This window comes from Collimonas sp. PA-H2 (assembly GCF_002564105.1).
Lineage (GTDB): Bacteria > Pseudomonadota > Gammaproteobacteria > Burkholderiales > Burkholderiaceae_D > Collimonas.
The window spans coordinates 3,382,812-3,440,482 of record NZ_PDBX01000001.1 but is presented as its reverse complement, the minus strand read 5'-3'; the positions used below and the strand labels follow the sequence as shown (position 1 = coordinate 3,440,482).

General features: G+C 55.9%; 51 protein-coding genes and 1 tRNA gene (2 of these 52 cut by a window edge). 31 read left to right on the top strand and 21 right to left on the bottom strand.

Features of this window, described 5'->3' with window-relative positions:
- On the top strand, positions 1–478 hold the final stretch of the coding sequence (locus BCF11_RS15745; RefSeq protein WP_098495566.1) for an FAD-dependent oxidoreductase. The gene continues 701 nt to the left of window position 1, outside the view; only the last 478 of its 1,179 coding nucleotides appear in the window; its start codon lies beyond the left edge, outside the window; it ends in the stop codon at positions 476–478.
- Between the two features lie 295 nt (positions 479–773).
- Here the strand turns inward: BCF11_RS15745 and recQ are convergent, their stop codons facing one another.
- The 5 genes from recQ to BCF11_RS15720 all read right to left on the bottom strand — a co-directional run bounded on the left by recQ (position 774) and on the right by BCF11_RS15720 (position 5,428).
- Positions 774–2,609 carry a DNA helicase RecQ gene (gene recQ, locus BCF11_RS15740; protein ID WP_098495565.1) on the bottom strand — a complete coding sequence of 612 codons (1,836 nt, stop codon included), beginning with the start codon at positions 2,607–2,609 and terminating at the stop codon, positions 774–776.
- 28 nt (positions 2,610–2,637) lie between these two features.
- Positions 2,638–3,510, bottom strand: a complete 873-nt coding sequence (locus tag BCF11_RS15735) for an undecaprenyl-diphosphate phosphatase (RefSeq protein WP_098495564.1) — start codon at positions 3,508–3,510, stop codon at positions 2,638–2,640.
- 81 nt (positions 3,511–3,591) lie between these two features.
- Complete coding sequence (locus BCF11_RS15730; RefSeq protein WP_098495563.1) at positions 3,592–4,437, bottom strand: undecaprenyl-diphosphate phosphatase; 846 nt, start codon at positions 4,435–4,437, stop codon at positions 3,592–3,594.
- A gap of 101 nt (positions 4,438–4,538) precedes the next feature.
- Complete coding sequence (locus BCF11_RS15725) at positions 4,539–5,111, bottom strand: DUF1439 domain-containing protein (RefSeq protein WP_098495562.1); 573 nt, start codon at positions 5,109–5,111, stop codon at positions 4,539–4,541.
- Positions 5,112–5,173: 62 nt separating this feature from the next.
- Positions 5,174–5,428 (bottom strand): YkgJ family cysteine cluster protein, encoded by a 255-nt coding sequence (locus BCF11_RS15720; RefSeq protein ID WP_098495561.1) that lies wholly within the window; start codon positions 5,426–5,428, stop codon positions 5,174–5,176.
- Positions 5,429–5,751: 323 nt separating this feature from the next.
- On the opposite strand from BCF11_RS15720, the gene BCF11_RS15715 reads away from it, so the two are divergent.
- Positions 5,752–6,390, top strand: a complete 639-nt coding sequence (locus BCF11_RS15715; RefSeq protein ID WP_158229206.1) for a lytic polysaccharide monooxygenase — start codon at positions 5,752–5,754, stop codon at positions 6,388–6,390.
- Between the two features lie 106 nt (positions 6,391–6,496).
- On the top strand, positions 6,497–8,179 hold the full coding sequence (locus BCF11_RS15710; RefSeq protein ID WP_098495559.1) for a BBE domain-containing protein: 1,683 nt from the start codon (positions 6,497–6,499) through the stop codon (positions 8,177–8,179).
- 55 nt (positions 8,180–8,234) lie between these two features.
- Here BCF11_RS15710 and BCF11_RS15705 read toward each other — a convergent pair whose 3' ends face one another.
- On the bottom strand, positions 8,235–8,714 hold the full coding sequence (locus BCF11_RS15705; protein WP_098495558.1) for an Lrp/AsnC family transcriptional regulator: 480 nt from the start codon (positions 8,712–8,714) through the stop codon (positions 8,235–8,237).
- Positions 8,715–8,837: 123 nt separating this feature from the next.
- On the opposite strand from BCF11_RS15705, the gene BCF11_RS15700 reads away from it, so the two are divergent.
- From BCF11_RS15700 to BCF11_RS15680, 5 genes are all read left to right on the top strand, one after another.
- Entirely contained in the window at positions 8,838–10,907 is a 2,070-nt protein-coding gene (locus tag BCF11_RS15700) for an aminotransferase class V-fold PLP-dependent enzyme (RefSeq protein ID WP_098495557.1), read from the top strand.
- Positions 10,908–11,054: 147 nt separating this feature from the next.
- Positions 11,055–11,708, top strand: a complete 654-nt coding sequence (locus tag BCF11_RS15695) for a TetR/AcrR family transcriptional regulator (RefSeq protein ID WP_098495556.1) — start codon at positions 11,055–11,057, stop codon at positions 11,706–11,708.
- Between the two features lie 143 nt (positions 11,709–11,851).
- Positions 11,852–12,517, top strand: a complete 666-nt coding sequence (locus BCF11_RS15690) for a protein-L-isoaspartate O-methyltransferase (RefSeq protein ID WP_098495555.1) — start codon at positions 11,852–11,854, stop codon at positions 12,515–12,517.
- An 8-nt stretch (positions 12,518–12,525) separates the two neighbouring features.
- Positions 12,526–12,849, top strand: a complete 324-nt coding sequence (locus BCF11_RS15685; protein ID WP_098495554.1) for a rhodanese-like domain-containing protein — start codon at positions 12,526–12,528, stop codon at positions 12,847–12,849.
- A 28-nt stretch (positions 12,850–12,877) separates the two neighbouring features.
- Positions 12,878–14,179, top strand: coding sequence for a TolC family outer membrane protein (locus tag BCF11_RS15680; protein WP_098495553.1), 1,302 nt, complete (start codon positions 12,878–12,880; stop codon positions 14,177–14,179).
- Between the two features lie 112 nt (positions 14,180–14,291).
- Here BCF11_RS15680 and BCF11_RS15675 read toward each other — a convergent pair whose 3' ends face one another.
- Complete coding sequence (locus BCF11_RS15675; protein WP_098495552.1) at positions 14,292–14,936, bottom strand: TetR family transcriptional regulator; 645 nt, start codon at positions 14,934–14,936, stop codon at positions 14,292–14,294.
- A 279-nt stretch (positions 14,937–15,215) separates the two neighbouring features.
- Here BCF11_RS15675 and BCF11_RS15670 point away from each other — a divergent pair, with 279 nt between their 5' ends.
- The 3 genes from BCF11_RS15670 to BCF11_RS15660 are packed head-to-tail and all read left to right on the top strand — an operon-like array spanning position 15,216 to position 21,029.
- Complete coding sequence (locus tag BCF11_RS15670) at positions 15,216–16,427, top strand: efflux RND transporter periplasmic adaptor subunit (protein WP_098495551.1); 1,212 nt, start codon at positions 15,216–15,218, stop codon at positions 16,425–16,427.
- 11 nt (positions 16,428–16,438) lie between these two features.
- Positions 16,439–19,591: an efflux RND transporter permease subunit gene (locus BCF11_RS15665; RefSeq protein ID WP_098495550.1), complete on the top strand. Its 3,153-nt coding sequence runs from the start codon at positions 16,439–16,441 to the stop codon at positions 19,589–19,591.
- A complete protein-coding gene (locus BCF11_RS15660) occupies positions 19,584–21,029 on the top strand; it encodes an efflux transporter outer membrane subunit (protein ID WP_098495549.1) in 1,446 nt (481 codons plus the stop codon). Before BCF11_RS15665 ends, BCF11_RS15660 begins: the two co-directional genes overlap by 8 nt.
- Before the next feature lie 131 nt (positions 21,030–21,160).
- Here BCF11_RS15660 and BCF11_RS15655 read toward each other — a convergent pair whose 3' ends face one another.
- Together BCF11_RS15655 and BCF11_RS28510 are read right to left on the bottom strand one after the other, a co-directional pair.
- The gene (locus BCF11_RS15655; RefSeq protein WP_098495548.1) at positions 21,161–21,775 is read right to left on the bottom strand and encodes a 2'-5' RNA ligase family protein; all 615 of its coding nucleotides are present in this window, start codon (positions 21,773–21,775) and stop codon (positions 21,161–21,163) included.
- A gap of 118 nt (positions 21,776–21,893) precedes the next feature.
- Positions 21,894–22,016, bottom strand: a complete 123-nt coding sequence (locus tag BCF11_RS28510) for a hypothetical protein (RefSeq protein ID WP_255407825.1) — start codon at positions 22,014–22,016, stop codon at positions 21,894–21,896.
- Between the two features lie 533 nt (positions 22,017–22,549).
- Between BCF11_RS28510 and BCF11_RS15650 the strand changes: the two genes are divergently transcribed.
- The 6 genes from BCF11_RS15650 (at position 22,550) to BCF11_RS15625 (ending at position 27,364) form a co-directional block, all read left to right on the top strand.
- Positions 22,550–23,560, top strand: a complete 1,011-nt coding sequence (locus BCF11_RS15650; RefSeq protein ID WP_098495547.1) for a 3-oxoacyl-ACP synthase III family protein — start codon at positions 22,550–22,552, stop codon at positions 23,558–23,560.
- 24 nt (positions 23,561–23,584) lie between these two features.
- Positions 23,585–23,806 (top strand): acyl carrier protein, encoded by a 222-nt coding sequence (locus tag BCF11_RS15645; protein WP_098495546.1) that lies wholly within the window; start codon positions 23,585–23,587, stop codon positions 23,804–23,806.
- Positions 23,803–24,861: a ketoacyl-ACP synthase III gene (locus BCF11_RS15640; protein WP_098495545.1), complete on the top strand. Its 1,059-nt coding sequence runs from the start codon at positions 23,803–23,805 to the stop codon at positions 24,859–24,861. The genes BCF11_RS15645 and BCF11_RS15640 overlap by 4 nt, the downstream gene beginning before the upstream one ends.
- Positions 24,854–25,618 (top strand): SDR family NAD(P)-dependent oxidoreductase, encoded by a 765-nt coding sequence (locus tag BCF11_RS15635; protein WP_369827858.1) that lies wholly within the window; start codon positions 24,854–24,856, stop codon positions 25,616–25,618. Before BCF11_RS15640 ends, BCF11_RS15635 begins: the two co-directional genes overlap by 8 nt.
- Positions 25,615–26,247, top strand: a complete 633-nt coding sequence (locus BCF11_RS15630; protein WP_233212499.1) for an acetyltransferase — start codon at positions 25,615–25,617, stop codon at positions 26,245–26,247. The genes BCF11_RS15635 and BCF11_RS15630 overlap by 4 nt, the downstream gene beginning before the upstream one ends.
- Before the next feature lie 103 nt (positions 26,248–26,350).
- On the top strand, positions 26,351–27,364 hold the full coding sequence (locus BCF11_RS15625) for an aromatic ring-hydroxylating dioxygenase subunit alpha (RefSeq protein ID WP_098495543.1): 1,014 nt from the start codon (positions 26,351–26,353) through the stop codon (positions 27,362–27,364).
- A gap of 73 nt (positions 27,365–27,437) precedes the next feature.
- On the opposite strand, the gene BCF11_RS15620 is transcribed toward BCF11_RS15625, so the two are convergent.
- The 3 genes from BCF11_RS15620 to BCF11_RS15610 are packed head-to-tail and all read right to left on the bottom strand — an operon-like array spanning position 27,438 to position 30,456.
- Positions 27,438–28,226 carry a YdcF family protein gene (locus BCF11_RS15620; RefSeq protein WP_098495542.1) on the bottom strand — a complete coding sequence of 263 codons (789 nt, stop codon included), beginning with the start codon at positions 28,224–28,226 and terminating at the stop codon, positions 27,438–27,440.
- A gap of 2 nt (positions 28,227–28,228) precedes the next feature.
- Positions 28,229–29,578, bottom strand: a complete 1,350-nt coding sequence (waaA, locus tag BCF11_RS15615; protein WP_233212498.1) for a lipid IV(A) 3-deoxy-D-manno-octulosonic acid transferase — start codon at positions 29,576–29,578, stop codon at positions 28,229–28,231.
- Complete coding sequence (locus BCF11_RS15610) at positions 29,575–30,456, bottom strand: Kdo hydroxylase family protein (protein ID WP_098495541.1); 882 nt, start codon at positions 30,454–30,456, stop codon at positions 29,575–29,577. The genes waaA and BCF11_RS15610 overlap by 4 nt, the downstream gene beginning before the upstream one ends.
- Before the next feature lie 405 nt (positions 30,457–30,861).
- Here BCF11_RS15610 and BCF11_RS15605 point away from each other — a divergent pair, with 405 nt between their 5' ends.
- The 14 genes from BCF11_RS15605 to BCF11_RS15535 all read left to right on the top strand — a co-directional run bounded on the left by BCF11_RS15605 (position 30,862) and on the right by BCF11_RS15535 (position 47,423).
- Positions 30,862–32,496 (top strand): DUF2142 domain-containing protein, encoded by a 1,635-nt coding sequence (locus BCF11_RS15605; RefSeq protein WP_098495540.1) that lies wholly within the window; start codon positions 30,862–30,864, stop codon positions 32,494–32,496.
- Between the two features lie 2 nt (positions 32,497–32,498).
- The gene (locus BCF11_RS15600) at positions 32,499–33,155 is read left to right on the top strand and encodes a hypothetical protein (RefSeq protein ID WP_098495539.1); all 657 of its coding nucleotides are present in this window, start codon (positions 32,499–32,501) and stop codon (positions 33,153–33,155) included.
- 55 nt (positions 33,156–33,210) lie between these two features.
- Positions 33,211–34,218 (top strand): glycosyltransferase family 2 protein, encoded by a 1,008-nt coding sequence (locus BCF11_RS15595; RefSeq protein ID WP_098497524.1) that lies wholly within the window; start codon positions 33,211–33,213, stop codon positions 34,216–34,218.
- 9 nt (positions 34,219–34,227) lie between these two features.
- Positions 34,228–35,373 carry a glycosyltransferase gene (locus tag BCF11_RS15590; protein ID WP_098495538.1) on the top strand — a complete coding sequence of 382 codons (1,146 nt, stop codon included), beginning with the start codon at positions 34,228–34,230 and terminating at the stop codon, positions 35,371–35,373.
- Positions 35,363–36,163 carry a bifunctional 2-polyprenyl-6-hydroxyphenol methylase/3-demethylubiquinol 3-O-methyltransferase UbiG gene (locus tag BCF11_RS15585; protein ID WP_098495537.1) on the top strand — a complete coding sequence of 267 codons (801 nt, stop codon included), beginning with the start codon at positions 35,363–35,365 and terminating at the stop codon, positions 36,161–36,163. Before BCF11_RS15590 ends, BCF11_RS15585 begins: the two co-directional genes overlap by 11 nt.
- Complete coding sequence (locus BCF11_RS15580; protein WP_098495536.1) at positions 36,157–37,107, top strand: lysylphosphatidylglycerol synthase domain-containing protein; 951 nt, start codon at positions 36,157–36,159, stop codon at positions 37,105–37,107. The genes BCF11_RS15585 and BCF11_RS15580 overlap by 7 nt, the downstream gene beginning before the upstream one ends.
- Before the next feature lie 21 nt (positions 37,108–37,128).
- The gene (locus tag BCF11_RS15575; RefSeq protein WP_098495535.1) at positions 37,129–37,929 is read left to right on the top strand and encodes a bifunctional 2-polyprenyl-6-hydroxyphenol methylase/3-demethylubiquinol 3-O-methyltransferase UbiG; all 801 of its coding nucleotides are present in this window, start codon (positions 37,129–37,131) and stop codon (positions 37,927–37,929) included.
- 202 nt (positions 37,930–38,131) lie between these two features.
- Positions 38,132–41,200, top strand: coding sequence for a formate dehydrogenase-N subunit alpha (gene fdnG, locus BCF11_RS15565; RefSeq protein WP_143751338.1), 3,069 nt, complete (start codon positions 38,132–38,134; stop codon positions 41,198–41,200).
- An 8-nt stretch (positions 41,201–41,208) separates the two neighbouring features.
- Positions 41,209–42,183, top strand: coding sequence for a formate dehydrogenase subunit beta (gene fdxH / locus BCF11_RS15560; protein WP_098495532.1), 975 nt, complete (start codon positions 41,209–41,211; stop codon positions 42,181–42,183).
- Positions 42,180–42,821, top strand: a complete 642-nt coding sequence (locus tag BCF11_RS15555) for a formate dehydrogenase subunit gamma (RefSeq protein ID WP_098495531.1) — start codon at positions 42,180–42,182, stop codon at positions 42,819–42,821. The genes fdxH and BCF11_RS15555 overlap by 4 nt, the downstream gene beginning before the upstream one ends.
- Before the next feature lie 138 nt (positions 42,822–42,959).
- Positions 42,960–43,907 carry a formate dehydrogenase accessory protein FdhE gene (gene fdhE / locus BCF11_RS15550; protein ID WP_098495530.1) on the top strand — a complete coding sequence of 316 codons (948 nt, stop codon included), beginning with the start codon at positions 42,960–42,962 and terminating at the stop codon, positions 43,905–43,907.
- Positions 43,908–45,350 (top strand): L-seryl-tRNA(Sec) selenium transferase, encoded by a 1,443-nt coding sequence (gene selA / locus BCF11_RS15545; protein ID WP_098495529.1) that lies wholly within the window; start codon positions 43,908–43,910, stop codon positions 45,348–45,350.
- Positions 45,347–47,287, top strand: a complete 1,941-nt coding sequence (gene selB, locus BCF11_RS15540) for a selenocysteine-specific translation elongation factor (protein ID WP_098495528.1) — start codon at positions 45,347–45,349, stop codon at positions 47,285–47,287. The genes selA and selB overlap by 4 nt, the downstream gene beginning before the upstream one ends.
- A 40-nt stretch (positions 47,288–47,327) precedes the next feature.
- A tRNA-Sec gene (locus BCF11_RS15535) sits at positions 47,328–47,423 on the top strand.
- 6 nt (positions 47,424–47,429) lie between these two features.
- On the opposite strand, the gene waaC is transcribed toward BCF11_RS15535, so the two are convergent.
- From waaC to wecB, 9 genes are all read right to left on the bottom strand, one after another.
- Positions 47,430–48,416, bottom strand: coding sequence for a lipopolysaccharide heptosyltransferase I (waaC, locus tag BCF11_RS15530; protein WP_098495527.1), 987 nt, complete (start codon positions 48,414–48,416; stop codon positions 47,430–47,432).
- A 24-nt stretch (positions 48,417–48,440) separates the two neighbouring features.
- Positions 48,441–49,829, bottom strand: coding sequence for a phosphomannomutase/phosphoglucomutase (locus BCF11_RS15525; RefSeq protein WP_098495526.1), 1,389 nt, complete (start codon positions 49,827–49,829; stop codon positions 48,441–48,443).
- A gap of 190 nt (positions 49,830–50,019) precedes the next feature.
- Entirely contained in the window at positions 50,020–50,340 is a 321-nt protein-coding gene (locus BCF11_RS15520) for an H-NS family nucleoid-associated regulatory protein (protein ID WP_098495525.1), read from the bottom strand.
- Between the two features lie 44 nt (positions 50,341–50,384).
- Complete coding sequence (locus BCF11_RS15515; RefSeq protein WP_098495524.1) at positions 50,385–52,325, bottom strand: nucleoside-diphosphate sugar epimerase/dehydratase; 1,941 nt, start codon at positions 52,323–52,325, stop codon at positions 50,385–50,387.
- Positions 52,326–52,399: 74 nt separating this feature from the next.
- Positions 52,400–52,960: a sugar transferase gene (locus BCF11_RS15510; RefSeq protein WP_098497523.1), complete on the bottom strand. Its 561-nt coding sequence runs from the start codon at positions 52,958–52,960 to the stop codon at positions 52,400–52,402.
- A 191-nt stretch (positions 52,961–53,151) separates the two neighbouring features.
- Positions 53,152–54,333, bottom strand: a complete 1,182-nt coding sequence (locus BCF11_RS15505; protein WP_098495523.1) for a DegT/DnrJ/EryC1/StrS aminotransferase family protein — start codon at positions 54,331–54,333, stop codon at positions 53,152–53,154.
- A gap of 856 nt (positions 54,334–55,189) precedes the next feature.
- On the bottom strand, positions 55,190–55,786 hold the full coding sequence (locus tag BCF11_RS15495; protein WP_098495521.1) for a sugar transferase: 597 nt from the start codon (positions 55,784–55,786) through the stop codon (positions 55,190–55,192).
- 14 nt (positions 55,787–55,800) lie between these two features.
- Positions 55,801–57,033 (bottom strand): glycosyltransferase family 4 protein, encoded by a 1,233-nt coding sequence (locus BCF11_RS15490; RefSeq protein WP_098495520.1) that lies wholly within the window; start codon positions 57,031–57,033, stop codon positions 55,801–55,803.
- A gap of 23 nt (positions 57,034–57,056) precedes the next feature.
- Positions 57,057–57,671, bottom strand: the 3' portion of a protein-coding gene (gene wecB, locus BCF11_RS15485) for a non-hydrolyzing UDP-N-acetylglucosamine 2-epimerase (protein WP_098495519.1). Its footprint extends 513 nt past the window's final position; only the last 615 of its 1,128 coding nucleotides appear in the window; its start codon lies off the right edge, out of view — the gene reads right to left on this strand; the stop codon is at positions 57,057–57,059.

The following is a 57,671-nucleotide window of genomic DNA, read 5'->3' as shown; positions in this document are numbered from 1 at the left end:
TGTAGTGCTGTCGGCCATCGGCCTGCGCCCCGACCTGACGCTGGCGCAAGCCGCAAACCTGGCGAGCGGCCGCGGCATCCTGGTCGATTCCCATGGCCGCACCAGTGCGCCGGATGTATATGCGCTCGGCGACTGCGCCGAATACCGCATCGACGGCGAAGGCCGCACCAGCCCGCTGCCGTATATCGCCCCGATCCTGACCGCGGCGCGGGCGATCGCCAAGACCTTGAATGGCGAGGACACCGAAATCGATCTCAAGCATTCGCCGGTGATCGTCAAGACCCCAAGCTATCCGCTGGCGCTGGTGCCGCCGCCGGCGCATGCGGTGGCGACCGGCCGCTGGGAAACGGAAGTGGATGGCGGCACCACCATTTGCCGCTTCTTCGATGCGCAAGGCGTGATGCTCGGTTTTGGCGTGGCGCCGCAGGAAGCGAAAATCAGGCAAGCCTTGATGGCGGCGCTGGGGACCAAGCCTTAAGCAACTCTCTTGCTTGCGGGCAGATGAAAAAAATCCATGAACACTGTCGTAATGCTGTTCAGTTAGGGCAGAACGACATGGCGTAGGGTGGGCACTCCGTGTCCACGCAGTATCATGGATATTCGTGTCTCTGACATTCGTGCCACGGCTACGCGCCCCGGCCCGTCCGCGTGGGCACGGAGTGCCCACCCTACGAGTTCCGCAAAATAAAAATGCCGTTCAGTCTTAACTGAACGGCATTACGAACACTGTCGTGGTTTTTTTTGCGCAGTGGCAGCAGTGACCGCTCGTCGTGCTACGCGAATTCCGCGATCAGCTCGACTATCTCTGCGCCATAGGTTTCCAGCTTCTTCTCGCCGACGCCGCTGACTCCCCGCAAATCGTCCAGCGAAGCCGGCTGCGCCTTGGCGATTTCGCGCATGGTGGCGTCGTGGAAAATGACATAGGCTGGCACATTGTGCTTGCGCGCGGTTTCCACCCGCCACCAGCGCAGCTTCTCGAAGATGGCTTGCTCCTGCGTCGACAGATCGGTTTCGACGTAGCCCTTGGATTTGCCGCTGCTGCGCTTCTGCTTGACCGGCTTCTGGTATTGCCGCAGTTGCACCGGGTGCTCGCCCTTCAGCACCGGCCGCGCGGCGTCGGTCAGCTTGAGCGCGCTGTAGGCTTCGTGGTCGACCGTGATCAGGCCGAGCGCAATCGACTGCCGCAGGATGGCGCGCCATTCCGCTTCGCTGCGGTCGCTGCCGATGCCGAAGGTGGAGAGCTGATCGTGGCGCCACTGCTTGATCTTGTCGGAGTCGATTCCGCGCAAGACGTCCATCACATGCATGGCGCCGAAGCGCTGGTCGACCCGGTAGATGGTCGACAGCAGTTTTTGCACCACCACCGTGGCGTCAAACGACACCGGCGGGCTCATGCAGGTGTCGCAGTTGCCGCAGCGCTCGGAACTCTGGCCGAAATAGTCCAGTAGGCGCACGCGCCGGCAGTGCAGGGTTTCGCAGAGGCCGAGCATGGCGTCCAGCTTGACGCCCAGCACCCGCTTGAAGGTCTCGCCGGCTTCCGATTCATCGATCATGCGGCGCTGCTGCACCACGTCCTGCAGGCCATACGCCATCCAGGCATTGGCCGGGCCGCCGTCACGGCCGGCGCGGCCGGTTTCCTGGTAATAGCCCTCGATGCTTTTCGGCAGGTCCAGGTGGGCGACGAAGCGCACGTCCGGCTTGTCGATGCCCATGCCGAAGGCGATGGTGGCGCACATCACGATGCCGTCTTCGCGCAGGAAGCGCCCCTGGTTCTTGGTGCGCTGCGCGTAATCCATGCCGGCGTGATACGGCAAGGCGGTGATCCCTTGCTGCACCAGGAATTCGGCGGTTTCTTCCACCTTCTTGCGCGACAGGCAATACACGATGCCGGCGTCGCCGACATGCTCGCTTTCGATGAAATCGAGCAGCTGCTTGCGGCCGTTAGCCTTTTCTACTATCTGGTAGCGGATGTTGGGGCGGTCGAAGGAGGAGACAAAACGCGCCCCGTCTTCCAGCTGCAGACGCAGCGCGATTTCTTCGCGGGTCTGCTGGTCGGCGGTGGCCGTCAGGGCAATCCGCGGCACTTGCGGAAAGCGCTCGTGCAGGATAGACAGCTTGATGTATTCCGGCCGGAAATCATGCCCCCATTGCGATACGCAATGCGCTTCGTCGATGGCGAACAGGGCGATCTTCGAAGACTCCAGCAGTTCCAGGCAGCGCGGCGTCAGCAGGCGTTCCGGCGCTACATATACGAGGTCAAGATCGCCGTTGCGCACGCGGCGCTCGATCTGCGCGGCTTCTTCGTAAGTCTGGGTCGAATTGAGGAAGGCTGCGCGCACGCCGACTTCCGCCAACGCGTCGACCTGGTCCTGCATCAGCGCGATCAGCGGCGACACCACCACGCCGACGCCGTCGCGCAACAGGGCCGGGATCTGGTAGCACAGCGACTTGCCGCCGCCGGTCGGCATCAGCACCAGCGCATCCCCGCCGTTGGCTACATGGCTGACGATCTCAGCCTGCTGGCCACGAAACGAGGGATAACCGAATACCGTTTGCAGTATATGCAATGCTTGCGGATCGGCCGCTGCGGCTTGTGCTGAATTTGACATTAAATACGTAGACTTTGCTTTACTTGAATTAACTTAGGAAACCGTTGTTGACCGCCACCAGCAGGAAAATCCCGAGGGCGATGCGATAGGCGATGAACGGCCAGGTAGAGAATTTTTCCAGGAATTTCATCAAACCCCAGATCGCGCCGAAGGCGGAAACGCTGGCCACCAGCAGCCCGAAAATCAGCAGCATCCAGGTTTCCAGCGGCATGTGCAGATGGAACAGCACCAGCAGTTCTTTCAAGCCGGCCAGGGCAATCGCCGGCAAGCCGAGCAGGAAGGAGAAGCGCGCTGCTTCCTCGCGCTTGAAATTCAGGAACAGGGCGGCAGTCAGGGTCGAACCGGAGCGCGACACGCCTGGAATCAAGGCGCCGACTTGCGCCAGGCCGACGATGATCGCATCGCGCAAACGCATTTCGCCGACGGTGCGGCGATGCTTGCAGCTGACCTCCGCCAGCGCCAGCAGCACGCCCATGGCGATACAGGCATAGCCGATCACGCTCAGGCTGCGCAGCGGCGAACCGCAGGCGTTCAGCACAGACGACAGCGCCAGGCCGGCAATCCCGATCGGGATGGTGGCCAGGATGATCGCCACGCCGAGGCGGAACGACGGGCTGCTGAAATCGCGCTGGCGCACCGCATTGATACTGCCCACCGTGACTTCGCGCACATCGCGCCAGAAATAGCTCACCACCGCCGCCAGCGCCGCCAGTTGCATCGCCGCCGAGAACGCTGAGCCTGGATCATGCCAGCCCAGCAGTGCCGGCACGATGCGCATATGCGCGGTGGAAGAAATCGGCAATAACTCAGAGATGCCCTGAATCACGCCCAGGATCGCGACCTGTAAATAGTCTAGCGATGCAAACCCGATATCGGTACCAGCGGAACATACACTTGCCACAACATTCTCCTGTTCAGGATTGGATGATTACAATTTTTTACTGTACTAAACGCCCGTTCAGCGTTGCCTTCCCGGGTAGCTTCAATGCACCCAGCTGACCCAGCCGGCATAACCCGTCACGATCACCACCAGGCCGAAGACGATGCGATACCACGCAAACGCGGTGAAATCATGGCTGCTGATATAACGCAGCAACCAGCGCACGCATAGGAAAGCCGAAACGAAGGCCGCCACGGTACCGATCGAAAACAGCGGAATATCGGCCGCCGACAGCAGCGCGCGGTCTTTATACAGGGAATAGATGGTGGCGGCAAACAGGGTCGGGATCGCCAGAAAAAAGGAAAATTCGGTGGCGGCCTTGCGCGACAGGCCAAACATCATACCGCCGATAATCGTGGCGCCAGAGCGGCTGGCGCCGGGGATCAGCGCGAAAGCCTGGGCGAAGCCGATCTTCAAGGCATCCAGCGCCGTCATGTCGTCGACCGAGTCAACCCGCGCCGCGCTGCCACGCATCTTGTTGCGGCGCTCGACCCAGAGAATCACGAAGCCGCCGACGATCAGCGCAATCGCCACCGGCAGGGGCGCAAACAGTTTTTCCTTGATCATCTTGCTGAACAGCAGGCCCAGGATCGCGGCAGGCATGAACGCAATGATCAGGTTGAGCACCAGCTTGCGCGCCTTGGGATCGCTGGGCAAGCCGCGCAGCACGGCGGCAATGCGGGCGCGGTATTCCCAGCAGACGGCGAAAATGGCGCCGGCCTGGATGGCGATTTCGAACACTTCAGCCTTTTCGCGGCCGATATCGGCAGTAAAGTCCAGCAGGCTGCCGGCCAGGATCAAGTGACCGGTGGACGAGATCGGCAGGAACTCGGTAAAGCCCTCGACCAGGCCCATGATCAGGACTTTTAACGCGAGAAGTATATCCATGTAGTATGGGAATGATAAGAGAGTAAGGAAATAGCGCGGCAGGACGAATGATACCGTCGCGGCCGTAAGCCTGTAACGAGAGTTTTCTTAAAGAAAGCGCACTATTTTACCGGTTCAAAGGTAACCACCAGGTTTTCCGGCCTGGTGGCGATGCGGGTCGGCATGAACGCCACGCCGGCATAGCGCAGGTCTTCCGGCTTGAAAGTATACAGCGGCAGGCTGGCCAGCAGCTGGCGCGCCAGCAGATTGCCGATCTGCGTGACCTGTGCGGCATAGCTGTCGTCCAGGCCGTTCAATACCAGGCTGTCCAGTTTCGGTTCGGCCAGGGTTACCGCATTGTGCGGGTTGTCCAGGGTCAGGATGCCGGAGATGGCCATCGTGCCGCTCCACGACTTGCCCAGCAGCGGCAGCGCCACCGTGACGTCAGTATTCATGGCCAGGCGGTTCTGCTCAGGTGGCAGGACGAGCACGGCCCTGCTGGCGGTAATCTCGAAAATCCCTAGGTAGCGCTGCGAAAACGGCAGGCGCTTGTCCACCGATTGCTGCAGCTTGGCCAGCGGAAAAGAGACATCGCGCGGTCCGATCAGGGCGGCGCAGGAAGCCAGCAGCAGTGCGGCAGACAAGGCCAGCAGCAGGTAAACAGTCCTGCCTGACATAGACCGGTTTGATTTCATTCAGATTTTCCTTGTTTTCAGGCAATAGACAAATGCGCCGGCGAGATGCAACAGCGTCGATTCTACCCTGCGGTCAATTGCTCAAGCGTCGCCAAGTAATGCATCGCATGCGCCCGCGAGCTACCGCACATGTCCGCAGCCGGCTGCAAACTGGCGCAAACCGCAGGCCTTTCCGGGCTGCCGAAAATCCGGCACAGATTGGCCGGATCCAGTTGAATGCAGCGCACACCCGCTGGTTTGCCGTGCGGCATGCCGGGTATGGCCGAGGAGATCGAAGGCGCCGTGCAACAGGCGCCGCAATCGGGGCGGCAGCTCAAGCCAGATGCACTCACGCGGCGGCCTCGGCGATCAGTGTAAATTTAACAAGCATGGGGAGGTGGGCAGCCGGCAGCAACACCGATTGAAGCAAAGGCTAGATTCTACTTGCATTCGCGTTTTGCATCACCCTTTGCACAGCACCGGCATGCCGCCGCAGCAACACCGACCTGCCAACTGTGACAGTGACGCTGAGACGAAAGAAGCAGTGTAATGACCATTCCCAATTGAAAAAGGAAACGGTATGAAAATTCGTTACATGGCATGTGGACTCATCTTTCAGGCGCTTTGCCTTGGCGCGCATGCTGAAACCCGGCATGGTGCAGTGGAATTCCCCATTGCGCGGCAGCTGAACTGCTATAACGCTCAGGATTTCAGCTGGCCGGCAGACGGCTCTGGCATCAAGAATCCTGCCTGCAAGGCTGCGTATCAGGAAGTCTACAAAAAGCATGATAACAATCAGAGCGAGGCCGTAGTCCAGTTCAATCAATGGCACGAATACGCCAAAAACATCGCCGATTACAACGATTTCGATGCAGTCAAGAAGGCAATTCCTGATCACCAATTGTGCTCCGCCGGCAACAGCGTTGCCGGCAACGACAAATCCGGGATGGACCTGCCTTCGTCCGACTGGCATGTCAGCACCGTCACCAAGGACCAGAATCAGGCAATGCGCCTGAAATTCAAGGCGGCCAAGGCGCATAACCCCAGTTTCTGGGTGATTTATCTTTCCAAGCCTAGCTACGACCCGACCAAGACCAGCCTCACCTGGAATGACCTGGAAGAAGTCGGCCGCTTCGACAATATCCAGCCGGTGGATGGGTACTATGAGATGAATGTGGATCTCAAGGACACGCTGGGCAAACGCGTTCTGTATACCCGTTGGCAGCGTGTTGACTCGGCCGGAGAGGGATTCTACAACTGCAGCGATGTCAATATCGTTGCCAGCGCCGCGAAAAAATAAAGCGGCAAATCCGCACAGGCTGCCGGCCGGAATCCACTGCATCAGGCATTCCCGCCGGCAGCCATGAAGATCCTTGCAGCACAATCCAACCTGACGGAGAACTAGCATGTCCGATTTTGTACAGGTAACCAATGAAGATCGCCGCCATGAAGCCTTGCAGAAAGGTTTCAATCTGCGCTTCCCTGCCGCCCCCGATGCCGGAGCCGGCAGCATCTACGTGTGCAAGACCTGGCAGGAAACCTTGCAGGCTGCCAATGCCGCGCTCAAAAACGGCAATCGCATCACGGTGCGCAGCGGCGGCCATTGCTACGAGGGTTTCGTCTCCAACAAATTATCCGCTGGCGAAAAACTGGCCATCATCGACGTCGGCCTGATGACCGGCATGGATTACTCCCGCAATGGAGACTTGGCGTCCCAGGTCCTGCCGGCCAATCCGGCCCGGTACAAATTCAGGGTATCCGCCGGCAATCAAAACTGGGATGCATATGTCGACCTCTACAAGCGCACCGGCAAGACGTTGCCGGGCGGCACCTGCTATTCGGTCGGTTCCGGCGGCCACATCGTCGGCGGCGGCTACGGCTTGCTGTCGCGCCTGCATGGCTTGACCGTCGACTGGCTAGCGGGCGTGGATATCCTGGTGCCTGACAGTACTGGCACAGGGCTGACAGCCAAGCATGTCAACCTGGCTTCCGACGGCGTCGAGCGCGACCTGTTCATCGCCTGCCGCGGCGCCGGCGGCGGCAATTTCGGCATCATCCTGAACTATTACTTCAAGGATTTGCCGGAAGCGCCGAAAGAAGCTTACTTCCTCGCCTTGAGCTATGCCTGGGACGACCTCCAGCAGGCTGGCGGCGCCAGCGCGCTGAAACGCCTGCTGGATACCTATGGCGAATGGTTCGCGCGGCACGACAGCGAGTGGAATGCGCCGAACAACGGCAATGGCGGCTTGTTCACCCTGTTCAAGCTGAATGCGCGCGCGGCCGGCAATATCGGCCTGGTGATCCAGTACACCGATGTCGACGGCAATGTCGGCAACGGCAAGGACGGTCCGTTCATCGATTTCGTCAACGCCATGACCAATATCCCCGGGCTGCCCGCGCGCCTCAACGACGCCTTCATGGAACCGAATATTGCGCCTAAGCGCAGTAAGAATGCCGGCATGAACATGCGCGCCCAGGACCCAGTCGGCAACGCACGCCGCATGGACTGGATTGCGCTGACGCAGATGTTCAACGGCTCCGGCGACAACCGCCGCGGCAAGTACAAATCGAGCTATCAGATCAAGCCGACACTGGCGGCGCCGGTTGCCGGCAGCGACCAGCTGTGGGAAGTGCTGTACGTCTACGGCAACGATCCGCGCCTCAACGCCTCGCTGGTGCAGATCGATTCGTATGGCGGCGCCGTCAATGCATTCATGGGCAGCCATGAAACCTGCGTGCCGCAGCGGGAGTCGATTTTGAAAAGCCAGTTCCAGACCTACTGGACCGATGCCGCCGACGACGAATTCCACATGGCCTGGCTCAGCCGCCTGTTCCATGCCTACATCCTGGCTTATACGCCCGAAGCCAGCGCTGGCAAGCCCTATCCTTCGAGCGACTGGCAAGGCTGCTACATCAATTATCCCGATGTCGACATGAAATACAGTGACCCGGCGCACACCAGGGTCGATCCGCAATGGCCGGCCCTGTACTACATGGACAAGGCGCAGTTCCTGGTTGCGCTGAAACAGAAAATCGATCCGGGCAATCTGTTCCGGCATGAAATGTCGATTCCGCTGCAAATGCCTTGACGGCCGGCCCGGCGACACAAAGCGGGAAGAAAAGGCCGGATTCTCGGCAATCCGGTCAGCCGGTCTTCGCTATCAGCCCCAGCGGCAGCGCGGTGGTGGATTTGATCTGTTCCATCGAGAATGCCGATGACACACTATGCAGCTGGGTAATCTTGATCAGCTTCTTGTAAAAGGCGTCATAGCCCTGGATGTCCGTGGTGACGACTTTCAATAAATAGTCGACATCACCGCTCATGCGATGGAATTCCTGCACTTCCGGCAAGGCCATCACCGCCGCCGCGAACTTCGACAGCCATTTCTCGTCATGCTGGCCGGTGCGCACGCTGACGAACACCGTCACCGGCAAACCGATCTTCTCTCGGTTGACGATGGCGACGCGGCGCTCGATATAACCCTCTTCTTCCAGCCGCTTCAGGCGCTTCCAGCATGGCGTGCTGGACAGATCGATCTTTTCGCTGAGCGCGGCGACGGACAGGCTGCCGTCGATTTGCAGCGCCGCCAGGATGGCGTGATCAAATTTATCAAGTGCGTTCATGCTGTTTTGTAATATATATAGGTATAAATATTCTCCATTTTAGCAAAATTCCGGTATTTTTAGAATGTCTTCATCCCTCAGAAACAGTAGACTATTTACAAGCTTACTGTCCGATGAAAAACCATGATTGAAATTTATCTCGACGCCAACGCCACCACCGCCGTCCTGCCCGCCGCGATTGAAGCGGCCGCCCGGACCATGAAAGAGTGCTTTGGCAATCCCAGCAGCAGCCATGCCACCGGCATCCAGGCCAAGACCCTGATGAGCCAGGTGCGCCAGCGCGCCGCGCGCCTGCTCGGCGTCGGCGCCGGCCGTCTGATGTTCAACAGCGGCGCCACCGAGGGCATCCAGACCGCCGTTCTGTCCGCGCTGTGCGCCTTGCGCGAACGGCAGTCGGCCGGCCAGACTATCGGCCGCTTCCTGCTCTACGGCGCTACAGAACACAAAGCGGTGCCAGAGAGCCTGGCGCACTGGAACCGTTTGCTGGGCTTGCATCTGGAATTGAAAAAACTGCCGGTCGACCAGCATGGCCAGCACGATCTGGCAGCCCTGCGCCAGCTGGCCGGGGATGCCGCGCTGGTTTGCACCATGGCCGCCAACAACGAGACTGGGGTCATATCCGACCTGGCGCAGATAGAAGCCGTCTTGCAGCACAGCGGCAGCGACGCTTACTGGCTGGTCGACTGCGTCCAGGCGCTGGGCAAGATGCAGCTGGACCTGGCGGCGACGCGCATCGACTACGCCACGTTTTCCGGACACAAGCTGTATGCGCCAAAAGGCATAGGCATGCTGTATGTGCGGCCGGGAGCGCCTTTCACGCCATTGATCATGGGTGGCGGCCAGGAATCCGGACTGCGTTCCGGCACCGAAAACATGGCTGGCATCGCCGCCCTCGGCGCGGTACTGGGCGCCCTGGAAAACGGCGTCACCTTCCGCAGCCACCAGCAGCTGCACGGCTTCAGTGCACGCCTGGTCGCCAGCTTGCGGATCGCCTTTCCCGACATCGTGTTTAATCAGCCGCTGGAAAAGACCCTGCCGACCACGCTCAATTTCTCCGTGCCGGGACTGGCCAGCAAGGAATTGCTGGACCTGTTCGACGCCGCCCAACTGCGGGTCAGCTCGGGCAGCGCCTGTTCCGCCGCCAAGAGCGCCCCCAGCTATGTGCTGGAAGCGATGCAGTTGCCGCACTGGCGCAGCAGTTCCGCGATCCGCATGTCGTTCGGGCCGCTGGCCGACGACGCCTTCATCAGCGCTGCCTGTGCGCGCATCGAACATTGCGGCCTGGCCTGGCGCCAGGGCGCTGCCGCCTCCATGCCATCGGCTGCTGCCGACCCGGTGGTACGCTTCAATCTGGAAGGCGCCAATGCCTGGCTGGTGGCGGATGACGCCAGCCGCAGCTGCGTCATCATTGATCCATCGCCATTGCTGGCGCCTCGGCTGGCCAGCCATGTGCGCAACCACGGTTATCAGCTGCGCGCCATTCTCAGCACCAAGGCGCAGCCAACGCAGGAAAGCGCTCTGCTCGAACTGGCCCGGACGCTGGGCAACGATGCCGGACCTGACGCCGGCAACGATGCCTTTGGCTGGCCGGCGCCGGGCAGTTCCGAGCTGGTGCTGGGTGCACGGAAATTCCTGTGCAAGAGGCAGGGTGAGCACCAGGTCTATTTGCTGGGAAGCGCCGGAGACGAACAGTTTGCCCCACATTTTGCCTTCATCGGCGCATTGCCGGCAGCGGCGATCGAGTCCACGCTGATCGAGCCGGACACACTGCTATGTCCGGCGCGCGATGAAACCAGCCGGCTGTGCACCAGCCTGCGCGCCGAGCAAAACCCTGCGCATGAAGAAAGCGCCAGCGGCATGCACCTGGAAGCCGCCGCACTTGAGCAATTCCTTGCCGCCCATCCGGGCGCACTGCTGATTGACGTGCGCGAGGCCTATGAACAGGCGGCAGGGATGACTTCGGCGCCCGGCCAAACGGTCCTGCATGTGCCGCTCAGCCGCCTCACCTCCCATCTGAGACTATGGCTGCGCGGTGCTCCCGTGCCGCTGGTGTTTTTCTGCCGCAGCGGTAACCGCAGCGACAAAGCCGTGGCTTGCCTGCGCCGGCTCGGCTACCAGAACGCCTGGAACCTCAGCGGCGGCCTTGCCCTGGGTAATCCGGCGCTCAGTCTAGACTACCCCACGGCAGCCTGAAAACAGCCGTTTTTTACACCGCCCGCAGCCTTTGCCTCTAAGACCGCAGGCGGCTGCCTTGCCCCGCCCATCACACAAGTTGACACTCCGGGCATTGCCGCTTACATTACTGACTCTTAAGTCAGTTATTTGCAAAACCAAGGATTCATGAACTGCCCTTTCAGCTCCAAACCCCGTTGGGCGCGCCGCAAAGAGGCGCGTCCGCAGGAATTGCTGGCGGCCGCGCTGGATATATTCGTCGAGCGCGGCTTTGCCGCCACCCGGCTGGGCGACGTCGCGGCCAGGGCCGGCGTCTCGAAAGGGACGCTGTATCTGTATTTCGAGAACAAGGAAGAGCTGTTCAAGGCCGTGGTGCGCGAAAACATGCTGCCGATCCTGGATGAAGCCGAAGACATCATCGACGGCTACGGCGGCAGCAGCGCCGACCTGTTCCGCGAGCTGATCCTGGGCTGGTGGGAGCGTATCGGCGCCACCAAGGTGGCCGGCATCACCAAGCTGATGATGGCGGAGTCGAGCAACTTCCCGGAACTGGCGACGTTTTACCGCGAAGAAGTCAGCGTGCGCGGCGACGCCATGATCGTGCGCATGCTGGAGCGCGGCGTCGAACGCGGCGAATTCCGCGCGATCGACGTGCGCCAGACTGCCAACGTGGTGATCGCGCCGGTGATCATGCTGATGATGTGGCAACAAGCTTTCAACCCCTGTCATGCGGAACCGCTGGATTCGGCAAGCTATCTGGAAAGTTTCATCGATTTGTGCCTGAACGGCTTGCAGAAGTCGCCGGATCCGGCTTCTGCCTGAGCATGGACCATGCCGAGGCGCCGTAAACCGTGGATTACCGTTGCACATCGGTGTTTTGCCGGGTTTGCCGCAGCCTGCGATAGGTTTTTGAGGGTGGCCTTTGATAGAATGAGCCCTTTATTTTTCATTACCGAGCCTTAACCATGAATATCGAACAAGCCCGCTTCAATATGATCGAACAGCAAATTCGCCCGTGGAACGTGCTGGATCTGGACGTTCTGGAATTGCTGACGGTAGTCCGCCGCGAGGATTTCGTGCCGGCCGCCTACAAAAGCCTGGCATTTTCCGATACCGAGATCCCGCTGCCGGGCGCCAACGGCGAAAGCATGCTGGCGCCGAAGGTAGAAGCGCGCTTGCTGCAAGAAGCTGCCGTCAAGAAGCATGAACAAGTGCTGGAAATCGGCACAGGCTCGGGCTATATGGCAGCTTTGCTGTGTTACAAGGCAAGGCACGTCACCACGGTGGAAATCGATCCGGAACTGAAGGCGCTGGCCGCCGGCAACCTGGCTGCCTATGGCATCACCAACGTCGACGTCGTGCAAGGCAACGGCGCCCAGGGCTGGGACCAGAGCGAAACCAAGCGCTTCGACGTGATCGTCATCTCCGGCTCGCTGGCGGTGCTGCCGGATGCCTTCCTCAAGCAACTCAATGTCGGCGGCCGCATCATCGCCATCGTCGGCGACGCGCCTGTGATGCTTGCGCAGATCATCACCCGTACCGCGGACACCAGCTACAGCACGGTCAACCTGTTTGAAACCGACGTCAAGCCGCTGCGCGAAGCCGCTGTACATTCACAGTTCAAGTTCTAATCGAGCCTATGCAACATCTAACCGCCTCAGAACTGGCCGCCTGGATCGCCGATCCGCAGCGGCCGACGCCGTTGTTGCTGGATGTGCGCGAACCCTGGGAATACCAGACCTGCCACATCGCGGCAGCGCAGCTGATGCCGATGCAGACGGTGCCGGCGCACCTGAACGACCTGGAGGAAGAGCAGGCCATCGTCTGCATCTGCCACCACGGCGCACGCAGCATGCAGGTCGCCGCCTTCCTTGAGCGCCACGGCTTTTCCGCGGTAAGCAACCTGACCGGCGGCGTCCATGCCTGGGCGCAGCAGGTTGATCCGGCCATGCCGACCTACTAAACCTGCCGACATCGCTGCGGAGAGTGTAATGCGCAATACCCTGATTGCCTCCTTGATTGCGAGCGCGTTGCTGACCATGAACGCGCAAGCCGTAGACCTGGTGCAAACCTACCAGCAGGCGCTGGCCAACGACCCGGTCTACACCAGCGCGCGCTATGCGCTCAGCGCCGGCAACGAAGCCAGCGTACAGGGCCGCGCGGCGCTGCTGCCGGTGGTCGGCTTCGGCGGCAATTACAGCCGCTCCGGACAATCCTGGAACACCATTACCAACAATTACAGCCTGCAGCTGACCCAGCCGCTGTTCCGGCCGGCCTACTGGCAGCAGTACCAGGAAAGCAAGCTGTCGGTGGCCGCCAGCGAGGTCAGGTTCGCCCAGGCGCAGCAGGATCTGATACTGCGCGTCAGCCAGGCTTACTTCGATACGCTGACGGCGCAAGACGTACTGGCTTTCCTGCAAGCGCAGCAAAGCGCGATTGCCGAGCAGCTGGCTTCCGCCAAGCGCAATTTCGAAGTCGGCACTGCCACCATCACCGATACCAATGAAGCGCAAGCCAGCTACGATCTGGTGATCGCGCAGGAAATCGCGGCGACCAATAACCTGGAAGTCGCGCGCAACGTGCTGCGGCAAATCATCGGCAAACCGCCGGCGCCATTGGCGACCTTGCGCCCTGGAGTGCAGCTGAGCGGGCCGCAGCCGGCTGCGATAGAGACCTGGGTCAGCAGCGCCGAGGATCAGAATTTCGGTGTGATCGGCCAGCAGATCGCGCTGGATACGGCCAAGTACGACATCAAGAAAAGCCGCGCCGGCCATTTGCCCACAGTCGACCTGATCGCCAGCCGTGCGCACTCCGATGTCAGCGGCAGCGATATCCCTTTCAACAATATCTCGCAGACGGCCAACTCGATCGGCGTGCAGTGGACCATTCCGCTGTATGCCGGCGGAGCGGTCAACAGCAGCGTGCGCCAGGCAGTAGCGCTGGAAGACAAGGCTCGCTCCGATCTGGAAAATGCGCGCAGGACCGCGGCATTGAATGCGCGCCAGGCTTATCTCGGCGTCAGCAGCGGCCTGGCCCAGGTGAAGGCCTTTGAGGCGGCGGAAATTTCGAGCCAGTCCTCGCTGGATTCCAACCGTTTGGGCTACCAGGTCGGCGTGCGCATCAATATCGATGTGTTGAATGCGCAACAGCAGCTGTTTTCCACGCGCAGGGATCTGGCCAAGGCGCGCTATGACACGCTGATGAACAGCCTCAAGCTGAAATCGGCGGTGGGCACCTTGAAAGAAGAAGATCTGCAGCAGATCAATCTCCTGCTGGCGCCGGCTGTCTATTAAATCCGCCGGCCCATGCATCCGGCCGAAAGCCGCAGCCGGCGGGGCTGCGCGGCCATAGCCACTATCCTGAACCCGCACCCGGCCGCTACCTTGTAAGAGCGGTCCGAAACGTTCAGGCAGGCGGCGTCTTGAGCATGAACGGCGAGGTCTTGAACATGTGGATGCAGTTGTCGACCACCTTCGATACGTTCTCGGTGAGATCGAAGCTGTGCGGGCTGAAGGTCCAGTTATTCAAAATACCAAACAACAGTCCTTGCACCATGACCGCAGCCAAGATAGGATCTAGATCGCGCGGCAGCTGCCCTTTTGCAACCGCAAATCGCAGCAAGCGTTCTATATCGGTACGTCCTTGCAAGAAACACTCATGCTGGCGGATATAAATCGGATCCTGCGGGTCCACCAGTTCGCACTTGTGCAGAACGATTTCAAAGATTTTGCGCGACTGTGGATTGAGCGTCGCTTCTTGCAAGGTAAACAAACATCGGTTGCGAAATTGATTTAACGGATCGTGCGCATTTTCGTCGGCGGTTTTTTCGATCATCGCTTCCATCGGCAAGCGCACGCGCTCGCACATGGCATCGAATAAATCGCTCTTGTTCTTGAAGTGCCAATAGATAGCACCGCGCGTCACGTCGGCTGCACTGGCGACATCCGCCAGCGTAGTGCGCGCCACGCCGTACCGGTGAAACACTTCCGCCGCCGCATCCAGGATGCGGCCACGCGTTTCCAGTGCTTCTTCTTTTGTACTTCTAGCCATTTTGAGCCGACCTCCAAACCGTTACGATAAGTTGTGCATTTGCAGCAAATAATTAAACAGCAACATATACTCAGCATCGCCATTCATGCAAGTCAATACATACATTCGTGCATGTATGTATAATAGCAGGATTCCGGCTGCTCGACCCGCTTTCCGCTAGCGTAGGGTTCCGTAGCCTCCGGTGCACCAAAGCAATTACTTATATATCCTATGTCATTTCCAGAAGCAGAGTCACCTGTCAGATTTGCAGTCTTTCCTCAATTACCGTGCGAGAATTTTATGAATTCAGTTAGCTCTATCAGTCGTCTCACGCGTATCACCCTGGCTGTCGCGGTATTGTCCGCGGTCGCTGCCTGCGGCAAAAAGCCGGACGCCCAAGGTGCGCCACCCCCAGCCGGTGTTTCCATCATTACTATCGCACCGGAACGGCTGGCTCTCACAACCGAATTGCCAGGCCGCCTGGAAGCTACCCGCATCGCCCAGATCGGCGCCCGCGCCGCCGGCATCGTGCTCAAGCGCAGCTTCCGCGAAGGCAGCGACGTCAAGGCCGGCCAGACTCTATACCTGATCGATCCGGCGCCGCTGCGCGCGACCTACGACAGTGCGCAGGCAGCGCTGGCCAAGGCTGAAGCAAATCTGACCACCGCTACGCTGAAAGCCCAGCGCTACAAACCGCTGGTCGAAGTGAATGCCGTCAGCAAGCAGGATTACGACGACACCGTGGCAGCGCAGAAGCAAGCCGCGGCAGATGTCGCCTCGGCCAAGGCCACGCGCGAAACCGCCAGCCTGAACCTGGGCTACGCCACTGTCACTTCGCCGATTTCCGGCCGCATCGGCAAGGCGCTGGTGACCGAAGGCGCACTGGTCGGCCAGGGCGAAGTCACCCAGCTGGCGACCGTTCAGCAGATCGATCCGATCTACGTCAACCTGACCCAGTCCAGCACCGACATCCTGAAACTGCAGGAAGCGATGCGTAACGGCCAGCTGCAAAGCGCCGGCCAGGGCCAAGCCAAGGTCACCTTGGAAACCGAGGACGGCCACGCCTACCCGCAATCGGGCAAGCTGCTGTTTTCCGACCTGACAGTGGATCCGAATACCGGTTCGGTCACCTTGCGTGCCGAGTTCCCGAATCCGGACCATAGCCTGCTGCCGGGCATGTACGTGCGCGCCAAGCTGGAGCAGGCTGTCAATGCCGCTGCCCTGACCGTGCCGCAACAGGCGGTCCAGCGCGACCTCAACGGCGCTTCGGTGTTCCTGGTCGGCGCCGACAACAAGGTAGCAGTGCAGCCGGTGAAAGCCGACACTGCACAAGGCGACAAATGGATCGTCACCGAAGGCTTGAAAGCTGGCGACAAGGTCATCGTCGATGGTTTGCAAAAGGTGAAACCGGGCGCTGTGGTCAATCCATCGCCTTGGAAACCGGGTGCCGCTGCAGCAAATGCAGCCGCAGCCGCCGCTCCGCAAGCTGATTCAACATCTAAAGCTAAATAAGGAGCCTACTGATGGGCAAGTTTTTCATCGACCGCCCCGTGTTTGCGTGGGTGCTCGCCATATTCATCCTGCTCGGGGGTGCTCTGGCGATCACGCAATTACCGGTGGCCCAGTATCCTTCGATTGCACCGCCGACGATTGTCGTCAGCGCAGCCTATCCCGGCGCTACCGCTCAAACCATCGACGATAGCGTTACCAGCCTGATCGAACAGGAAATGAACGGCGCCGACGGCTTGCAGTACATCGAGTCGCAAAGCCAGGCCGACGGTTCGGTCTCGATCACCGTAACGTTTTCGCCGGAAACCAACGCCGACCTGGCAGCGGTGGATGTGCAGAACCGCCTGAAACGGGTGGAAGCACGGCTGCCTGCGGTGGTTACGCAGAACGGCGTGCAAGTCACCAAGTCGCGCAGCAACTTCCTGATGTTCATCGGACTTTCATCGACCGACGGCAAGCTCGACCCGATCGCGCTGGGCGACTATCTGTCGCGTAACGTGCTCAATGAAATCAAGCGTGTGCCAGGCGTCGGCCAGGCCCAGCTGTTTGGCACCGAACGCGCCATGCGCATCTGGATCGACCCAGCCAAACTGGTCGGCCTGAACCTGACACCAGCCGATGTCACCGCCGCCATCACCGCGCAAAATGCGCTGGTCGCAGGCGGTACGCTGGGCGATCTGCCCAGCCCTGGCACGCAGCAGATTTCTGCCACCGTGGTCGCCACCGGCCAGCTGAATACCGTCGAACAATTCGGCAAGATCCAGCTGCGCGCCAATTCGGACGGTTCCATCGTCCGTCTGCGCGATGTTGCGCGTATCGAAATCGGCGGCCAGTCTTACGCCACCGCCGGCCGCCTCGACGGCAAGCCGACTTCTTTCGTCGGCGTGCAGCTATCGCCTACCGCTAACGCCCTGGGCACAGCGACAGCGGTCAAAGCCAAGATGAAAGAGCTGTCCAAGTACTTCCCGGCCGGCGTCCAGTACGAGATCCCTTACGACACCTCGAAATTCGTCAAGATTTCGATTGAAGAAGTGGTCAAGACCCTGGTGGAAGCGATCATCCTGGTGTTCCTGGTGATGTACCTGTTCCTGCAAAACATCCGTTACACCCTGATTCCTACCGTCGTGGTTCCGGTGGCGCTGATGGGTACTTTTGCCACGCTGCTGCTGTTCGGCTTCTCGATCAACGTCCTCACCATGTTCGGCATGGTGCTGGCGATCGGTATCCTGATCGATGATGCGATCGTGGTGGTGGAAAACGTCGAGCGCATCATGAGCGAAGAAGGCTTGTCGCCGCGCGAAGCAACCCGCAAGGCGATGGGCCAGATTACTGGCGCGCTGATCGGTATCACCCTGGTGCTGATCGCGGTGTTCATCCCGATGGCATTCTTCAGCGGCGCGGTGGGCGCTATCTATCGCCAGTTCTCGCTGTCGATGGTGGCTTCGATGGTGTTCTCGGTATTGATGGCATTTACACTGACGCCGGCGCTGTGCGCCACCATCCTGAAACCGGTGGAAAAAGGCCATCATCACGAGAAAAAGGGCTTCTTCGGCTGGTTCAACCGCAAATTCAACGCGACCACCAACCGCTATCAAGGCGTCGTCGCCAATATGCTGAACAAGACCGTCCGCTACCTGCTGGTATATGGCGCCATCCTGATCTGCGTGGGACTGCTGTACACGCGCCTGCCGGCATCGTTCCTGCCGGCCGAAGACCAGGGCTACATCATCACCAACGTGCAGTTGCCTGCCGGCGCCAGCAGCAACCGCACCCTGGAAGTAATCAAGCAGATCGAAGCGTATTACGCGAAACTGCCTGCGGTGGCCAATGTGGTGGCGATTACCGGCTTCAGCTTCTCCGGTAACGGCCAGAATGCCGGCCTGGTATTCACGCCGCTGAAGGACTGGAGCGTGCGCGGACCTGGCGAGTCGGCCGATGCGATTGCGGGCAAGGCGTTTGGCGTGTTCTCGCAGATCAAGGACGCCATCGTCTATCCGCTGAATCCGCCGCCTATCCCGGAACTGGGTAACGCCACCGGCTTCACCTTCCGCCTGCAAGACCGTTCAGGACAAGGCCATGCGGCGTTGACCGCGGCGCGTAACCAGATGCTCGGCATGGCTGCACAAAGCAAGATCCTGGCTGGGGTTCGTCCTGAAGGCCTTGAAGATTCGCCGCAGCTGCAGCTCAACATCGACCGCGACAAGGCGAATGCGCTGGGCGTTTCGTTCAGCGCCATCAACAGCACGCTGTCAACCGCGCTCGGTTCTTCCTACGTCAATGACTTCCCGAACCAGGGCCGTCAGCAACGCGTGATCGTGCAAGCCGATGCGAAGCAACGTCTGCAACCGGAAGACCTGGCCAGGCTGTATGTCAAGAACACCCAGGGTACCATGGTGCCGTTCTCGTCGTTCACCAGCTCGGAATGGATCAAGGGTCCGGTGCAGCTGACGCGCTACAACGGCTATCCGGCGATGAAGATCTCCGGCGGCGCTTCGCCTGGCCATAGCACCGGCGAAGCGATGGATGAAATGGAAGCGCTGACCGCCAAGCTGCCGCCAGGCTTCGGCTTCGAATGGACCGGCCAGTCGCTGGAAGAAAAGACTTCCGGTTCGCAAGCGCCGATGCTGTACCTGCTGTCGCTGATCGCTGTATTCCTGGTGCTGGCGGCGTTGTATGAAAGCACATCGATTCCGCTGGCGGTGATGCTGGTGGTGCCGCTGGGTATTCTCGGTGCGCTGCTGGGCGTTACCTTGCGCGGCATGCCGAACGACGTCTACTTCAAGGTCGGGATGATTACCGTGGTCGGTTTGTCGGCCAAGAATGCGATTCTGATCATCGAATTCGCCAAAGACCTGCAGGCTGAAGGCAAGGGCCTGATCGAAGCGACGCTGGAAGCAGTCCACCTGCGTTTCCGGCCGATCCTGATGACTTCGTTTGCGTTCATCCTCGGCGTGTTGCCGCTGGCGATCAAGACCGGCGCCGGTTCAGGCAGCCAGCGCGCCATCGGTACCGGCGTCATGGGCGGCATGATCACTGCGACTGTACTGGCGGTATTCCTGGTGCCGGTGTTCTTCGTGGTGGTACGCAGTTTCTTCAAAGGCAGCGAACGCCAGCAAAAGCTGCACGATGCCAACAAAAAAATAGATGTGGAGAGTCAGCATGTTTAATATGACAATTGCTGCGTCATTACCCAAGAACCTGACCGGCGCCCTGCTGCTGGCAGGCGTGCTCTCGGGTTGCACCTTGGCGCCGACCTACGTGCGGCCGGAGGCGCCGGTAGCCGGCAGCTATCCGGCTGCGGCTGACGGCAAGGCGCAATACGATGCGGTGGAACTCGGCTGGCGCGAATTTTTCCCGGACCAGCGCCTGCAGGCGCTGATCGCATCCGCGCTGGAAAACAACCGTGACCTGCGCACCGCTGCCTTGAATATCGAGGAAGCACGGGCGCAGTACGACATCACCGCTGCCGACGCCCTGCCTAACTTCAACGGCAACTTCAGCCGCACCCGCGGCCGCACCGCAGCGTCCCAGCTGCTTCCCGGCCAGCCTGCGGTAGGCACCTCTTACCAGGTCGGCTTGAACATGACGGCTTTCGAGCTGGATTTCTTCGGCCGCGTACGCAGCCTGAAAGATGCAGCCCTGGCAAGTTACCTGGCCACGGAAGAAGCACGGAAATCGGCGCAAATCAGCCTGATTTCGCAAGTTGCCCAGGCTTACCTGACGGAACAGTCGTATGCCGAACAGCAGCGCCTGGCGCAGCAGACGCTGGACAGCCGCCTGGACGACTACAAGCTGGACAAGATGCGTTTCGACGTCGGTGCTTCGTCGGCGCTCGACCTGCGCAACTCGGAAACGCTGGTGCAGTCGGCACGCGTATCCTTGGCCACGCTGGTGCGCCAGCGCGGCCAGGCTACCAATGCCTTGGTGCTCCTGGTCGGCAAGCCGTTAGGCGAACTACCGGCGTCGCAATCGCTGTCGGATGAAAAGATCGTCAGCGAAATCCCGGCCGGCCTGCCGTCCGACTTGCTGAACCGCCGCCCGGATATCCGCCAGGCAGAGCAGCAGTTGCGCTCGGCCAACGCGAATATCGGCGCCGCCCGCGCCGCCTTCTTCCCGACCATTTCGCTGACAGCGGGGATCGGCAATTCCAGCAGCTCGCTGGGCAACCTGTTCTCGGCAGGCAGCCGCACCTGGTCGTTCGTGCCGCAACTGACGCTGCCGATCTTTGAAGGCGGACGCAACCGCGCCAACCTGTCGCTGAGCGAGATCCGCAAGAATCTGGCGATCGCCAGCTACGAAAAGACCATCCAGAGCGCATTCAGGGAAGTATCCGATGCGCTGGTCGCCCGCGGTACGTTGGATGAGCAGCTGGCGGCGCAGGACGCTTACGTCAAGGCCCAGGAAGAACGCGTGAAACTGACCGATCTGCGCTACAAGAACGGCATCGCCAGCTCCACCGATCGCCTGAATGCGCAGCGCGATCTGTTCACGGCACAGCAAGCCTTGATTCAGACGCGGCAACTGCGTTTGAATAATGCGATCGATCTGTACCGCTCGCTGGGCGGCGGCTTGAATGAAAATACCGTCGTGGCGGCGAAATCCTGACCTGGGTTCAGCCAACGCACTGATGTAATGAAAAACGCCGCACTTGTGCGGCGTTTTTACTGGTCGCTTTCGTTCAAATAAAGACGAACGCAAAGGATACAGCGCCGGCTACGGAAACGACTCTTAGCTGATCACTGCAGCGGCCAGGAAACCTTCTGCAAGGGCCACCTGCCTAAAATGGAATAAGGAAGATTCTGGCCAATATGGCGATGTAGCAATACGAATTCGCGCACCGTCCACTCTACCGCTGCTACCGCATGGCTGGGAACTGGCTCGGGCTCATACAGCAATGTCACATGAGGCGTCATGCTTGCAGGAATACCCTTAACACCGAAACGGCGCAGCCTGCCTGCCAGACCTTGATGCAGAGTCTCCAAACCGATAACGCCCTCGTCGCCGCAAAGAACAATGGGGTAATTTCCTGACACGCTGGATTTGTTACGAAAGGTCTGGACGTGGTCGAACCGGACTCTAAACGCCGTCTGTTCAATCTGTGAAGCGGCGCCAGTCGCGGCAGCAAGCACATCATGCGGCAGTCCCAGATATTCGCCCAGGATCGCAAGAGTAATGTGCAACTGTCCTGTATGAACCGCTGCGCCGTGCAAATCATGCTCTAGGCGCAACGCCTGAGTAACTTGTTCAATGCGTGTAGCAGCGGGCTTTGCCGGTAAAACGGCAAAAAGCAAGCGGTCTGTCGGTTTTTGCGGATAATCGAAACCGGGCAACGATGTCTTTCTGATAGACATACAATGGGTTTTCCTTCAAAAAATCTGCTTATTCACAGATTACCGGAAAACGCGGTTTTGATCGCAGATGGACGCCTAATCCACATTATCGGGTTGATACCGATCCAGCCAACGCACATCAGCTGGCCGCCACTACCTCGCCAGCTTGCCGTGACTGGCCTGAGCGAATCTTGAACCACAAGATGCCCAGCCATTCATGCAAGGCGTAATCGCTACGGCGCAAGCCAAATGGCGTCAGCAACGCCAAGGTGCGCGCAGTTGCCCCGCGATTCTAGGTTCCCAATCTAAGCAATTGATCGATCACTTGATCAACCCCTGCTTTCCAGTTATGGGAATCTACGTCTAGTACGTCCGAAAGCATCGCCATTTTGAGGCGCGAATTTTCTAGACGTCTGACTGGAAACAGATACCGCGATGGGTACAAAGTGAATTTGCACAGGATTCGACTTAAGCGCTAATTCACCAACATGGGCTAGATTAACAGTATGGAACGCGGGGCCATGGGGGGATAGGTCTCCCGTAGCAGTCAAATTGCAAACTCCACTGTTCCGTGCCAGGGCATCGAAAGCAACACTTTAGTTGCGGAATCAGGGCAGAATAAAGTTTTATTTTGACAATGCTAAATAGATGAAAATTAAGCAATCAAATAGGGGAGTTTTATAATGAGCTTGTGAAATCGGTTAAAATAGTGGCCTATTGCACTTAATAACAAACGCCCTGCAGAGTAGCACGGCCCCTGGTAGGTGCTGCCATATTCCGAAGGTGTTAATTATAATGAATAGAGCTAGAGTTGTCGCTATTACGCCTTATCTACCAGATTCCGTTGTCAGCAATGAGGAATTGGCGACACTGTTTCCCGAATGGACTGCGGAAAAAATATACAGCAAAACGGGAATTTCCGAGCGCCGCATATCGGCACCAGACGAAACTGCAGCCGACCTTGCGTTTCACGCAGCCGAGTCGCTATTTTTGTCGCATGACATTGATCGCTCCAGCATCGACTTTGTTTTGTTGTGTACACAGGCGCCAGACCACATTCTGCCGACCACGGCGTGCATTTTGCAAGAGCGGCTCGGTTTGCGCAACGATATTGGCGCAATGGATTTCAACCTGGGCTGTTCGGGGTTCGTGTATGGCTTGTCGCTGGCCAAAGGGCTGATTGAAGCCGGCACCATAAAGCGTGTATTGCTGCTCACGGCGGATACTTATACGAAGTTCATTCATCCGCTGGATAAAAGCGTGAGAACAATTTTTGGGGACGGCGCTGCCGCTACCCTGATAGAGCGGCATTCGTCGGAAACAAGTGAGATCGGTCCGTTCATTTTCGGCACCAACGGCGCTGGCGCAAAAGACCTTATAGTAAAGACTGGCGGCGCACGATTGCCGCGCATTTTGACGCCCGCACAAGAGTATTCGGATAACTCGGGCAACACGAGATCGGATGATCATCTGTTCATGGATGGCGCGGCCGTGATGACTTTTACACTCAAAGTGGTCCCGAATCTGGTGGCAAGTCTGCTGGATAAGGCGAACCTCACGATTGATGATATTGATCACGTGGTGTTCCACCAGGCAAATTCGTTTATTCTTGAGGCCCTGCGCAAGAAATGTCAAATCCCGGTTGAAAAATTCGTGGTGCATATGCGCTATTCAGGCAATACCGTATCGTCAACCATTCCAATAGCGTTGAGTTCGCTGAGTACTTCGAGCGACAAGAAACGCAAAGTGATGGTCGTAGGATTTGGTGTGGGCCTGTCTTGGGCAGGAACAATAATTGATTATTAGATTGACTCTTAGATAGGTTGGTAAATGGAAAAGTTATATTCTGAATTGGCGGACATCCTTGAAGTTGATCGTGCGACGGTCGGCCCTCAGCTGTCATTGGTCGAGCATGTGTGGGATTCCCTCGCGATTATTTCGACAATTGCGATTGTCGATGAGCTCTACAATGTGACACTGGACGGAGCAGCGCTCGGCAAGTGTGAAACAGTAGCCGACATCGAGTCGCTTATCACTCAGGCAAATGCATGAAAACAAGTCTTGACTTTGGTAGTGCATATCGACTCGAACGAGTCGCGATGCGCGGTGTTGTGACGGTGTTACCCCGGCATGAAATCGACAACCAAGGTTTCGTAGAACGCTTTGGCGCGGATTCGGTGCACGATGTCGTTAAGATGATCGGTGTGCAGACCCGGTACTGCGTGGAGGACGGAGTAACGACTTCTGATTTGTGCTTTCAAGCCGCACAAACGCTACTGGGTCGCCTGGGCTGGGACAAGACTTCCGTTGACGCCCTCATTTTCGTGTCCCAGACACCGGATTATCGCTTACCCGCAACTGCCTGCGCCTTGCAAGGCCGGCTGGAGCTTGGCAATACATGCGCGGCATTCGATGTTAACCTCGGATGCTCTGGCTATACCTACGGCTTATGGCTTGCTTCCACGTTGGTGCAGGGCGGTGCGCGACGGGTTCTACTATTAGCCGGTGATACCATCAGCAAGACCGTGGATCCCAGCGACCGGGCGACAGCGATGCTGTTTGGCGATGCAGGTACGGCGACAGCTCTGGAATATGATGAAGCTGCTGCGCCGGCGCATTTCGTCGTCGGCACGGACGGCAAGGGCGCCCGCAACCTGATCATTCCACAAGGCGGAGCTCGGGCACCTGATAGGCAAGATGCCCGCCTCGAAGGACGAGACCTTGGCTGCCTCTATATGGATGGCGGCGAAATTTTTAATTTCACGCTGAAATCCGTACCCGGCCTGGTGGCAAACACTCTTGAGTTTGCCGGACATACCGTCGATAGCGTGGATGGCTTTCTGTATCATCAGGCCAACGAATTCATGCTCAAGCATCTGGCGCGCAAGTCCAAGATCCCGCCAGAAAAATTCCATGTCAATATCGGGAAATACGGAAACACCAGTAGTGCATCGATCCCGCTATTGCTGACAACAAGTCTGCAAGAACGGCTCAAAACGCCAACCACATTGCTGATGGCTGGTTTTGGCGTCGGTTATTCCTGGGGTTCAGCGCTGTTGAAGATAGAGTCGCTGGTTTGCAATGAAACGGAATTCTATGATATTTGATTCACAAGCTTTCGCAGGCAAAAAATATCTGGTGACCGGCGCTTCCTCCGGCATCGGCAAGGCTACGGCTATCGGCCTCGCGGCATGCGGCGCATCGATTATTGCAATGGGCCGGGATGAAGTGCGTACCCGTGAGACGATTGCATTGCTGGCCCCTTCGGCTGATCACCAAGTCATGATTGCCGATTTTGCCGACGCCGACGCCGTGGCTACCGTGGTCAAGGACACGGCACTGCAAGCAGGCGGGATTGATGGCGTGTTTCACGGCGCCGGGCTGGAACTGAACCTGGCTATCAAGATGACCAAGCGCGCAAACATTGACAAGATCTTTGCTGCTAGCGTTTTCTCCGCATTTGGCATAGCGCGCGCGCTTTCGTTTCGAGGCGTCATACGAGATGAGGGCGGTTCTTTCGTGCTGATGTCTTCCGCTGCCGGACTGCGCGGCCAGACTGGCATGACGGCGTACTCGTCGTCCAAGGCTGCAATTGATGGAATGGTCCGTTCGCTGGCAGTCGAATTTGCGCCGCGCCGGATTCGTGTGAACAGCATCGCCAGCGGTGGAGTCACCACGGAGATGCATGAGCGCATGTCTAAGGCCCTGCCGGATAGCGCGATGGAAAATTATGAATCCAAGCATTTGCTGGGTTTCGGTAGCCCTGACGATATCGTGTCTGCGGCGATGTTTCTGCTTTCCTCCGGAAGCACCTGGATCACAGGCAGTACCATGGTGGTGGACGGTGGCTATTCGGTGAGATGATGAAGAAATACGTCATAGTCTGCGGCGGCGGTTTCGCCCGCGAAGTAATTTCATGGATTCGCCAGATCGCGACCGGACCGGCGCAAGGCGAAATCGTTGGCATCATTGACCACAGCCCGTCATGCCTGGAGGGTTTCGACTACGACGTGCCGTACCTTGGGTCAACCGCGGACTACCAGCCCCCGGCTGATGTCGAGCTTGTGCTTGCGGTGGGTAGTCCCAAGGCCAAGCAAGAGCTGACGTCCGCGCTCATTGCCCGAGGCGGCAAGTTTGCGACGATCATCCATCCGACGGCAGTGGTGGCTAGCAGCGCCAAACTGGGCACGGGTGTCATACTTTGCCCTTTGTCCGTGGTCTCCGCCGACGCTACAGTGTCGGACTTCGTTACCGTGAACGTGTTGAGTTCGATCGGCCACGATGCACAGATAGGCACTTTCAGCACATTGAGCGCTCATGTTGATGTAATGGGTTTTGCCAAGGTCGGCGATGGCTGCCTGCTGGGTTCAGGAGCGCGTGTCTTGCCCAAGGTCAAAGTTGGCGCGGGCTGCATGATCGGCGCCGGGGCAACTGCAATCCGTGGTGTGCCCGACGGCATGACCCTCTATTCCCAGCCTTCCAAACGGATGTAATCGTCGTATTTTGTAATATATTTTATGTGGAACTATCGGATGCCATCCCCGCAGCGTTGCAAACTATTGTCGTTGACTGAAATATCTGGGCAGAATTCAGGTCATGGAGAAAGTCGTGCTTGAGGATAAATTATCTCGTCACTATTGGCACATGATTGCTCACCGGACAGAGCTCCCTGCGAGCAACGATTTTCTTGTTCTAAAGTGGGCGCATGGCGACATTGTTTTATTTAACGATGCCGATGACATGATCGTGTTCGACAATCTTTGTCCACATCGCGGAACGCGCTTTTTTATCGAGCCGGCCGGCAACGCACCAGCTTATTGCCCTTATCACGGCTGGAGCTATCGTAATGGCGAGGTACGTATTCCAAATCCAGAACGCTTCAAGCCATGTGATCTGACGCGTGCACGATTGAACAAGTTTCAAGTTGACTGGTGCGGCGATTTCCTTTTTTTTGCAATCGAGCCATGCATGTCTCTGGTCGAGCAGCTAGGTAATACATCGACAACCTTGGAAGACATTTCGTTTAATATTTGCGGTCGTGCCGACCTGAATCAGTATGATTTCGAGTGCAATTGGCGCATAGCGCTTGAAAATGCCTTGGAGCCCTACCATATCGATCTTATTCATACGGATTCACTGGGCGTCTTGAAATTGCAAGATGGCGAAAACAAGTTCTATGGCCTCAATTCAGAATGGCGTGCAGAGGTCGGGGATGAGCGACTGGCTAAACGATTAAAGGCAATGCGTCGGCTGTTTTCGATCGATTTCCAATATGAAGGTTATCTAAGTCTTTATATTTTCCCCTATGCGATGCTCTCTTCAACATTTGGGTACTCATATTCTTTGCAGAATTTTTTCCCGTCGGCACAAGCTGGTCACACTCATTTTGCAAGCCGCCTGTTGACAGTACCAACCCCGGCGGCCAGTTCGTCCGCCACTACGGCATTTTTTGAGTCGACCGCAAAGGTCAACCGGCAAGTCTTTAACGAAGACCACGATATTTGTCGCCGCGTTTCTCCTTCTGCCTTGGAAACCCACGACATTCTTTCTGACACAGAAGAAAAAGTCCGTCATTTTCGCAAGGCTCTTGAGCAAGTCCGTACGGCCTAATTAGGAGAGCATTGCTACGCTGAGTTGTTCAGCACATTGTTGATTTCATTTGCTACGTTCAAACCCTGATCAGCTAACGATCGCCAGCTTGCTGTGACTGGCCTGAGAGGATTTTGAACCACAAGATCCCCAGCCACTCATGCAAGGCGTAATCGCTACGGCGCAAGCCCTCGCCCGATGGCAGAAAACTCAGCAGGGTAAGACGGTCGTGACTGAAAAATACGGTCGGTGCAATCACTACATCCAGCCCAGCCTGCGCAAACATCATTTGCGCGCGCGACATATGCATGGCATCCGTCACCAGCAGGATTTTCCTGACACCAGCCTGGCGCAGAATGTCTGCCGAGAATTTCGCATTTTGCGCAGTGTCGTCAGATGCTTCTTCGCGCCATTTTACCGGCACCCCGAAATCATCCTGCAGGCTAGCCGCCATCACTACCGCTTCCGATACGCGGGAACCATCCGGCATGCCGCCGGACACCAATACCGGCAGACCGGTCCGGCGCTGTAACCTGGCGCCGTACGCCAGGCGCGCCAGAGTCCGATAGCTTGGCACATCCTCACCCTGGTATTCAGGGGCATTACCCAGGCGGCCACCTCCCAATATGACAATTGCCTGCGCACCGCCCTCTGAAGTCATTTCCAGCGCCGGCACTCGCCGCTCAAGCGGGCCGACCAGCAACAAGGATCCCATTTCGCTGCTGAGCACAAGCAGCGTCAGCAATGATGCCAGGCTGAGCACCGCTCCAACGCTAGGGTGAGAGCGCCGCAAAAACAGACCCGCAATGCACAGCAAGATCAGATTGGCAGGTAGCAGCAGCAAGCTGCTCAGCACTTTGATGGCTATTACAGTTGCATGCATGTTCAGTAGTTACCCCTGATAAATGGCGTCAGCAACGCCACGGTGCGCGCAGTTGCCCCGCGATGTTGTCGCGCGAACTGGACGGCATGCTCACCCATCGCTAACCGTTGCAAATCGTTCTGCAACAGATGAAAGGCTGCATCCAACATATTGTCGACGTCGCTCACTCGTTGCGCCGCGCCGGCAGCGATCGCTTGTTCGGTGATATCGGAAAAATTGAAAGTATGCGGACCGATCAATACCGGCTTGCCGACCGCGAAAGCTTCGATCAGATTTTGTCCGCCCATCGGTAGCAGGCTGCCGCCGACGAAAGCCACATCGCACATGGCGTAATAAGCGAACATCTCGCCCATCGAATCGCCGACCAATACCTTGACGTGGGCCGGCACCGGCTGCTTGTCCATACTGCTGCGGCGCCATGGCGACAAGCCTTTCGCCGCCGCCATGGCGGCCACTTCGTCAAAGCGCTGCGGATGGCGCGGCACGATCACCACCAGCAAATCGGTCGGCAGCAAACTGAGGTTGGCAGGATCTTGCAAACGCTTGGACAGTTCCGCCAGGATCAATTCTTCCTCGCCCTCACGGGTGCTCGCGCACAGCAGCACTGAACGGCGACCAATCTGCTTCCGCAGCGCAGCGCCAAGCGCCAGCAAATCCGGCGACGGCGTGACGTCGAATTTCAGGTTGCCGGTAATCTGCACATTGCCGCCACCGAGCTGGCGCAAGCGTCCGGCGTCTGCATCGGTTTGCGCACCGACGCAAGACATTCCGCTGGCCGCCTCTGTCATCAGCGTAGCAAAGCGCTTGCCGCGCCGCAGGGAACGCTCCGACAGGCGAGCATTGACCAGCGCCACCGGCACCTTGAAGCGTCCGCACTGGACGATCAGGTTCGGCCACACTTCGGTTTCCATCAACAGGCACAGGCAAGGCGAAAAATGGCGCAGGAAGCGGCCAACCATCCAACCGGTGTCGTACGGCAGAAAGGATTGCAGCACACGCGGCAACTGCCCGAACAATTGCCTGCCTGTGTCTCGTCCGGTCGCCGTCATGTGCGTCAGCAGAATCGCATGCTCGGGATAGGCGTCGAGCAAGGCCTTGATCAAGGGTTCGGCCGCGCGGGTCTCACCCACAGACACTGCATGCACCCAGATGAATTTGCGCGCGGCAAATTGCGATGCCAGCGGCGGATAGAAACCGATACGCTCTGCCACATGCTGGCGGTAGCCCGGTTCCTTGCCGCCACGCCGCCACAAGCGCAGCAATACCATCGGCATCGCCAGCCACCACACTGCGGAATACAGCAAACGGATGCGCCAGGCCCGGCCTGCATCAAAACCCGATGCAGCCTTCATTCGGTCAGCACGCGGCCGGTCAGGCGGCGCAGGATCGCCAATGGGCTGGCGCCCGGATCGTATTGCTTGGCTGCCGGCAGGTGCAAGGTTTGTTCCATCATGTACTGGCCGGCCATTACCGCGTGTGGCGTCTGGTCGGAAAAACATACCCACACTGATCCGGCGGCAAACGGCTGTGTTACTTGCGGACCGTTTTTTTGATAGTCCGGATCGGATTTCATGGCGTCGTGCAGCTGCAGCATCAGATGATCATATTCGCTGCGCAGGGATTTGGTGATGTGCAGGGCATTCAGCGCCTGCGCCTGCCAGCGCGAATAGCTTTTTACGCGCGGCAGGAATCGCTGCGCGACATCTTCGAACGGTTCGCCGACGCGCCAGACGCGCGGCACGCCATCCGGATTGACATTGGCGAACACGCGCAGGATACGCTCGCCGTAATTCGGGCGCGATGGGAAAGCGTCGACATGCAGGCGACGGTCGTCGGCGCGCCAGGACTGGGCCCGGGTTTCCACCTGCATCGGCCGGTAGCTGGTGGGCGCCATGCGCAGTTCGCTGCGGGTGTCGGCATAGGCCGGCAGCAAGGAATGAATCAGTTGCTGCGCCTGGCTGCGGAAACGGCCGATCATGCAGGCCAGCGCGGCCTGGTCGGCGGCATCGCCCAGCGCCCCCTTGAGTTTGCCGTTGGCGTCGAGGCTGATGTTGCGACTTTTAGGGTCGCGGATTGCCGGCGTCAGGAAGCGCTGTTCGTCGGCGGTGAAGGCAAAGCTCAGATGGGGGAAGTACAGTACTTTTCCAGCCTCCAGCGCGGAAATCCAGGCTGAGTTGGGCGTGCTGATCTGCCAGTCGGCAATATCGATTTCAATAATTTGTTGTTCCATGTCCGTATTATGCCGCGTTGCAATGATGGCGTGAACTGCCAAGATAGGTCTTCCCCCGAACGAGGCAAGGCTGACGGGAGTTTCTTAGCCCAGAACTCTGATTGAGCACAACAGTAATTGACTATAAAGTAACTTCATCAAAAATATCAAAACATAAAATTGAAACAGATTGTGATTTTTATTATTTCTAACAATCTAGCTCGACTACAGTTAGTTCATATAAACAAAAATCGAAATTTTTTATCCCCGCCACATACACAGCGATACAAAATAATACATTGAGCCATATTTTTCATCTAAATTTCCATGAAAATCATATCGCCCCAATCCGGATATGATTTCGGTGAACAGCTGTCATAATATTTCAAAATTAAAATTTTTACATTTTTAAAAAGAAAATGATACATGCTGAATTTAAAAGATATTTCTAAAAAATATCCATTCTCAATGCTTTTAATATCTTTGCTTTTTCTGATCAAAGCACTGTATCTATCTTTTTGCATAACACCATTTTCAGCTGTTCCGGACGAAATCGGGCATTTTGCATACACCCAGGATATTGCATACGGCAAAGGGATCCCCGTACTAAGCCCCCCTTCGACGGGAAAGTCGGTGATAGGCGCCGACATTATGGGATATGTTGAGAAAACTACCGAATCTCAACCAGCATATAACTGGATTGCCCAACATCCTCCTATCTATTACATTATTGCAGCAATACCGTTAAAAATAGGAAGCCTGATAACCAGTAATGTAGATATTCTTTATTTTCTGCCGCGTATCGTATCCGCGTTATCCGGAGCCTTGCTTTTGCTGGTTCTCTTTCGGACTTTCAGGGTTGTTGGATTGGATTCATCACGCGCAACGGCAATCGCAGCATCAATTGGTTTTATCCCGATGATTTCACACTTATCTTCGGGCACCAATCATGATATGTCTCTTTTTCTATTTTCTGCCTTGGCCACTCATTTCTTTGCCAGCTATATTCTCAAACGAGAAATGAAAAGTGCGTATCTATGCGCAATATGGCTCTCGATTGCTGGCGGAACAAAAATGATGACTCCATTGGTTTTTCTAGTTCCGATGATATTTATTCTAATCCTCGAATTTCCGCGATCAAATCGAATCAAACACGCAATTGGAATTACCCTGACTTCAATATCTATACCAGCAATATGGATGATCCGAAATTATATATATTTCGGATCTCCTCTATATACATCTGGCACAAATAGAAAGCCAGGATTGGAAATTGCTTTAAATCAAAGTTTTTCGGAGTATATAAAATCACAACCGGTATTCGAGTCAATAGCTCATACATTTTATGGCATGTTAGGGCATATTGAATTCTCTCAAGGAAATTTATTTCTTGAATATGACGTGTTGCCACGTCATTTAGAATTCAACGGAATTACAGCGAATGGTGTGCCATACGATATATTTTTGTTCGTTTTATTCACTATGGCGTGCTTTTGCTTGATTTACATCTCAAAATTGGCATGGCATTCAATTCAAAAAGATAAAACACTTCATAATGATTATTCAATAATATTGAAAATAAACTCTCACCTTGTAAATAATAAATATCTATTCAAATTACTCATTGGCAGTATTTTCTTTGCATCATTTATCGCCATTCTCATCGGCCACGCCAGCTTTAACGATCCTGACAATTTTAAATCCATTGTATTTTCCTTTGTTCCAATATCGATATTTTTGGGAATTATGGCATTTTCCTTAGTTTTTTTCCCATTAAATGATACTGATAGAATTGCTCTTTATGGATTTATAATAACGTTATTTTTTGGCTCCATTTTTTTATACCATATTTATGGCGCTTATCTCGCAGAAGGTGTTTTGCGAGCGGTGCAAGGGAGATATTTTTACCCAATCATTCCCTTGATATTATTATCCGCTTCGATTGTATTGATGCGATTACGCATTCCTGGACTCATTATTAAAATTGGGACTATTCTATTGGCATGTGCAGAATTTTCTTTTTATATTAAAGAAGCAATCCCATTTTATCTTTCATATTAATTATGAAATATCTAAAATCATTTTCCGTTCTTTTTTTATGGATAGCCAGCTTTATAGTTTTTATTTTTATTTTTTTGAGCGGAGCATATTCAAAAAAATATAAACATACTGTCCTTGCTCCACCAGAAATATTAAAGCAGGTACCTGTCGGTGAATTGATAGCCGGTTTTCATCTTGAGCAACCCATCAATTGGAACTGGTTCAAAGATTCAAGATTGAACGCATCAGACACGCTTTGCATTAATCTTTTATTGGCAAACTTCAACGATCGAGACAATACCGGAATTTTTTCCGTTAGCTTGCAAGCAGAACATTTTTCACAAAAAATTTTACTCAATGCGCATCAAGTTCATGACAATGTCTATCAACCGTTTTGCTTTGATGCCCTGCCCCTACAAAATATCGCTGACAAGCCCATCAAGCTTGTCTTTGAAGGCATCAATAGTCTCCCGGGTAAGGCCATTACGGCTTGGATGACATCAGATACAGCGCGGGGGGAAGCACGTCTCAATAATCAGGAACTGAATCAGGCGCTTATCTTCTCCATCGACGCAGTTACAACATCCAACAAGAAACTTACCCAAGTGATCGTGCTAACCCTGTTATGCGGCTTAAGCATCTCGATATTGTTTTGGCCCACTAAATTAAAGCTACATTAAACCGGGCAGCAGATTTTTTCACCGCATGCATCAAATACGGAAGAAACAGAGCATTGTGAAACTGATTATCCAAATTCCCTGTTATAACGAGGCAGGAACCCTCGCCATCGCGCTTTCAGCGTTACCTAGAAAAGTCCCAGGGTTTGATAGCGTCGAATGGCTGATCGTTGATGACGGCAGTAGCGACGATACTGTCAAGGTTGCCCGGAAAAATGGCGTCGACCATGTTGTACGCCATACTCGCAATCAAGGCTTGGCACGTGCGTTCATGACAGGACTGGAAGCCAGCCTGCATCTAAAAGCGGACGTTATTGTCAACACTGACGCTGATAATCAATACAATGCGGATGATATCCCTGCTCTTACGGCCCCTATTGTCGCTAACCAAGCAGATATCGTAGTTGGCGCACGTCCGATTGAGACAATCAAGCACTTTTCGCCGCTGAAGAAGCTGCTGCAAAAATTAGGCAGCTGGGTGGTCCGTGTCGCCAGCAAGACCGACATCCCGGACGCCACCAGCGGCTTTCGCGCCATCAGCCGTACTGCCGCCCAAAACATGACTGTTTTTAGCAGTTACACCTACACACTGGAAACCATCATCCAGGCCGGCCAGAAAAACATGAGCATCACCTCGGTGCCGATCCGGGTGAATGGCGATTTGCGGCCGTCACGGCTGGTCAAAAGCATCTCATCGTATGTAACGCGGAGCATAGTCACTATCGTCAGGATTTTCATCATCTATCGTCCTTTTCGCTTCTTTGGATCGATTGGCGCGGTGTTGTTTGGTGCTGGCCTCCTGGTTGGCTTGCGCTTCATGTGGAAATATTTCGTCGGAGAAGGCGGCGGCCACATACAGTCCTTGATTCTCGGCGCCGTTTTGCTGGGAATGGGGTTCCAGACCATGCTGGTAGCTTTTTTGGCGGATCTGCTGGCAGCCAACCGCAAACTGACCGAAGACGTACGCTTTCGGTTAAGGGACGACAAAGACGCAAACGCAGTCCTGGATCATTCGATTGATCAAGATATGCAACTGGTGTCGTCACCTGACGACATCGCCGCTTAAGCAGACCATATGAAAATCGTCCTGTGGGGTACTTATGATATTGGCAAACCAAGGGTAAGGTTGCTGCGCGACGGCATCCGGAAAAACGGCTTTGAATTGATCGAGTGCCATACAGATATCTGGAACGGTATCGAAGACAAAAGCCAGATCAGCGGCGTCTTCAGCAAGCTCACCTTTATGTTCCGTCTCTTTTCCTGCTATCCATCCCTGGTCTGGCGATATCTGCGATTGCCGGCACATGCTCTTGTTCTGGTCAGCTACCCAGGCTTGTTCGATGTATTGGTCATCCGCTGCTTCGCCTGGTTGAGGCGCGCGCCGGTAGCTTGGGATGTATTTATCTCGGCCTACGATACTGTCGTCGATGACCGGCGTTTGTTCGGTGTCCGCCATCCAGTTGCCCGTTTGCTGTGGGGGCTGGAATGGCTCGCCGTCAGAGCGGCCGACGGTGTCTTCATGGATACAGAAGCACACGCCAGACGAGTGGAAGAACTCTTTCGTTTGCATGGCGGCGAATGCGGCATGGTGTCGGTGGGCGTGGAAACAGAAAAATTTCCAGCTTCCCCTGCACCCTTCCCCCGCCCGCGCAAACCCTTGCAAGTACTGTTCTACGGCCAGTTTATTCCCTTACATGGGATCGGATATATTGTAGAAGCCGCCGGCTTGCTGCGTGACGAAGAAATAGATTGGATATTGATCGGGAAGGGGCAAGAAACGCCGCGTATCCGCGAGCTGCTTGCAAACACCCCCTTGCCTCGCCTGCGCTGGCTTGAATGGGTTGATTATCCGGATTTGATCACTTGGATTCAACAAGCGGATATCTGTCTCGGCATTTTTGGCAACTCGAAGAAGGCTGCCAATGTCATACCGAACAAGGTTTATCAGATTATTGCGGCACAAAAACCATTGATTACGCGGGACTCCCCTGCAATTCGGGAGCTTCTGCAACACAGTCCTCCATGTACCGTTCTAATCCCTGCAGGCGATGCTGGCGCGCTAGCAAATGTAGTGAAATCGTATGCAGATATGCCGGTAAATGATGGCACAACACATTGCCACGTTAACCTCACTCGCAAGATTGACGCTGCAGCCGTTGGAGCGCAGTTCCATAAATGGCTGCTGACAAAAGAAAATTTCAGGATCAACAATGAAAATTGACCCCATGCTTGGACCAGCAGTTCCGGAACTGGGTTGGGTTCCTGCACCACGTTACCTGATGCGGCGGGCACGTATCCAGCAGTTGATGCACAAAATACCATCCGGACGGCTGCTGGAGATCGGATCAGGCGCTGCAGCCTTGCTGGTTGAGCTATCCAAAAATGGATTCCGGTGCGAGGCTCTGGAACTTTCTGCAGAAGCTCGCATATTGTCGCAATCGGTAGCCGATAAATTTGGCCAGAACATTCCGCTTCATGCACTTCCCGGCACCCAATGGCAAAATTGTTTTGATGTGCTGTGCGCCTTTGACGTGCTTGAACACATCGAGGATGACCAGCAGGCATTGGCTCAGTGGGCATCGTGGATCAAGCCGGGTGGGCAACTATTGTTGTCCGTACCAGCCCACATGAAGTTATGGCGCGCAGGCGACAAATGGGCCGGACATTTTCGGCGTTATGAACGCGAATCGCTGATTGCTGTGCTGCAGAATGCCGGACTGGAGGTGGAAATATTCGAATGCTACGGATTTCCACTGACGAATCTGACCGAATGGATCAGCGCACCTATCTATGCTCGTCGCATATACAACAATGCCCAGAACGACAACGCGAACCGTCGTCAAAATAATGACAGGAGCGGCACCGACCGTAAGCCGCACATGACGCTCTACCCTCTGTTAAGCTCAACGCCGGGAAAGTGGGCGCTGCAGATATTTTCCGCAATACAAAGCATTTTCGTTAACAGCGACCTGGGTAGCGGCTATGTCGTCAAGGCCAGACGCCGATGCTAAAACGAATCTACCGCCTGTTAGGCTTGATGATTGGCCTGGCCGCCATGATTGCTTTCATGGGATATGCTGTCAAGACCTTGACCATTGCAGATATAACGCATTATCTTACCGGTCCGGCGCTAGCAGCCATCCTCATGGCGGCGCTGCTCTACGCAACCATTATTCCGGTGAGCGCCTGGGCTTGGAAAAGCATGCTTGCCGATATCGGCTGCCCTCATTCGTGGCACGAGCTATCGATGATCATGGGCGTCACTCAGATGGCGAAATATCTGCCGGGAAACGTCGGACAGCATATTGGCCGCGCTGCAATGTCGATGACGCGTGGCATCTCCATTCAGCCATTTTTGTTGACCGTATTCTCTGAAACCTTGCTTGCCTTGCTAGCGGCTTTAATGATTGGGACGGCTGGCGCTTTTTTCTCACAAGCTGGTCTTGCCAGCTTTACGTCTGCACACCAGACCATTTTCATTCCGGTGCTGGCCGGGCTGTTAATCATTGTGCTATTGCTTTATCGTCCGCTGGCACCGCGCTTGCTCAGACGGTTTGCTCCTGCTTACGATAGTTCATCGCTGGCGGGACTGCTGCCCCATTCGATTACGCTGCTGAAAGCTCTGGTGGCCTACTGTTTGAACTACGTCACGATTGGCATTGGGATTTTCCTGATAGCGATGGTTTTACTGCCAGAAGCAAAACATGATTTCATGCTGCTGCTAGCCAGTTTTTCCCTGGCTTGGGTCGCCGGTTTTTTTACACCGGGCGCGCCCGCGGGCTTAGGTGTTCGTGAAGTGATCATGCTTGGCATGCTCAGCGCCAGCTACCCAGGATCAAGCGCTCTTCTCATCATCGTCGCCTTCAGGCTGGCGACCATATTGGGTGATAGCTTCTGCTTCCTGGTTGCCTATGCCGCGCTTATTTTTTCACGGCGCACAGCATATTCTTCTTAATCACTATCTGCATCCCACTCCATGAATCTCGAACCTACCGGCGAAAGAATGATCGTTGAGCATTACCACTCTTCGCTCGAAGACTATGTCATCTATGTAATGCATATCGCCACTTACAATTTTGCCGAACAGTTCACAAGGGGAAAACGTGTTCTCGATTATGGCTGCGGCAGCGGTTATGGCTCCGCACGCATCTCAAAAACTGCTGCTCATGTAGATGCTGTCGATGTAGCGGACGACGCCATTGCGTACGCCATAGAACATTATGCAGCGGATAACCTTGGCTTCCACCGCTGCGCACCAGATGGCCGCCTGCCGTTTCCGGATCAGTCATTTGACACGGTACTTTCGTTTCAGGTTTTTGAGCACATTCAAGAAACCACGCATTATCTATCGGAGATTCGCCGCGTCCTGGCACCTGGCGGACATCTGCTGCTGGCAACTCCGGATCGCAGCAACCGCTTACTGCCCTTCCAGTCTCCCTGGAATCGCTGGCACATCCGTGAATACAGTACGAATTCGCTCCGAAGAACTTTGAGTAGAATTTTTCCGGACGTCCAGATACAACATATGAGCGGCCGCCAGGAGGTGATTGGCGTAGAACTGCGGCGCTGCACAAAAGTGAAATGGATAACGCTCCCCTTCACACTGCCTTTTATACCAAGGTTCTTGAGGGTGAAACTATTGAATGCGCTTCATGCATTAAAAAGTAAACGCGCGTCGTCTGGCCCGCCGCAACAATTCAATTTTGATGAATCCCACATAACAATTGCGACAAATGTGCAGCCATCTTTAAATCTGGTGGCAGTAGTTCGGAAATAGCTTCTCCCAGACAGGGTTTCTAAAATGGCACTATAATTATCAATTAAACAATATGCCTAGGATCCCGCCAAAATGGCGCCGGACGATTTTCCATGCCAGCAGGACGAATAAACTTCCCTCTGTTGGCAAACAATAATCCATCCTATAATAAAACAGCATATTCCGAACGCTGTGGCATTACTGCACAAAGAGAGGTCTACCCATGGTTCACATGTCGCGGCGTCAGTTCCTTAAAACGACTGGCGCTACCCTGGCAGGCTCGAGCCTGGCGCTCATGGGATTTTCACCGGCGCCCGCGCTGGCCGAAGTCCGCAGCTATAAGCTGACGCGCAGTGTCGAAACCCGCAACACCTGCCCCTACTGCTCTGTCAGTTGCGGAATCCTGATGTACAGCCTCGGCGACGGCGCCAAGAATGCCAAGGCCAGCATCTTCCATATCGAAGGCGATCCGGACCATCCGGTCAACCGCGGCACGCTTTGCCCCAAAGGCGCGTCGTTGCTGGATTTCGTGCATAGTCCGAGCCGTTTGCAGTTCCCCGAATACCGGGCGCCCGGCTCGAAGGAATGGAAACGCATGTCGTGGGACGACGCGCTGAGCCGCATCGCCACCCTGATGAAACAGGACCGCGACGCCAATTTCGTGGAAAAGACGCCGGAAGGCCTGACTGTCAACCGCTGGCTGACCACAGGCATGCTGGCAGCGTCCGCCAGCAGCAATGAAGTCGGCTACCTGACCCACAAAACCATGCGCAGCCTCGGGCTGCTGGCGTTCGACAACCAGGCGCGTGTCTGACACGGTCCGACGGTGGCAGGTCTTGCCCCGACGTTTGGCCGTGGAGCGATGACGAATCATTGGGTCGACATCAAGAATGCGGATGTAATACTGATCATGGGCGGCAATGCGGCCGAGGCCCATCCATGCGGTTTCAAATGGGTGACCGAAGCCAAGGCGCATAACAAGGCGAAGCTGATCGTGGTCGATCCGCGCTTTACGCGCTCGGCCTCGGTCGCCGATTTCTATGCGCCCATCCGCACCGGCACCGACATCATTTTCCTCGGCGGCGTCATCCGCTACCTGTTGGAGAAAGACCAGATCCAGCACGAATACGTCAAGAACTACACTGACTTCAGCTTCATCGTGCGCGAAGACTTTACCTTTGACGACGGGATTTTCTCGGGCTACAACGCGGACAAGCACAACTACAGCAAGACTACCTGGGATTACGAACTGGGCGAGGATGGTTTCGTCAAGACCGATCCGACCCTGGCGCATCCGCGCTGCGTGTTCAACCTGATGAAACATCACTACGAGCGCTATACGCCGGAAATGGTGGAAAGCGTATGCGGCACGCCCAAGGATAAATTTCTGAAAGTGTGCGAGATGCTGGCCTCCACCGCCTCGCCGACGCGTGCCGGCACCATCTTGTACGCGCTTGGCTGGACCCAGCACTCGATCGGCTCGCAGATCATCCGCACCGGCGCCATGGTGCAGCTGCTGCTTGGCAATATCGGCATCGCCGGCGGCGGCATGAACGCCCTGCGCGGCCACTCGAATATCCAGGGGCTGACCGACCTGGGACTGATGACCAATCTGCTGCCGGGTTATATGACCTTGCCGTCGGAAACCGAGCAGGATTTCGGCAAGTACATCGCCGCCCGCGCCAGCAAGCCGCTGCGTCCCAACCAGCTGAGTTACTGGCAGAACTACGGCAAATTCCACGTCAGCCTGATGAAATCCTGGTGGGGCGATGCCGCCACCGCGGACAACAACTGGGCCTACGACTACCTGCCCAAGCTGGACAAGCCCTACGACATGCTGCAAGTGTTCGAGCTGATGAAGCAAGGAAAGGTCAACGGCTATATCGCACAGGGTTTCAACCCGCTGGCGGCAGCCCCGGACAAGGGCAAGATCGGCGCCAGCCTGGCCAAGCTGAAATTCCTGGTGGTGATGGATCCGCTGGCCACCGAGACGTCCGAATTCTGGAAAAACTATGGCGAATTCAACGACGTCGACTCCAGCCAGATACAGACCGAAGTGTTCCGCCTGCCGACCACCTGCTTCGCCGAGGAAGAAGGTTCCCTGGTGAATTCCGGCCGCTGGCTGCAATGGCACTGGAAAGGCGCGGAGCCTCCGGGCGAAGCGCGCAGCGACCTGGAAATCATGTCGACCCTGTTCCTGAAGATGCGCAAGATGTATGCGAAGGATGGCGGCAAGTATCCCGATCCCATCGTCAAGCTTTCCTGGCCCTATGCCAATCCGGAAAATCCGACCGCGGAAGAGCTGGCCAAGGAATACAATGGCCGCGCACTGAGCGACCTGGCCGACCCCAAGGATGCAAGCAAGATCGTGCGCAAGAAAAACGAACAGGTGGCCGGCTTTGCCGAACTGCGCGACGACGGCAGCACTGCCTGTGGCTGCTGGATCTTCGCCGGCTGCTGGACCGAAGCCGGCAACCAGATGGCGCGCCGCGACAACTCGGATCCGACCGGCATTGGCCAAACGCTCAACTGGTCGTGGGCATGGCCGGCCAATCGGCGGATTCTGTACAACCGCGCCTCATGCGATCTCAACGGCAAGCCGTTCGATGCCAGGCGCAAGCTGATCGGCTGGAACGGCCAGAAATGGGGTGGCGTCGACATCCCCGATTTCAAAGTGGATGAAGCCCCGGCCGGCGGCATGGGCCCGTTCATCATGAACCCGGAAGGCGTGGCGCGTTTCTTTGCCAAGGCCGGCATGGCCGAAGGGCCGTTCCCGGTGCACTACGAGCCGTTTGAAACGCCGGTCGGCTATAACCCGCTGTTTCCGAAGAACCCGGCAGCCACCAGCAATCCTGGTGCGCGCGTGTTCCCGGATGATCGCGCCATGTTCGGCAAGGCTGACGCCTTCCCGCACGTTGGCACCACTTACCGGCTCACCGAGCATTTCCATTACTGGACCAAGCACGCCCGCCTCAACGCCATCATCCAGCCAGAGCAATTTGTTGAAATCGGCGAGGACCTGGCGAAGGAAGTCGGCGTGGTGGCTGGCGAGCGGGTCAAGGTCAGCTCCAAGCGCGGCCATATTGTCGCCGTCGCCGTGGTGACCAAGCGCATCAAGAAAATGACGATTGAAGGCAAACCTGTGCATCACGTCGGCATCCCGATCCACTGGGGTTTCAAGGGCTTGACCAAGCCGGGCTATCTCGCCAACACGCTGACACCGGGTGTGGGAGATGGCAATTCACAAACGCCGGAATTCAAGTCGTTCCTGGTCAAGGTTGAGAAGGCATAGGAGAAACCATGGCCCTGCAATCTCTAGATATCAAACGCGTCTCCGCCACCACCACGCCGCCGCCCAGCGTGCGCGAGCCGGTGACCGGCACTGTCGCCAAGCTGATCGACGTCACCAAATGCATAGGCTGCAAAGCCTGCCAGACCGCCTGCATGGAATGGAACGACCTGCGCGACGAGGTCGGCGTCAATGTCGGCGTGCTCGACAATCCGCCCGACATGACGGAACACTCGTGGACCGTCATGCGCTTTTCGGAGTACGAAAATCCTGACGGCAACCTGGAATGGCTGATCCGCAAGGATGGCTGCATGCACTGCGAAGATCCGGGCTGCCTCAAGGCTTGTCCGTCACCCGGCGCGATTGTCCAGTACAACAATGGCATCGTCGATTTTCATGAAGAAAACTGCATCGGCTGCGGCTACTGCGTGACCGGTTGTCCGTTCGATGTGCCGCGCATTTCGAAGAAAGACAACAAGGCCTACAAGTGCACGCTGTGCTCGGACCGGGTCGCCGTCGGCCAGGAACCGGCCTGCGTCAAGACCTGCCCGACCGGCGCCATCGTCTTCGGCACCAAGGAAGACATGAAGGAGCACGCAGCGGAACGCATCGTCGACCTCAAGGAACGCGGCTTTGCGCAAGCCGGCTTGTACGATCCGCCGGGCGTGGGCGGCACCCATGTGATGTATGTGCTGCACCATGCCGACAAGCCGTCGCTGTATCACGGCTTGCCGGACAATCCGCGCATCAGTCCGCTGGTCTCGCTGTGGAAAGGCGTCGCCAAGCCATTGGCGCTGGCGGGTATCGCACTGACCGCGCTGGCCGGCTTCTTCCATTACATCAAGGTCGGCCCGAACGAAGTCACGGATGAGGACAAGGCCGCAGAAGAGGAAGAATCCGGCGCCTCCAAGCGCGCCGCTCTGCTGACCGCGCCCGAGAACAATGCGAACGATCCCAACATCAACGCACAGGATCTGCCACCATGAACATGCACCAGCGAGATGTAGACAAAGACAAGATCGTCCGTTACAACGCCGGCGAACGCATCAATCACTGGCTGGTCGCCATCACCTTCGTGGTGCTGGCGCTGTCGGGCCTGGCCTTGTTCCACCCGGCGATGTTCTGGCTCAGTTTCGTGCTGGGCGGCGGCCCCTGGACCCGCATCCTGCATCCTTTCATCGGGCTGCTGATGTTTGTCTGCTTTGTGCTGCTGGCGCTGCGTTTCTGGCGCCACAACCTGATTGAGAAAAATGACATCGCCTGGCTGGAAAACGTCGGCGACGTCATCAACAACCGCGAAGAAAACCTGCCGCCGGTGGGACGCTACAACGGCGGACAGAAATTATTGTTCTGGGTAATGATCGCTTGCATGGCTGGCTTGCTGCTGTCGGGCATCGTTATCTGGCGCGCCTGGTTCTCCTGGCTGTTCCCGGTCTTTGTGATCCGGCTTGCCGTGCTGCTGCATGCGCTATGCGGCTTTGTCCTGATCGCCGGCATCGTGGTGCATATTTATGCCGCCATCTGGGTCAAAGGGACAGTCGGCGCCATGACGCGCGGCACGGTCACCCGAGCCTGGGCGCGCAAGCACCATGCGGACTGGTACAGAAAAATGACTGGGGAGTAAAATAAACCATGCGACTCTTGCAGGTTAATTAAGCTACATTGGCAACTTGTGCATCAAAAGGTAATTCACGAAAATAAACAGCGGCATGCTTTTCCGCGATTTCCGCGGTTGCCGATTGCTGCGAAAAAAGGAACTACCTTGCAACGTATCCTTGAACCAGGCGAAATCGAAGCGCTGGATCACAACGCGATTCCACGCGTCCGGCTGCCGCAGCGCGCCAGTATTTTCGGCGACCGCGCGCGGCGCCTGAAACAGCTGGCGGCGGGCAATCCTATCGGCGACTACCTGAACCTGATGGCGTCGCTGGCGCAGGCCCAACAGCAGGCATTGAACGGCTTGAGCGGCGAAACGGACAGCCATGCCCGTGACCAGGCGCGCAACAACCTGGCCCAGACGCATCTGCTGCCGCTGATCCTGGCGACAGACCAGGTGCGCAGCCCGCATTGGCAGACAGTGCTGGATCAGCTGCTAGAGCAGCTGACAAAAGCCAGCGGCTTGCCGCCGGCGCTGATACAACTGATAGAGCGCATCCGGCAAACCGGCGCCAACCAGCGCGACAGCCAGGCCGAAGCCATCTTGCGGCGAAATAATGAAATCGTCGATCCGGCCAGCGCCCCGTTCTATGCCGCTGCCCTGCAGGTGATCTGCAGCGATCTGGTGACACGTTTTGATGTCCACGACGTACCCTTGCTCGACACCCCAGGCCTGTGTCCATGCTGCGGTTCCATGCCGGTTGCCAGCGTGGTGCGGATGGATGGCCAATCGCAGGGCCATCGTTACCTGCAATGCGGAATGTGCGCCGCCGAATGGCATATGGTGCGCATCAAGTGCGCGTACTGCGACTCCACCAAAGGAATCGCCTATCAATCCATAGAAGACGAGCAGGCTGCCGGCGCGGCCGCCATCAAGGCTGAGACCTGCGATGAATGCCATAGCTGGCTGAAGATTTTTTACCAGGAAAAAGATCCTTACGTAGAACCCTTGGCGGACGACCTGGCGAGCCTGACGCTGGATCTGCTGATGGGTGAAACCGTTTATGCACGGCGTCAGGGCAATCCCTTGCTGTGGCAAGCAGCGGAGGGCTGAATGAGCGCTGCGAGCCCGCTCAACAGTCCGCCGCTGGCTTCAGCCAGCGACATTCCCTCGGTAGATCGGGTTCTGAATCTGCCGCACCTCAAGCCTTTGCTGGCGCAATATGGCCGCACCCAGGTAACCGCCGCCGTACGCAAGCATCTGGATGGACTCAGGGCCCAGGCCCTGGCCGGTAAACTGGCCGCGACCGACATCGAGGAGCCCCAGCTCTGCGCGACGGTGGGGCAACAACTGACTGACGCCAGCCGCCTGCACCTGCGTGCGATGTTCAATCTCAGCGGCACCGTACTGCATACCAACCTGGGACGCGCGCTGCTGCCGGACGAAGCGGTGCAGGCCGTGGTCAGCGCCCTGACCTCGCCCGGCAATCTCGAATTCGACCTGGAAACCGGCGGCCGCGGCGACCGCGACAGCCTGGTAGAAGACGTCTTGCGCGAACTCACCGGCGCCGAAGCCGTGACCGTCGTCAACAACAACGCCGCTGCGGTATTCCTGATGCTGAACGCGTTAGCGCAAAAGAAAGAAGTGATCGTCTCGCGCGGTGAACTGGTGGAAATCGGCGGCGCCTTCCGCGTGCCCGACATCATGCAGCGCGCCGGCGCAAAACTGGTCGAAGTCGGCAGCACCAACCGCACCCATCCTGCCGATTATGCCAACGCCATCAATTCGCGCAGCGCCATGCTGATGAAAGTCCATTGCAGCAATTACGCCATCAGCGGCTTCACCAGCAGCGTCGATGTCGCCACGCTGGCGGAACTGGCACGCCCTCACGGCATTGCCGTGACGGTAGATCTTGGCAGCGGCACACTGCTTGACCTGACGCAATGGGGCTTGCCCAACGAAGCCACGGTGCGTGAAACCATCCGCCAGGGCGCCGACCTGGTGACCTTCAGCGGCGACAAGCTGCTGGGCGGGCCACAGTGCGGCATCATCGTCGGCCGCGCCGACCTGATAAACCGCATCAAAAAAAATCCGCTGAAGCGTGCGCTGCGCGTCGGTAAGCTGACCCTGGCCGCACTGGAGCCGGTGCTGCGCCTGTACCTGGCGCCGGAATTCCTGGCCGAACGGCTTACCACCCTGCGCCTGCTGACCCGCCCGCAAGCGCAAATACGAGCGCAGACAGAACGCCTGCTGCCGACGTTGCAGAAAGCGCTGGCAAACCGCTACACGGTGACCGCTGAAGCGATGTTCAGCCAGATCGGCAGCGGCGCCTTGCCGGTCGACCAGCTGCCTAGCCACGGCCTGGTGCTGCGCGCCGATAACGCCGACGGCAAACGCCACGGCCGCGCGCTCGACAAGCTGGAACGGGCGCTGCGGCAGCTGCCGCGGCCGGTGGTCGGACGCATCGCCAACGACGCCCTGTGGCTGGATTGCCGCTGCCTGGAACAACACGAGGAAGCCAGCTTCATCTCGCAACTGCAGGATCTGTCCCTATGATCGTCGGCACCGCCGGGCATATCGATCACGGCAAGACCACGCTGATCAAAGCACTGACCGGCGTCAATACCGACCGCCTCAAGGAAGAACAGGAACGCGGCATTTCGATCGAACTTGGCTACGCCTACACCGCACTGCCGAATGGTGAAGTGTTGGGGTTCATCGACGTTCCCGGCCACGAGCGCCTGGTGCACACCATGGTGGCCGGCGCCAGCGGCATCGACTTCGCACTGCTGGTGATCGCCGCCGACGACGGCGTCATGCCGCAGACACGCGAGCATCTGGAGATACTGCAATGGCTGGGCGTCGATGCCGGCGCCGTTGCCTTGAGCAAAATCGACCGCGTCGATGAGGCGCGCATTGCCGACGTCACCACCGAGATTCAAGCACTGCTGACCGGCACCAGGCTGACTGGCGTACCGATATTTAAGGTCGCGGCGCATCTGCCGCAAGATGCCGGAACCACGGCGCTGCAACAGCATCTGCATGCCGTGGCGCAAAGCATGCCGCCGCGCCGCGCCGACGGACTGTTCCGGCTGGCGATAGACCGGGTATTCACTCTGCCGGGACACGGCACGGTGGTCACCGGCACCGTTTTCTCCGGCCAGGTCGACAACGGCGATCATCTGGCGCTGATGCCGGCCGGCGACACGGTGCGTGTGCGCAGCCTGCATGTACAAAACCGCCCCGCCGCCAGCGGCAGCGCCGGCCAGCGCTGCGCGCTCAACCTGAGCGGCATTGACAAGGACGCTATTAAACGCGGCGACTGGCTGGCGGATCCGCGCGCACTGACGCCGTCGACACGGATTGACGTCGAGCTGCAGCTATCGGCCGGCGCCGGCCTGGTGCTGCGCAACCGTTCTCTCCTGCACGTCCATCTCGGCACCTTGCACCAGCTTGCACACGTCACGCTGCTGGAAGGGAATACCCTGAACTCCGGCCATCGCTGCCGGGTGCAGCTGCAGTTTGAATCCGCCGTCTGCACGACGCCGGGCGACCGCTTTATCGTCCGCAATGCGCAGGCCAGCATGACAGTCGGCGGCGGCCACGTACTCGACCCGACCGCCCCGGCCAGAAAGCGGCGCACGCCGGAACGGCGGGCCTGGCTCGATGCGGTCGAGCAAATGTTGAGCGGCGCTGGCCTCACGGCATTGCTGCAAACGGCCTCGCCTGGCGGCGTGCGCCTGTCGACGTTGATGCAGTTGAGCGGCTTGCCATCGAATGCTTTGTCATTGCCGTCGGATGCACAGACGATTGTCACCGGTTCAACCGGGCAGGATAAATTTGTCGTGCTGTCGGCCCAATGGCAATCTCTGAAAGCATGCGCAGTCGACGCACTCACGGATTTCCATGCGCGCTTTCCCGATGAGCAAGGCGTCGACAGCGGGCGTCTGCGGCGCATGGCGCAGCCGACGCTCGACAACGCGCTGTGGCTGGCGGTTCTGACCTCTCTTACCGAGGACGGCGCGATACAGCGTAGCGGACCGTGGCTGCATTTGCCGCAGCATGCGGTAGCGCTGTCGGAAAGCGAACAGGCGCTGGCGAAGCAGCTGCTGGCCACGCTTGCCGCCGCAGGTTTCGATCCGCCGTGGGTGCGCGACCTGGCAAGGGTCCATTCTCTGCCTGAAGAACAGGTGCGCCAGCTGCTGCGCAAATTGCTGCGGCAAGGATCGGTTTATCAGGTTGAGCGGGATCTGTTTTATCACCATGAGCGCATGCGCGAACTGGCTGCACTGATGGTCGCTCTGATCGCGCAACGAGAAACGGAAGCTAGCCCAACGGCTGCTGCCGGAGTGAACGCAGCAAGCTGGCGCGACGCCACCGGCCTCGGGCGCAAGCGAGCGATTCAGATTCTGGAATTTTTTGATCGCATCGGCTATACCCGCCGCCTGCGCGATGCGCACGTGTTGCGCGGCGGCGACCTGGACTGGTTCTGATAGCGTAGAAATTGCGAATCAGGATAAGATAGCGCAGCAAGGAAGGCACACGTATCCGGTGATGCGGCCGGGCTTCAAACCCGGTGGGGGGTGCCAGTCACTCCCAGGTAGGTTCGACTCCTGCTGCCTTCCGCCACTCGGCTTACGCCTCCAGCGTGTCGACTGCCAGCGCAACCTGCTCCACCGTTGGCGGCATGCCGATTTCTCCCAGGTTGATGATCTGCGGTGACCAGTTGCCTTCGGTTTTCCAGCGTGGAGAATCACAGTACAGCTCGATGGTTGGGCGATTGAAGGCGGCCGCAATGTGCGTCAAGCCGGTATCAACGCCGATCACCAAAGCGGCGCGCTGTGCCAGCAATACAGCTTCCATCAAAGGCAATTTAGGCAGCACGCGCGCATTGCTCATTTGACTGGCCAATTGCTCGGCATTGCTTTTCTCCGCTTCGCTGCCCCAGGGCAGCAGCACCGGCAAGCCCCGCTCCGCAAGCAGGGCGGCAATCCGCACCCAATTGGAATTGGACCACTGCTTGGCGGCGCGCGCCGTGCCGTGGAAGAAAACGGCATACTGCGTGGCCGGCAACCATGTCGGCAGGTCAGCAGGCTTCATAATCGCGGGCTGCATATTGAAATCAGCCGCGGTGTCTACACTATAGCCAAGCGCTTGTGCCGCTACTTCACGAGCGCGCAATACTGCGTGCGTGTGCAAGCCCACTTTAATACTCTTGGTATGGAATATGCGAGACAATGGTTCGTAGCCGGAACCCTCGGTTGCGTTCGCCAGGCCAATGCGCCGACCATTGGACGCCAGGCGCACCATGCGCATGACGATGCTGGTCTTCAGTAAGCCCTGCGTATCGAACACCACATCGTAGGCGTCCTGTTTCAGCTGCTTCCTGAAATTCGCAATTTCCGCCCGTGTCGCCGTAGTCAACAGGCTCTTGCGCCAACGCCGCAATGCGATCGGGATGATGCGGCGCACGTCGGGATTCATACGCACCAGGCCAGTGTAGCCTTCTTCAACGACCCAGTCGATATTCGCGTCGGGATAATGATGTCGGATATCCGACACCATTGGCATGTTATGCACCACATCTCCAAGCGAGGAGACACGGACGATCAGAATGTTCAAGCCAAGGCCACTTTGTCAGGTCGATTAGAAAGGCAGTGCTGCATCAGGCTTCGCAGCCATAATCACGCGCTTGAACTCGGATTGAATCCGTGCCAGCGCTTGTTCCGATTCTGCCTCAAAACGCATCACGACAACCGGTGTGGTATTCGAGGAGCGGGCCAGGCCAAAGCCGTCGGCGTATTCAACGCGCAAACCGTCGATCTTGATAATTTCTTCCGAGCCGGGAAAGCTCGCCTCATTCTGCAATTTCTCGATCAGGGAAAAATTCTCCCCTTCTTCCAGTTTCAATTGCAGCTCAGGCGTGCTGGACGATTGCGGCAAGGCGTTCAGCAGCGCGGATGGATCGCTTTCACGGCTCAATAGTTCCAGCAGGCGCGCACCGGCGTAAAGGCCATCATCGAAACCGTACCAGCGGTCCTTGAAGAAAACATGGCCGCTCATTTCACCGCCCAGCGGGGCGCCAGTTTCTCGCATCTTGGCCTTGACCAGCGAGTGTCCGGTCTTCCACATCAAGGGCTTGCCGCCGTGCTCGGTGATCCATGGCGCCAGATGACGGGTACATTTGACGTCATACAGGATCTCGCGACCGGGATGGCGCGTCAGCACATCGGCGGCGAACAGCATCAGCTGCCGGTCCGGATAGATGATCTGGCCGTCTTTCGTGACGACGCCAAGACGGTCGCCGTCGCCGTCGAATGCCAGGCCGATTTCCGCATCGGAGTTTTGCAAGGCGCGGATTACGTCCTGCAGATTTTCCGGATGCGCCGGATCGGGATGGTGGTTGGGGAAAGTGCCGTCCACTTCGCAGAACAGTTCCTGCACCTCGCAGCCGAGTGCGCGATACAGCTCGCCGGCAAAGGCGCCGGCGACGCCATTGCCGCAATCGACCACGATCTTCATCGGCCGCGCCAGTTTGGTGTCGCTGACGATGCGCTGCAGGTAGGCACTCTTGATGTCACGTTTGCGATAGCTGCCGGTCGGTGCCGATACGATAGCCTTGGCGTCGCTATTCGCGATAGTCTGGTACAGCTGCTGAATGGTGTCGCCGTATATGGCCTCACCCGCGAGCACCATCTTGAAACCGTTATAATCGGGCGGATTATGGCTGCCGGTGACCATGATTCCGGATTGCGCGCCCAGCACGTGGGTCGCAAAATACACCATCGGCGTCACCACCACACCCAGGTCGATCACATCCACGCATGCGTCCCGCAAACCTGTTGCCAGTGCAGCGGCCAGTTCCGGTCCGGACAAACGGCCGTCGCGACCGATAATCACCGTTTTTTCGCCTTTGCTCCGCACAGCGGCGCCGAAAGCCCGGCCGATCTGACGTGCGATGCCAGCGTCCAGCGTACTGCCGATGACACCGCGGATGTCGTAGGCCTTGAATATCGATTTAGAGAGTGGGAGCATGATTTTATGTAACGAGAATGTGGCGCTTTTTTAAACCCGCAGCGAACAGACAGTTCGCATGCCACTGCCAGCGTGGTTGAACCGTCCAACCGAGCTGAAAGATGCATGCCTGGCTTCAAGCACACATCGTCGATTAGACGCCAGTCATCAGACTGGCGCTACCAGCGAAAAATAGAAACGGTGGCGATCGTTATACGCGTACGGCGTCCAGCGACTGACCGGAAGCGACCCAATCCTGAACCCATTTAGGTTGACGGCCGCGACCTGTCCATTGCAGCAAAGGATCCGAAGGATGACGATAACGGACCGCTACTTTTGTCTTGGTCGCAGTGTTCTTGCCACGCGACTGGGCGCCCAGCAAATCCTGCAGCGAAATTCCCGCATTTTGAGCGATAGCCAAAATTTGCTCGCGTGCTTTAACCAACTCTTGATGCTCGCGATCTTTCAAAGCTTGCTTGACCTGATCTTGCAATGCACGTAACTCGACAACTGACAGTCCTGATAAATCCATATTACCCCCACACAATGAAATTCAATCAAATATTGTTTTCGCGATTAATGCAACATCGCGTCACCGGCATCTGCACCGGCCAAACGATGCTTGGCACGCCAGATAAAATCTTCAATTCCGCACTGAGGCGAATATTCGGCAACTGTATGCAACAGCAGCGCGCGAACTTCTTCATAGGCAAACCTAGCGCACGCATCCTCCAATTTAATCAGCTGGTCCTCTAAAATTGCCCACGGGATCTCTACTTCTCGCGCACGCATGATCAAAGGATGCTCGGTACCTTCGACATTATCTCCAATCAGCAATTCCTCGTATAATTTTTCACCAGGACGCAGGCCGACGTGATTGATTTCTATAGTTCCATCTGGTGTCAGATCCGACATGACTTCGAGCCCACTCAAATGCACCATGCGTTTGGCCAGATCAACAATCTTGACAGGCTCACCCATATCTAACACAAAAACATCGCCCCCTTCTCCCATGGCTCCGGCCTGCAGTACAAGCTGCGCGGCTTCGGGAATAGTCATGAAATAACGAGTGATCTCCGGGTGAGTCAAAGTGATCGGGCCACCAGCCATGATCTGCTTACGAAACAGCGGTACCACAGATCCAGATGACCCAAGTACGTTACCAAAACGTACCATGCAGAATCGTGTTCTTGAAAACGTTTTAGGTTGCAAGCGCGCAAATGCCTGCAAGATCAGTTCCGCGAAGCGCTTGGTCGATCCCATCACATTGGTCGGTCGGACCGCCTTGTCAGTGGAAATCAGCACAAACGATTTAACACCTGCTGCGATAGCAGCTTTAGCTACGCTCAAGGTACCGAATACATTATTCCGGATACCTTCAATCGGATTATGTTCTACTAGTGGGACATGCTTATATGCGGCCGCGTGATAAACGGTCTCCACCGAAAATGTGCGCATAATTCTTTCACATTTTTCTGTTTCGAGAACCGACCCTAGGAACGGTAGCAACTCTATATTGACATGAATACTTTTCTGCAGTTCACGCAGCTCTTGCTCAATCGTATACAAACCGAATTCAGACATTTCAAGCAAAATCAACTGCGACGGACGCTGTCGAATAATCTGGCGGCACAACTCAGATCCAATTGAGCCACCTGCACCGGTTACCATCACGGATTTGTTGACGATACATGCTGAAATCAACTCTGGATTCGGGTCAACCGGATCGCGCCCCAGCAAATCCTCAATCTCAACATCACGGATATCCTGCACGCGCAACTCACCGTTAATGAGACTCTTGATCGGGGGCGTTACTTTAATTTTGACTTTGAGTGGTTCAAGCAGATCAAGAATGTGTTTCTGCTGGAATTTGCTCAATGAGGGCATCGCCAGCAATACTTCTTTGAGGTTATATCGCGCAATCAAGTCCGGCAACTCGTCTGCCGAGAAGACTTTGATGCCTGCTATAGTGGCCCTCCTCAACTCCTTCTTGTCATCGACAAATGCCAACGGCAAATATTCGTTCCCCGCCCGAAGCGCGCTCGCCAGTTGGGTGCCAGCTTGTCCCGCGCCGTAAATTGCCACGGGCACAGCACTGCCTACCCCACTCACACGCAGCAAATAGCCACGCGCTAAAAACCGGCTTGCAGTGGTATATAAGATTGCACTTACCCAGTAGATCCCAAAAACGGCACGAGAATAGCCTGCAGTCTGTGTAAAGGTTCCAAGAGCCCCCAATGCAATAACCGATAGGGTTACGCCAAACACCACCACATAAACAATCTTGTGATCAATGAAGCGGATAACAGCTCTATATAAACCTAATCGGATGAAAATAGGAAGGGATATCAAAGGAGCAGCAAGAATCAGCAATCCATATTGGTGTAATAACCAGGTACTAAGACCATCGTGACGCAACCATATCGCCAAGCAAAATGTTAGCGGCAACATGATTAAATCGGCAGATGCAGCAATTATTTGCTTGTGAAGACGCGATAAGTTTAAAAAATGGACCATGTCAATAATTCAATTTAACCAATATAAGATGCTATTAATGCTATGAGAGCAGCACAATGGGTATCCAAAAAATACTAATGCATGACTCCATCTCTTCGAACGACTTTCAAAACCGTGAGGAGTATGATTTTCATATCTAACAAAAAAGACTGGCGTCGCAAATATTCTGCATCCAATCTTACCTTTTCCTGAATTGAAAGCTCGTCCCGGCCATTAATCTGTGCCCAACCCGTCAGCCCCGGCAACAAGCTTTCGACGCCAAATTCTGTGCGTAATGTAATCAGATCATCTTGATTAAACAAAGCAGGTCTTGGACCGACGAGACTCATTTCTCCTTTGACAATACTCCACAGCTGCGGTAATTCGTCCAGGCTGGATTTACGTAAAAATGAGCCAATGGGTGTCAAAAATCGATTGGAATTATTAAGTAAATGTGTTGCCACCACCGGTGTTTCGATCTTCATAGTCCGGAATTTCGGCATTAGGAAAATTTTATTATTACGTCCGACCCGATTGGACCAATACAAAATAGGTCCTGGTGACGACAGCCTTACTAACAATGCCACCAAAAAAAGAGGAAGAGCAAGAATCGATAATAGCAACAAACTTGACAACAGGTCAAAGATCCGCTTCATTGTGAGATAAGTCAATTTTTCCAAAAATAATCTGATGCTAGAATACCCTAACCGTAGCGGCAACAGCACGGAAGCAATTGAATCGATAAGATGAAGCGGAAATATCCACATCGCCGAGGCAGTCAATTACGTTATGTACATGGAGTATTTCATTACCGATTCCGTCGAACATATCCTGGATATCGAAAATATTACCGTGATGCCGACGCAAAAACCTTCTGCACTGCAGTCACCACTTCATTCATATCCGCGGCCTCCAGAGTCGGATGCACTAAAAACATCAAACTGGTCTCTCCCAGGTCCTTAGCAACAGGCAGCCGGGTTTTGGGCTTGCTCGGCAAAGAATCAAATGCCTTTTCGAGATAGATTTCACTGCAAGACCCGGAAAAACAATGTATTCCCATTGCGGTTAATTCCGCAATAATTCTGTCTCGACTCCAGTCTGCCTTGAGGTGCTCAGGCTTCACAAATGCATAATATTTATAATAAGCATGAGCAATGTCAGCCGGGGGCAGAGTCAATCTGAGAGCTGGGATAGTTTCAAATGCGCGCGTCAAAATAGCTGCATTTTCCCTTCGCTTGGCGATCCACCCATCAAGTTTTTGGAGCTGCAAACGCCCTATCGCGGCTTGCATCTCAGTCATCCGCCAGTTTGTACCAAATGACTCTGTCAGCCATCTGAAACCAGGAGGATGTTCGCGACGATATACCGCGTCATAGCTACGGCCGATATCCTTGTAAGCCCAAGCCCGCTCCCAGACGCCTTCGTCGTGAGTAACCAGCATACCGCCCTCACCGCCGCTCGAAATAATCTTGTCCTGGCAAAATGAAAAGGCAGCAGCATGGCCGAACGAGCCGATCTGCCGCCCCTTGTATGTCGCACCGTTGGCCTGCGCGCAATCTTCGATTACCTTCAAGTCGTATTCTTTAGCGATCGCCATAATCGCATCCATGTCGCACGGCCAGCCAGCCAGATGCACAACAATGATCGCCTTGGTACGTGGGGTAATGGCAGCACGAATGGATTCAGGTGCAATATTCTGACTATTGCGGTCCACATCCGCCACAATCGGCAACGCCCCGCGCATGACGACACAACTGGCAGATGCAATATAGGTGCGAGATGTCGTGATCACTTCGTCGCCGACACCGATACCCAAGGCGTAAAGCGCCAGTTCCAATGCGACAGTGCCGTTTGAGACGGCGACTGCATAAGGTGTCCCGACATATGCGGCATATTCGCGCTCGAATGCGCGGCACATATCTCCGGTCCAATAATTCACCTTGCCCGATTTGAGAACGGCAACAACTGCGTCAACTTCATCCTGAGAAAAATGTGGCCATTGGCCTTTGGATATATTTTCAATAGTCATAATTATTGGAAATCAATTAAAAATTATTAGTGTACGAATCAGCCCCATATTTCGATTCATGAAGCCGGATGGAGGATTCAAAGAAATTTTATCTGCTCTGGGCTCTTGAATCTTACGGCATTCCAAACCGTCAAATTTGGTGCAATAAAGCCTTTATTATCTACGATATATCAATACTTGGCTGCCCTCACGTGATCAAAGAATTTTTGATCACAGGAAAAATCTGTTATCAGGTTTTCAGAAATTTTCTCAAAAAAATTGCTGCAATGATTTTTTGAAAATCAGTTGACGAAATTCGGGGTGTTTTTATTTTTTTACAAAATCAGAAAATTATCTGCAATAAGACCAACTACAAATCGACAATGAATAAAAATTCCGCTCTAATGGATCTAAAATCTTACGTAGATATTTCCAAATATTTTCATATCAAATAAATGATCTGGCAGCAGCCTGATATTAAAGTTCGAAAGCAGCCAGGAGTTATAAACCTTGGCTCTTTATCCTGATGCCTGTTGACAGTCAATTATTTGTCGGTAGCAATTCCTATTAATGCGTTAGAAAAAATTTGAATTACACATCCATTTTTCCGAAATCTTCTTTAACTGCGGAAAATCGCTCCAGCTCGGTGAAGACTATCGGGGCCATTAATCCATCTCATATTTCTAGACGTACTTCAGCAATGCTGGAATATATTCATCACGCTTACTGGTAGCGGTTTTAAAGCAATATCTGCGACCTGCGACGCCAACCCCAGCAAGTCATGCCGCTGGCAAACAGCTTGACTTCCCATTTCTCCGTGGAATGCCGAATTACCATGCAAATGAAGTACGCCGGCCCACGCTTGCAATTAAAACAGTCATTGATTTTTGCCTTTGAAAGCCGGCATGGTTGCATGATCCTTTGCTGAAACATCTTTGCCAGAAAAGACTTTCATGAACGTAAGAATCAATATCTTGATATCAAGTAAGAATGAATGATGATCAACATACCAGACATCCAGATCGAATTTCTCTTCCCAGCTGATTGCATTGCGTCCGTTGACCTGCGCCCACCCAGTAATGCCTGGGCGGACCTCATGCCGCCTTGCCTGCTCCGCGCTATAGAGCGGCAGATACTCCATCAAAAGCGGCCGTGGGCCTACTAGACTGATGTCGCCTTTAACTACATTCAGTAGCTGGGGAAGCTCGTCCAGGCTAGTCCGCCGCAAGAACATGCCAAAGCTGGTAAGCCGCACAGCATCTGGAAGCAGCACTCCGTGCTCATCCTTTGCATCTGTCATTGTCCGGAATTTGTATACTGTAAATGGCTGACCATCTTTACCGGGCCTGATTTGAGAAAAAAGTACCGGCTTTCCAAGATACACCCGTACCAGCAACGCGACGATCACCAAACCTGGCATGGTGACCGTCAGTAATAGCAAAGCGACGAACAAATCAAAAGATCTTTTTAACATTACAAATTACCTTGCTAATTTAACGTATTTTTCTTGATGGCAACTTGATTAAATACTTCTATGAATCGCTCAACACCGACATCTAAAGACAATTCTTTTTGATAAAATTCGATCGCTTTTTTGCCCATCTCCTCCCTCAACTCGACTGACAGCCTAGTCATCTGCAACACTCCATCTGCCAGAGAGGCCGCGTTCTCGGGCTTCACCGCGATACCGGCCTCAGCGCGCCGCACCAAATCTGCCGCGTCCCCGCTGACTGCCATCAGTATCGGTTTACCTACTGCAAGATAGGCCTGGGTCTTGGAAGGAATAGTAATTTCAAAGAGCGGATCATCCTTGAGGTGCACCAGCAGAGCGTCTGCCTTGGACAAAACCGCTCCCACCTCATTCATTGGCATGCGCGGCAAGAACCTCACATTCTTAAGGGCAGCGGACACGCTCATTGCCTTGAGGTTATCCACTTCGATCCCGCCTCCAACAAATACGAACTGCACCTCTGCATTCTGCGATTCAATGATCTTTGCTGCCTCAATCACTGTATTCAATGCCTGTGCCTTGCCCATGTTCCCGGCGAAGACGATATTAAAACGTCCCACCATGAAAGATAGATCGAGCGCTGTCTGTTCCGGGATCTGCATGGATGTTTCGTCACACCAGTTATAGATAACTGACATTTTAGAACTGCTCACCCCCCGCTCGATTAGCAGTTTTTGAAATCCAGGCGACAAAACAACTATATGGCTCGCTCGCCGATATATCCAGTTGCAAACCGAACTCACTATCCCTAAGGCACGCTCATTTCCTATCATGCCGGTCGCACGCAATGTATCCGGCCATAGATCCTGAATATCGTAGACAAACGGCGTATTGCGAAACATACCTATCAAGGCACCCGACAATCCGACAGTCATCGGTGGATGATAAACATAGATTACATCCGCTTTTTTTGCTCCGAATACGCCGTACAAACAAGACGTCAGGGCAAAACTGAAGTAATTCAGCAAGCGCTTGACGGCCGAACCGTCATGACTAGGGTATAGCGGCACCCTGGTCACCACAACGCCGTCAATCTCTTCGCGCTTGCGCCATGTTTGCCGAAATCCGGGATACAGCTTACCACCCGGGTAATTGGGGAAACCGGTAATTACCTCTACCTCATGGCCAAGCTGCTGCAGCTTACGAGCAAACAGCAAGCCCTTGAAGGTAGGTTCCGGATCGAACCATTGAGTCAATAATAGAATACGCAAACTTTTCCCTATTTATTCTGCGATTACTTTTTCCAGACAACGCGATTTACATAATCCGTATAGCTATGGATGATGCGGACAATCTTCTCGGAGACATTCGGTACATCATAGTCAGCAACCACCCTCAGGCTCCGCTCGGCGTTGCGTGGCTGATGAGCGAGGATTGCCAGTCCCTGCAGTATCCGTTCGGTTTCCAGCCCGGTCATCATCACCGCAGCCTCTTCCATGCCCTCAGGACGCTCATGCGCCTCACGAATATTCAACGCCGGGAAGTTCAGAATGGACGACTCCTCTGAAATCGTTCCGCTATCAGACAGGACGGCCCTGGAACATGCCTGCAACTTCACATAATCCTTGAAACCAAGCGGCTTCAGCAAACGGATCAGTGGGTGGAACGTCACTGCTTTAGCATCTACTTTCTTTTGCGTTCTTGGATGAGTCGATACAATGATCGGCTCCCCATACGTTTCCGCAACGGCATTCAACGCACTCACCAGCTTGGCAAAATTGATTTCCGAATCAATATTTTCTTCGCGATGTGCGCTGACGACGAAATATTTTCCCTCGTTCAATCCCAAGCGGCTCAAAACATCTGACGCATCGATGCCTGCCTTGTAGTGATTCAATACTTCACACAT

What these genes read in the sequence shown, in the direction of transcription:
- BCF11_RS15505 (WP_098495523.1), bottom strand. Translation starts at nt 54,333, where the DNA reads ATGACTATTGAAAATATATCCAAAGGCCAATGGCCACATTTTTCTCAG.
- BCF11_RS15680 (WP_098495553.1), top strand. Translation starts at nt 12,878, where the DNA reads ATGCGCAATACCCTGATTGCCTCCTTGATTGCGAGCGCGTTGCTGACC.
- fdxH (WP_098495532.1), top strand. Translation starts at nt 41,209, where the DNA reads ATGGCCCTGCAATCTCTAGATATCAAACGCGTCTCCGCCACCACCACG.
- BCF11_RS15690 (WP_098495555.1), top strand. Translation starts at nt 11,852, where the DNA reads ATGAATATCGAACAAGCCCGCTTCAATATGATCGAACAGCAAATTCGC.
- recQ (WP_098495565.1), bottom strand. Translation starts at nt 2,609, where the DNA reads ATGTCAAATTCAGCACAAGCCGCAGCGGCCGATCCGCAAGCATTGCAT.
- BCF11_RS15700 (WP_098495557.1), top strand. Translation starts at nt 8,838, where the DNA reads ATGATTGAAATTTATCTCGACGCCAACGCCACCACCGCCGTCCTGCCC.
- BCF11_RS15520 (WP_098495525.1), bottom strand. Translation starts at nt 50,340, where the DNA reads ATGGATTTATCAGGACTGTCAGTTGTCGAGTTACGTGCATTGCAAGAT.
- BCF11_RS15555 (WP_098495531.1), top strand. Translation starts at nt 42,180, where the DNA reads ATGAACATGCACCAGCGAGATGTAGACAAAGACAAGATCGTCCGTTAC.
- BCF11_RS15670 (WP_098495551.1), top strand. Translation starts at nt 15,216, where the DNA reads ATGAATTCAGTTAGCTCTATCAGTCGTCTCACGCGTATCACCCTGGCT.
- BCF11_RS15695 (WP_098495556.1), top strand. Translation starts at nt 11,055, where the DNA reads ATGAACTGCCCTTTCAGCTCCAAACCCCGTTGGGCGCGCCGCAAAGAG.
- BCF11_RS15620 (WP_098495542.1), bottom strand. Translation starts at nt 28,226, where the DNA reads ATGCATGCAACTGTAATAGCCATCAAAGTGCTGAGCAGCTTGCTGCTG.
- BCF11_RS15665 (WP_098495550.1), top strand. Translation starts at nt 16,439, where the DNA reads ATGGGCAAGTTTTTCATCGACCGCCCCGTGTTTGCGTGGGTGCTCGCC.
- BCF11_RS15510 (WP_098497523.1), bottom strand. Translation starts at nt 52,960, where the DNA reads ATGAAGCGGATCTTTGACCTGTTGTCAAGTTTGTTGCTATTATCGATT.
- BCF11_RS15605 (WP_098495540.1), top strand. Translation starts at nt 30,862, where the DNA reads ATGCTGAATTTAAAAGATATTTCTAAAAAATATCCATTCTCAATGCTT.
- BCF11_RS15590 (WP_098495538.1), top strand. Translation starts at nt 34,228, where the DNA reads ATGAAAATCGTCCTGTGGGGTACTTATGATATTGGCAAACCAAGGGTA.
- BCF11_RS15710 (WP_098495559.1), top strand. Translation starts at nt 6,497, where the DNA reads ATGTCCGATTTTGTACAGGTAACCAATGAAGATCGCCGCCATGAAGCC.
- BCF11_RS15655 (WP_098495548.1), bottom strand. Translation starts at nt 21,775, where the DNA reads ATGTCTATCAGAAAGACATCGTTGCCCGGTTTCGATTATCCGCAAAAA.
- BCF11_RS15675 (WP_098495552.1), bottom strand. Translation starts at nt 14,936, where the DNA reads ATGGCTAGAAGTACAAAAGAAGAAGCACTGGAAACGCGTGGCCGCATC.
- BCF11_RS15580 (WP_098495536.1), top strand. Translation starts at nt 36,157, where the DNA reads ATGCTAAAACGAATCTACCGCCTGTTAGGCTTGATGATTGGCCTGGCC.
- BCF11_RS15600 (WP_098495539.1), top strand. Translation starts at nt 32,499, where the DNA reads ATGAAATATCTAAAATCATTTTCCGTTCTTTTTTTATGGATAGCCAGC.
- BCF11_RS15660 (WP_098495549.1), top strand. Translation starts at nt 19,584, where the DNA reads ATGTTTAATATGACAATTGCTGCGTCATTACCCAAGAACCTGACCGGC.
- BCF11_RS15625 (WP_098495543.1), top strand. Translation starts at nt 26,351, where the DNA reads ATGGAGAAAGTCGTGCTTGAGGATAAATTATCTCGTCACTATTGGCAC.
- selA (WP_098495529.1), top strand. Translation starts at nt 43,908, where the DNA reads ATGAGCGCTGCGAGCCCGCTCAACAGTCCGCCGCTGGCTTCAGCCAGC.
- BCF11_RS15730 (WP_098495563.1), bottom strand. Translation starts at nt 4,437, where the DNA reads ATGGATATACTTCTCGCGTTAAAAGTCCTGATCATGGGCCTGGTCGAG.
- BCF11_RS15685 (WP_098495554.1), top strand. Translation starts at nt 12,526, where the DNA reads ATGCAACATCTAACCGCCTCAGAACTGGCCGCCTGGATCGCCGATCCG.
- waaA (WP_233212498.1), bottom strand. Translation starts at nt 29,578, where the DNA reads ATGAAGGCTGCATCGGGTTTTGATGCAGGCCGGGCCTGGCGCATCCGT.
- BCF11_RS15525 (WP_098495526.1), bottom strand. Translation starts at nt 49,829, where the DNA reads ATGCTCCCACTCTCTAAATCGATATTCAAGGCCTACGACATCCGCGGT.
- selB (WP_098495528.1), top strand. Translation starts at nt 45,347, where the DNA reads ATGATCGTCGGCACCGCCGGGCATATCGATCACGGCAAGACCACGCTG.
- BCF11_RS15630 (WP_233212499.1), top strand. Translation starts at nt 25,615, where the DNA reads ATGATGAAGAAATACGTCATAGTCTGCGGCGGCGGTTTCGCCCGCGAA.
- BCF11_RS15515 (WP_098495524.1), bottom strand. Translation starts at nt 52,325, where the DNA reads ATGGTCCATTTTTTAAACTTATCGCGTCTTCACAAGCAAATAATTGCT.
- BCF11_RS15640 (WP_098495545.1), top strand. Translation starts at nt 23,803, where the DNA reads ATGAAAACAAGTCTTGACTTTGGTAGTGCATATCGACTCGAACGAGTC.
- BCF11_RS15645 (WP_098495546.1), top strand. Translation starts at nt 23,585, where the DNA reads ATGGAAAAGTTATATTCTGAATTGGCGGACATCCTTGAAGTTGATCGT.
- BCF11_RS15650 (WP_098495547.1), top strand. Translation starts at nt 22,550, where the DNA reads ATGAATAGAGCTAGAGTTGTCGCTATTACGCCTTATCTACCAGATTCC.
- BCF11_RS15575 (WP_098495535.1), top strand. Translation starts at nt 37,129, where the DNA reads ATGAATCTCGAACCTACCGGCGAAAGAATGATCGTTGAGCATTACCAC.
- BCF11_RS15585 (WP_098495537.1), top strand. Translation starts at nt 35,363, where the DNA reads ATGAAAATTGACCCCATGCTTGGACCAGCAGTTCCGGAACTGGGTTGG.
- BCF11_RS15705 (WP_098495558.1), bottom strand. Translation starts at nt 8,714, where the DNA reads ATGAACGCACTTGATAAATTTGATCACGCCATCCTGGCGGCGCTGCAA.
- BCF11_RS15495 (WP_098495521.1), bottom strand. Translation starts at nt 55,786, where the DNA reads ATGTTAAAAAGATCTTTTGATTTGTTCGTCGCTTTGCTATTACTGACG.
- BCF11_RS15725 (WP_098495562.1), bottom strand. Translation starts at nt 5,111, where the DNA reads ATGAAATCAAACCGGTCTATGTCAGGCAGGACTGTTTACCTGCTGCTG.
- BCF11_RS15610 (WP_098495541.1), bottom strand. Translation starts at nt 30,456, where the DNA reads ATGGAACAACAAATTATTGAAATCGATATTGCCGACTGGCAGATCAGC.